Origin of the sequence: Pseudomonas syringae group sp. J254-4, assembly GCF_032586855.1 — a bacterium.
Taxonomy (GTDB): domain Bacteria; phylum Pseudomonadota; class Gammaproteobacteria; order Pseudomonadales; family Pseudomonadaceae; genus Aquipseudomonas; species Aquipseudomonas amygdali.
In genome coordinates this window covers 635,360-689,220 of sequence record NZ_JAWHOO010000001.1, presented here as the reverse complement: position 1 = coordinate 689,220, position 53,861 = coordinate 635,360, and the positions used below count along the sequence as shown (strand labels likewise).

Sequence of the window (53,861 nt, the reverse complement as noted above, 5' to 3'; positions counted from 1 at the left end):
GTTTTCGTGACTTCGCGGAAGGGCGTTTCGATGTTGCGATCTTTGAGAACCCTGACTGGGGCTGGAAGGATATTGCGCACGAAACCGTCGATCTGGGCCTTGAAGATGCCGAGGTCTATGTAGCAAGGCGGGTCGAAGGGCGTGATCAGAATTACTTCGATGATCTGTCTGACAAACGTCTGGCGTTGTTCAGTGGTTACCATTATGGATTTGCCAACTTCAATACCGATCAGAAGTACTTGAGTGAGCACTTCAATGTGACCTCCACCTATTCTCACGACAGTAATCTATTGATGGTGGTGCGCAATCGGGCGGATATCGCACCTGTTACCCGTTCTTATCTGATTGATTTTATGGCACGTAACAAAGATGAAGCGGCGCAGTTAATGGTCTCCGAACGCGTTGATCAGATCTACCGTCAATACGCGTTGTTGCGCCCCAATGGCAACATTGATGTTCCACACTTCAAAGCGCTGCTGGAGAAGTTGCGCGCGGACGGCGAGTTGGAGACGATCTTTCAGCCGCTTCATATCAAGGTGCTTTCGGTCAGCGCAGAGATCGGGAAATAGGCAGGGGCAGGTTTTCAGCCTGCCACCCGGACTTATTTAACGGTCCTTGGCTTCCTTGGCGTCCATTTCGGCGTTGCGCTCATGGACGCGCTTGAGTTGTTCTTCGGTGAGGGGCAGTTTCTTGGCTGTATCGCGCAGCATCATAAGACCGCCGACGATCGAGCCGATGGCTACGAGCAGAATTAACCAGGCATACCAGGGCATAGCGCTCTCCTTGTTGTGATACCGGTTTGAGCAGCGAGGCTGCTCAATGGTTCAAGTGTATGCGCCTTGACCGGGTTGCGTGCAAAACCCTTTGCACGCAACCCCGGAAAGTCTCTGAATTATTGCCCGGTCAGCATCGCGTCGGTCGGTGCATCGGCGCGCGATTTGGCAGTCAGGCTGAAGTAGATAAAACCGATGGCCATCAGCCCGAGGAAAATCAGGCCGATCAGCATGTTGAACCAGGCCATTGCCACCAGGCACACGACTGCCAGAGCCAGCGCAATACCGGGCACCACCGGGTAACCTGGCGCGCGGAAGCTGCGCTCAAGATCAGGCTCGGTCTTGCGCAGCTTGAACAGGCTGAGCATGCTCATGATGTACATGACGATAGCGCCGAATACAGCCATGGTGATCATTGCGGCGGTGAGTGTCATGCCGCTCAGGTTGATCAGGCCATCGCTGTAGATGGCGGCGATGCCGATCAGGCCACCTGCGATGATCGCCCGGTGCGGTGTCTGAAAGCGTGACAACTTGGCCAGCGAGGCAGGCAGGTAACCGGCGCGGGCGAGGGCGAAGAACTGGCGCGAGTAACCCATGATGATGCCGTGGAAGCTGGCGACCAGACCGAACAGGCCGATCCAGACCAGCATGTGCAGCCAGCCGGAGCTGTTACCGACCACGGCTTTCATGGCTTGTGGCAATGGGTCGTTGATGTTGGCCAGAGTGCGCCAGTCACCCACGCCACCGGCAAACAGCATGACGCCGATAGCGAGGAATACCAGGGTCAGAATGCCGCTGATGTAAGCTTTCGGAATGGTGCGTTTCGGGTCCTTGGCTTCTTCGGCGGCCATTGCAGCGCCTTCAATGGCCAGGAAGAACCAGATCGCAAAGGGGATGGCGGCGAACATGCCGGCAATCGCTTCCGGCCCGAAGGTCTGGGAACCGGCCCAGCCGTTGAGGGCGAAGTTGCTGAAACTGAATGCGGGCGCGACCACCCCCATGAACACCAGCAGCTCGGCCACGGCCAGAATGCACACGACCAGCTCAAAGGTTGCTGCCAGCTTTACGCCGACGATGTTGAGCGCCATGAACACGATGTAAGCGCCGACAGCCGCATGTTTGGGGTCCAGCCCCGGGTATTGCACGTTAAGGTACGCACCGATTGCCATGGCAATGGCCGGTGGCGCGAATACGAATTCGATCAGGGTGGCCATACCGGCGATCAGACCGCCTTTTTCGCCAAAGGCGCGGCGGCTATAGGCAAACGGGCCGCCCGCGTGCGGGATGGCCGTAGTGAGCTCGGTAAAGCTGAAGATGAAGCAGGTGTACATGGTCGCAACCATCAAGGCTGTTACCAAAAAGCCCAGTGTACCCGCCACGCCCCAGCCGTAGCTCCAGCCGAAGTATTCGCCGGAAATCACCAGCCCGACAGCGATCCCCCATAAATGAATCGTGCCCAGCGTTGGCTTGAGTTGCGTGCTCATGGTCATCTCCCTGAGATTCGGTAATCGTTGAAACATCCTGTTGCAGAGGCCGTGCCAGTGCACTGATCATTGTCGTGTTGCTTCAAAACGGGTCGTTTACAGAACGCTGCAGTGAACCGATTCACCGGGTTGTGCAGGTTTGGTGCAGGCCGCCGAAGCAATGGTCGCTGCGAGTGCAGGGAATCATGAGTTTTTACGACAGCGGCTGGCTAAATGCCGATCTACGGGTCCCGTCTGCTCGCCGGTTCGGCTACAATGCGCGCCGATTTCGACTTACCTGAGACCACGCTCATGTCCGCCTGCCAGACTCCCGTCATCGTCGCCCTGGATTTTCCGACCCGTGAAGCCGCCTTGCGGTTGGCTGATCAGCTCGATCCCAAGCTGTGCAGGGTCAAGGTCGGCAAGGAGCTGTTCACCAGTTGCGCGGCCGATATCGTCGAGACCCTGCGCAACAAGGGCTTCGAGGTGTTTCTTGATCTCAAATTCCACGATATCCCCAATACCACGGCGATGGCGGTCAAGGCCGCTGCCGAGATGGGCGTGTGGATGGTCAACGTGCACTGCTCAGGCGGGCTACGCATGATGACGGCGTGCCGCGAAGTGCTGGAGCGGCGCAGCGGTCCTCAGCCACTGCTGATTGGCGTGACCGTTCTGACCAGTATGGAGCGGGAAGACCTTGCCGGTATCGGCCTGGACATTGATCCGCAGGTGCAGGTGCTGCGCCTTGCAGCGCTGGCCGAGAAGGCCGGTATGGACGGTCTGGTCTGTTCGGCGCTGGAAGCGCAGGCCCTGAAAGCGGCTCACCCGTCGTTGCAGCTGGTGACGCCCGGCATTCGTCCGGCGGGCAGTGCGCAGGACGATCAGCGCCGCATCCTGACTCCGCGCCAGGCCCTGGACGCCGGCTCCGATTATCTCGTCATCGGCCGCCCGATCAGCCAGGCAGCTGACCCGGCAAAGGCCCTGGCTGCGGTGGTTGCCGAGCTGGCTTGAGCGCGAGGACGCACAGCGTCAGGCAAGGCACCCCACGCCGAAGCACGAGGTGTCCGGCCCACGGGTTTTATTCCACTTTCAAGATCAGCTTGCCCTGGTTCTCACCGCTGAACAGCATCTGGAAGGTTTCCGGGAAAGTCTCGAGACCGTCGACGATATGCTCCTTGCTCTTGAGCTTGCCTTCCTTGATCCAGCCCGCCATTACCTGACCGGCTTCAGCGAAGCGCTCGGGGTGGTCGAGTACGATGAAGCCTTCCATGCGTGCACGGTTGACCAGCAGTGACATGTAGTTGGCCGGGCCTTTGATCGCCGTGGTGTTGTTGTACTGACTGATGGCACCGCAGATCACTACACGCGCGCCGACCGCCAACTGGCTGAGCGCCGCGTCCAGAATGTCGCCGCCAACGTTGTCGAAGTACACGTTCACGCCATCCGGACAATGGCGCTTCAAGCCATCCATAACGTCTTCAGACTTATAGTCGATGGCTGCATCGAAGCCCAGCTCCTCGGTCAGCAGACGGCATTTTTCTGTGCCCCCTGCGATGCCGACAACCCGGCAGCCCTTGAGCTTGGCAATTTGCCCGGCGACGCTGCCGACAGCACCCGCTGCGCCGGAGATCACTACGGTGTCACCGCTTTTTGGCTGGCCGACATCCAGCAGCGCCAGGTAGGCAGTCATGCCGGTCATGCCCAGAGCAGACAGATAAAGCGGTAGCGGGGCAAGGCTGGTATCGACCTTGTAAAAGCCTTTTGGCTCGCCCACAAAGTAATCCTGAACGCCAAGTGCGCCTTGCAGATGGTCGCCTACGGCAAATTTCGGGTTTTTCGATTCAAGCACTTCGCCCACGCCCAGGGCGCGCATCACTTCGCCCAGCTTTACGGCCGGAATGTAGGATTTTCCGTCATTCATCCAGCCACGCATCGCCGGGTCCAGCGACAGGTATTTGTTCCTGACCAGTATCTGGCCTTCGGCAAGTGCGGTGACCGGAGCCTCTTGATAGGTGAAGTCTTCACGGCGCACATCGCCCGACGGACGCTTGGCGAGCAGGAACTGGCGGTTGGAAAGATCAGTCATGGCAGGGTCTCCAGAAAATGGTTCAAAGATGGATTCAAACGCTCGCCGCGTTGCTCAGGCAAGAAGCGATCATCAAGCGAATGCTGTTTGATCCATGTGATTGATAGGAGTCCGTTGCGGCTTTGGCGTTCAGACGGATCTGCAGATGACGCATGCTGAAGGCCGATAGGGCTTGAGTCAGTTGCGGCGGTGCTCTAGATTCGTCGCTCGACAAACGTCTGGGTGACCGTAATGCCAGCTATATCTAAACCGACGCTTTACCCTCAGGTTCTGCGCGCTGGCGACGCCGTGGCGTTGGTGTCGCCTGCCGGGCCGGTTGACCCTGACAACATCGACGCTGCGGTCGAAGTACTCAAGGGGTGGGGGCTGCGGCCGCGCGTCTATCCGCATGCGCTGGGTAAATACTCATTCTATTCGGGGACCGACGAGGAGCGGCTTGCTGACCTCAATGCCGCGCTGGCTGATCCGGAGATTCGTGCGGTCATCTGCAACCGCGGCGGCTATGGTGTGCAGCGAATTGTCCAGCAGGTAAATATGGACGCCGTGCGTCGTGACCCCAAGCTGGTAACCGGCTTTTCCGATATTACCGCGCTACATGGTGCGCTGTGGAACCATGCGCGTCTGGTCACTGTTCATGGGCCGGTCGCCTCGCAGCTGGAACGCGATGGCCTGTTCGTCAGCGGCATGCACCACGTGCTGATGAGTACCGAGCCGGTATTGCTCAAGGCTGATCCTGGCTCACCAACGGCGAAGGTCAGAACCGGCGGCAGCGCGCAGGGCCTGTTGCTGGGCGGCAATCTGTGCATCCTCGATACCTCGGTGGGCACGCCGTTCATGCCCGACATGACCGGTGCGATTTTGCTCATCGAAGAGGTCAACGAACCGGCCTATCGGGTTGATCGCATGCTGACCCATCTGGGTAACTGCGGCATCCTTGCGCGTCTGGCGGGTGTTGCGGTGGGCGAGTTCACCCCGGCCGCTAACACCGGCGGCACCATTAGCCCCGCCGATGTGCTGCTGGAACGGCTGGGCAGCCTGGGCATTCCGGTGCTGGGCGGCTTGCCGGTAGGGCATGGAGATCTCAATCAGGCCGTGCCACTCGGAACGCAGGCAATACTTGATGCAGATGCCGGAACCTTGCTGGTATCGGCCGCTGCCCGCAGTTGATTGCTGTTTTGCCGTACGCTTGAGGCAGGCTTATCCGGGCTTGCGTGCATTGAGGATCAGCATGGTCAGCAGGCCCGCAACAATGCCCCAGAATGCCGAACCTATGGAAAACAGCGTCAGCCCCGAGGCCGTCACCATGAAGGTGATCAGGGCAGGTTCGCGTTCCCGGGGCTCGGCCATGGCCACGGTCAGGCCATTGGTGATCGAGCCGAGCAGCGCCAGTGCGGCAATCGAGAGCATCAGTTCCTTGGGGAACGCACTGAACAGACCTGCCAGCGTGGCGCCGAAGATCCCGGCGATTGCGTAGAAAATCCCGGCCCAGATCGCCGCTGTGTAGCGTTTGGACTTGTCTTCGTGCGCATGAGGGCTGGTACAGATGGCGGCGCTGATGGCGGCCAGGTTTATCCCGTGGCAGCCGAACGGTGCGGTAAGCAAAGAGGCAAAGCCTGTTACCGATATCAGCGGTGAGGTAGGCGGGTAGTAACCGTCGGCTCGCAACACTGCCACACCGGGCATGTTCTGCGAGGTCATAGCCACCACGAACAGTGGAATGCCGATGCTGACCGTCGCGGCCCAGGAAAACTCGGGAGTGGTCCAGACCGGCATGGCGACTTGCAGCGCCAGGCCGCTGAAGTTCAGCAAGCCCAGCGCGCCCGATATCCCGATGCCGACCAGCAATGCGAGCAGCACCGAGTAGCGTGGCGAAAGACGCTTCACCACCAGATACGTGAAAAACATGCCCAATACCAGGCTGGTGCGGTGCTGGGCGGCGATGAAGATTTCACTGCCGATCCTGAACAGGATTCCCGCCAGCAAGGCCGCAGCCAGCGAGGCTGGCAAACGCCGCACGATACGTTCGAAGCTGCCCGTTACGCCGCACAGAATAACCAGCAGCGCGCTGGTCATGAACGCGCCAATCGCCTGCGGGTATGCCACACCACCCAGACTGGTGATCAGCAGTGCGGCACCGGGTGTGGACCACGCTACGGTAATCGGCATGCGGTAGCGCAACGAAAGGCCGATGCTGCACACCGCCATGCCCATGAACAACGCCCACAGCCAGGACGAAATCTGCACGCTGCTCAGACCGGCCGCCTGTCCGGCCTGAAACATCAGCACCAGTGAGCTGGTGCAGCCAGTCATCATGGCAATGAAGCCGGCAACCACCGCAGACGGCGATGAGTCGGTCAGCGGGCGCAATGGTGCCTTGAGGGTTTCGTTCATGCAGGGCGTTCCTTGAAGCGGGCAGGTAGCAAAGGACGCCAAGCCTAAACGCATGACCGCTCGGCTTTACGATACAGCGATATGAGTAAATGCCAGCACAGTTGCGCCAGTGGTATTTATTCGACGTCAGTCCCGATTGGACACGCACCGGATTGCAGTGTCTGGCCCAGCGCGAGGTTGACTGTCATCCAGCCATCCACCGCTTCCTGACCCGCTTCGGCGAACACGCGTTGCAGCAGCTTGACCTGTTCACGCCGCAACGCCTGCTCGAAACGGGCGCCTTCATCGGTGAGCCCGAGCAGTCGTTTACGCTTGTCGGTTTCCGGGGCGGTGCTGTGCACCAGGTCCATGCCGATCAATTGGCGCAGCGGGGCATTGAGCGCCTGCTTGCTCACGCCCAATACCGTGAGCAGTTCCTTGACGCTCAGTTCGGGATAGCGAGCGATAAAAAATACAATGCGCTGATGCACGCGACTGAAGCCGCGCTTGGCCAGCATTTCATCAGCCTTGGCGGTGAACGCCTGATAGCCGAAGAAGAAGGCCTCCATGGCCATTTGTTGATTGGCAGGTTTTTTTAAGTCAAGCATGTTGACGTATCCGGGCTGGGCGTCGTAATTTGAGTCAACAAGTTTGACTTATTTTCCTTCGTCTCGGCTACAGGTAAATGCCATGGCTTTTTCCGAACGCGTTTCCCGTCTGAAAAGTTCTCTGATTCGCGAGATCCTCGCCGCCGCTCAGCGTCCGCAAGTGATGTCGTTCGCTGGTGGCCTGCCTGCCGAGTCGATGCTGCCCAAAGTCGAGTGGGCTGACATGCCTGTTTCTCTGGGCCAGTACGGCATGAGCGAGGGCGAACCTGCGCTGCGCGAAGCGCTGGCTGCCGACGCCCGCGCCCTGGGTATTGCTTGCGATGCCAGTCAGGTCATGGTGGTCACTGGTTCTCAACAGACCCTGGACCTGGCAGCCAAGCTCTACATCGACAAAGGCACCGAGATTCTGCTTGAAGCACCCACCTACCTGGCGGCGCTGCAGATATTTCAGCTATTTGGTGCCGACTGCATCACCGTGCCTCTGCAGGCCGAAGGCCCGGACCTGGTCGCCATGCGTCAGCGCCTGGAGCAGCACAGGCCCGCTTTCGCCTACCTGATCCCGACCTTCCAGAACCCCTCGGCAGTGCGCTATAGCCAGGCCAGCCGCGATGCAGTTGCGGCGTTGCTTGACGAGTTCGGCGTCACGTTGATCGAGGATGAGCCGTACCGCGAGTTGAGCTTTGACGGTGGCAGTGCCAGGCCGATTGTCAGCGGCCTGAAGAAAGCCAGCTGGATCTACACCGGCACGGTCTCCAAAACGCTGTTGCCCGGCCTGCGTGTGGGTTATCTGATCGCCAGTCCCGATCTGTTTCCGCACTTGTTGCGCCTGAAGCAGTCCGCCGATCTGCATACCAATCGCCTCGGCCAATGGCAGGCCTTGCAGTGGATTGGCACTGAGCACTATCGTGAACATCTGCTGACGCTGTGCGAGTTCTACCGCGGTCGCCGGGATGCATTCGAGGATGCCTTGCAGACGCATTTTTCAGACCTGGCCGACTGGAACAGCCCGCAAGGTGGATTGTTCTTCTGGCTGACCCTGAAACAGCCGCTGGACACCCGTACCTTGCTCGATGCCGCGTTGGCGCAGGACGTCGCGTTCATGCCGGGCGAACCTTTTTTTGCTGACCCGGACGCCAATCACGGCCATCTGCGCCTCAATTTCAGTCATATCGACCCGGCGCGTCTGAATGAAGGCATAAAACGACTGGCGTCCGTGGTCCGTGCGGCACAGAATCTGAAAGCCGCCTGATTCGATCCGGCAATACAGGCATATCGAGGGAGCAGGGCGATGTACAAGGTTTATGGCGATTACAACTCGGGCAACTGCTACAAGGTCAAGCTGATGCTTAACCTGTTGGGCTGCGAGTACGAGTGGGTACCGGTCGATATTCTCAATGGCGAAACCCAGACCCCGGCTTTTCTTGAAAAGAACCCCAACGGCAAGATCCCGGTGCTGGAGCTGGAAGACGGCACCTGTCTATGGGAGTCCAATGCGATTCTCAATTTTCTGGCTGATGGTTCCAGGTATCTTCCGAGCGAACCGCGGCTGCGCACCCAGGTACTGCAATGGCAGTTTTTCGAGCAGTACAGCCATGAGCCGTCGGTGGCGGTTGCCCGTTTCATCCAGTTCTATCTGGGCTTGCCGGCTGAACGCATGACCGAGTATCGCGCCATGCAGAAGTCCGGTTATCGAGCGCTGGCGGTCATGGAGCAGCAGCTTGATCGCACACCGTTTCTGGTCGGTGAGAATTTCTCCATCGCCGATATCGCCTTGTACGCCTACACCCACGTCGCTCATCAGGGCGGTTTCGATCTGGCACCTTACACCGGAATTCGGCGCTGGCTGGATCGGGTCAAGGCGCAGCCCGGTTATATCGGTATGCTGGATTGATGCCCCCATTGGCTGAATAAAAGGAAATTTATGCGCGTTTCAATAGTACTTCTGGCCGCTTTCATCGCGCTGGGTATCGGCTGCTCGGCACAGGCTCAGGATTGTGACGCCAATCAGGCCAGCATGAATCAATGTGCAGCCAATGAGCTGGCGGCGCTCGATGCCGATCTCAACAAGCAGTACAAGGCGCAGATGACGTGGCTGAAGACGCCGGCCAAAAAGCAGGCGTTCAAGGATGCACAACTGAAGTGGATAGCCCTGCGTGACGCCGATTGTCTGTATCAGGCTGGCAAGCCCGAGGATTCAGGCTCCATCTGGCCGTTGCTGCAGTCGCAATGCCTGGCTGACCAGACCCGCGTGCGCCTCAAGCAGTTGCAAGCCTATGTCGCCTGCCGCGAGGAAGTTTGCCCGCGTTGAGGCACTTCGGGCATGTAGTGTTCAGATCGCGCCGAACCGTTGGTTCAGGTAGTCGATAATGACTTTGGATTCGTACATCCACACGGTTTTGTCGCCTTCTTCGATTCGCAGGCAAGGCACCTTGATTTTACCGCCCTCGTTTAGCAGCGTCTGACGGTCAAGCTCGTTGTTCTTCGCATCGCGCAAAGCAACAGGAACATTGAGACGGTGCAGGGTGCGACGGGTTTTCACGCAGAACGGGCAGGCGTGGAACTGGTACAGCGTCAGGTCTTGAGCCGCCTCAGCGACAGCCGCCTGTGCCTGCGGATCGCGCTTCTTCTTGCTCGGGCGGGTCAGGAAGTCGATACCGATGACGAGCTGGCCAAGGCCGACTCTTAACGCTTTCATGAACACGGTCATACCTCTTGCGGACAGTGGCGGAAATCGGCCGGACGTTCAGCGTGCGCCAGGGCACGTGAACGCGGGCTGAACGGGTCACTTGATCAGGCTGAGAAACTCACTGCGAGTGGCAGCGTTTTCACGGAATTCGCCGAGCATCACCGAAGTGATCATGGCCGAGTTCTGCTTCTCGACACCGCGCATCATCATGCACATGTGCTTGGCTTCGATCACTACCGCCACACCCAGTGCACCGGTAACCTGCTGGATGGCCTCGGCGATCTGACGGCTGAGGTTTTCCTGGATCTGCAGGCGGCGGGCGTACATATCAACGATCCGCGCCACCTTCGACAGGCCCAGCACCTTGCCGTTGGGAATGTAGGCGACATGTGCCTTGCCAATGAACGGCAGCAGATGATGCTCGCACAGCGAGTACAGCTCGATGTCCTTGACCATGACCATTTCACTGGCATCGGAGCTGAACAGCGCGCCGTTGGTGACTTCTTCCAGCGTTTGCGCGTAACCGCGACACAGGTACTGCATGGCCTTGGCGGCGCGCTTGGGGGTGTCCAGCAGACCTTCGCGCGAGACGTCCTCGCCCAGTTGCCCGAGTATGGCGGTGTAATTCTGTTCCAGTGTCACAGGGGTGTGTTTCCGTGTGGGTTTCGATGGGTGCGAGGGCAGGCCCGTCGCCGACGGCGCACATAGTAACTTACGCAAGAGTGCGGGTGCACGGCAGCGCTGCAAATCAACCGGGCGTTATGCGTTTTGTATCGTAGCGCTTACACGTTGGCGACCAGATCGCTACCCACTTCCCCGGCACCGCGCTGTCTGAATGTGCAGGTTATTAATCAATTGCCTGTCGAGAGAGTGAATCCGGATGTTGAGTCGAGTAGCAAAAATAGCGTTGTTCGCCATCGTACTGTCGTCGGTTTCCGGCTGCTGGCCGTTTTGGCCTGGTCCGGGCGGACACGGCGGCGGTGGGCATCATGAAGGGGGCGGACCTGGTGGGCCTGGTGGCCCCGGCGGTCCTGGTCCGCGCTAAGTAACACGCCGGGCAGCATATTGCTGTCCGGCAAGAGGGGCGCGAGGAGGATTACTCGTCGCGTCCTTCCATCATGGTGCGTCTGAGTATCACGTACACCGCACCCGCACCGCCATGTTTGGCCAGGCATGAACAAAAGCCCAGTACCTGCGAATGCTGACGCAGCCAGGTGTTGACGTGGCTCTTGATCATGGGGCGCTTGCCGTCCAGGCGTACCGCCTTGCCGTGGGTGACACGTACGCAGCGTATTTCCAGTCGGGTCGCTTCAGCCAGAAACTCCCACAGCGTCTCACGCGCCACTTCGACGCTCATGCCGTGTAAGTCCAGGCTGCCTTCGAAGCTTATCTGCCCGAGTTTGAGCTTGCGCATCTGGCCTTCCTGCACGCCGTCGCGCGACCAGCTCAGGACATCTTCCGGACCGACATCGATTACGAATTGATCCGACAAACCGTCGACGGTCACCGAATCGGTGCGCACGGTCGCCGACTGACGCAGGCGGGCCAGCATTTTTCGATCGGTCTTGGGTTTGCCGACATCGGCGTGTTCATGCTTGAGCGGCTTTACGCCGCGCGTTTCGCTTCTGAACAGGGAAAAATCGTCGTCTTGCATGGGGCCTCCGCGAAGGAAGCCATTCTAACCGTTCATGCGCGAGGGTCAGTTGTGTTTTTTCATCAGGTGCGCAGAGATACTCAAGCCGCTGGCACTGCGCTGACGACGGCAGCGGCGCCATAGCCAGACGCCCACGTACAGCACCAGCAACCCGCCGACAGCGACAAATGCGGCGCCTCCCGGGCTGGCATTCAGCTCGCCGAGCATCTGCGGGTGAATGGTCAGGCTGGATACACCGGCAACGGTCAGCAACACGCCTGACGCCACAAGAAGCAGCGCAATCAGCGTGCCGATGCGTTTGCCCCAGTTGCCCTGACCCCTGGGGCGCAGGCGACGTGCATCGAAACCATCTGACGTTTTCATGCCTTTTCCTCAATAGGTATCGGCTCAATGGAGTATCGGCGCTCTGACCCGGAGAAGAAGGGGTGGTTCCCGCCTCCGGGATGATACGGGCTGGCAAGGGATGGGCGGTTATGTGAATACGCCCACACAACCACTCGTTCCGGCGCAGATCAGATCAGATCAGATCAGGTCTTTGGTCAGCGCCAGTGTGGCGAAGTTGTCGGCCATGATCGCCATCTCGGTTCTGTGCACCACTTGTGCGCTGACGACGCCGTGCGGGCTCGGCAAGTCGCGGGTTGCGCAGGCATCGTCGACCAGTGTGCAGCGATAACCGTAGTCCTTGGTAGCGCGAACCGTGGTGCTGATGCTCGAGTGGCTCATGAAGCCGCAGACGATCAGGTCCAGATGACCCAGCTTTTGCAGAAGATCATGCAGGCCGGTGCCATTGAAAGCGTTGGGCAGGCGTTTTTCGACCAGATGTTCGTCGTCTTTTGGTAACAGCTCCGGCACCAGTTGACCGCGCTCGCCCTGTGGGTCGAACAGGCCGCCCACAGTGCCCAGATGGCGAATATGAACAATCGGGCACTTGACCGCACGTGCCTTCTCGACCAATTGGCAGATATTGGCCAGGGCTTCGTCGACGCCGGTCAGGGCCAGTGGGCCGCTGAGGTATTCTTTCTGGGCATCGATGATGATCAGCGTCGCATTGCTCAAATTGGCGGGCGCATGCACCCGGCCGCTGAGTTGGAACATGGTCTTTAAATCGGACATTCACGGGCTCCTTGGTGTGGGGCTTTTGTGACATTGTCCTCTGGCTGAGGCGTTCTGGGAATGGCAACCATCGCAGGCCACGGTTTTTATGGCCTGCAGGGCAGTTGGGGGTGAGGGTGGCTGGCGGTTTGCCTTGATGGCAGTACGCGAATCATGGAAACTTCCACGCCTATCGGGTACGAAGAATGTGCATTGTTCGGAACCAGACTTTTCACCGTGGCTCGTCTTACAGCAGCTCGTCGCCTTTTCAAGGAGTTTGTCCATGATCACTTCCCGTTTGCGTACCGTGCGCGACCATATACGGTGGGCCGTCAGCCGCTTTCACGAGGAAGACGTATTTTTCGGTCATGGCACCGACAATGCCTGGGATGAAGCGCGGCAGTTGGTGCTGGGCGCACTGCACCTGCCTTGGGAAATCGCCGACAGCTACCTCGATTGCCGCTTGGAAGTCGACGAAATATCCGAACTGCAACGCTTGATCAAGCGGCGCATCGATGACCGTGTGCCAACTCCATATCTGCTGGGCGAAGCGTGGTTCTGTGGCATGTCGTTCATTGTCGATGACCGCGTATTGATCCCGCGCTCGCCTATCGCCGAGCTGATCGAAGAGCGCTTCGCCCCCTGGCTGGCCGACGAGCCGGCACGGATTCTCGACCTGTGCACCGGCTCCGGTTGCATCGGTATCGCCTGTGCCGATGAGTTTCCGCAAGCTGAAGTGGCGCTGGCTGACCTGTCTTATGACGCGCTTGAGGTGGCTAACCAGAACATCGAGCGTCACGGCATGGAGGACCGCGTCTATACAGTGCAGGGCGACGGGTTCGACGGTTTGCCGGGTCAGCGCTTCGACCTGATCGTGTCCAACCCGCCCTATGTGGACGCCGAAGACTTTGCCGACATGCCCGACGAGTATCAGCACGAGCCGGAGTTGGCGCTGGCCTGTGGCAGCGATGGTCTGAACCTGGTACGCCGTATGCTTGCGCAGGCAGCCGATCACCTGAACGAGAAAGGCTTGCTGATCGTCGAAGTAGGCAACAGCCAGGTACACGTGCAGGCGCTGTACCCGGAAGTCGATTTCGTCTGGCTGGATTTCCAGCGCGGTGGTCACGGGGTGTTCATGCTGACTGCAGAACAGTGCCGCAACCATCAGGCGTTGTTCCAGTCGAAGGTTTGACAGGGAAGACTGAGAGAAGGGGGAGCTGAGATCAGCTCCTTTTTTTATCGGTGGGTCGCGATCCAGATCAACAGTCCCGCCTGAAACACTGCGAAGGTCACCAGGCAGGCAATCGTGAAGCGCAGACCGGCGTCCTCGCGCTTGTACTTGCCGACCCGGTCCTCGTGCTGGCGAATGGTCACTTCCTGTTCGATCAGGTTCTTCTCGGCCTTTTCCAGCATTTGCGAGGCTTCGAGAATTTCGATGATCTGCACCTTGTCGTTGTTCCAGGTGCTGTGCAGGTTGCCGACGTGTACGTCCTTGATGGTGCCTTTCATGTGCTGGGCATCGGCGTACGCTACTTCAAAACCCAAGGTGCGCAGAAAGTGGTCACGACGCAGGCGTGTGTCTTCGTTCAGGCCGTCCTTGCTCGCCAGCGCTACGCCTTCAATCTTGTAGGATGACCATCTTTTCTGCGCCCAATGCACGGCATGGGCGATCATGAAACGACCGATGCCGCGGTTCCACGGCTCAATCTGCAAGCCTGATTCGGGACCGAAGCGCACAGTACGCTTTTCGTGATCGGCCCAGACATCCAGATTGTTCTGCTCCTTGCGGACCCGTTGGCCTGGCAGCTGCACATTGATGCGCAGCAGGCTCAATTCCTTGCTGTGCCGCTCGGCACGACCAAACTGCACAAAACGCAATGGCCGTCCGCCGGTGGCGCGGTCGGTAGGCTGTGGTGCCAGACGCAACATCTGAAAGTTCTCGGGCAGAACGTCTTCCCACGGCTGCGGCGGTGCCTGAACCTCGGCTTCTACGCTTTCGGGTGCTGCAGTGGTTTCAGTCATGATATTCGCGTCAGTCATAATGGTGTCCTTTCCTGGGCCTTGCACCGGAATACTTGCAACGGAACAAGAAGCCAGCAAACCGCTATCGGCCAGATATCCCAAGACTGAAGGGCCTGCAATTATCTGGCGTCAGATTTTTTTTCCGGGTGGGGCAGGGCCTTGATGAAGGCCAGGATCCGCTTGGTCACTTCACTGGCCAGCGGCTGGGTCGGGTTGCGGTAGGACAACAACTGCTGCTGTAGATCGTCGGGCACGATACGCAGCACATGATTCATCCCGTCGATCAGGGCCAGCTCGGCATCCGGTCTGGCTTTTTGCAGCAGCAGGGCATCGCCCACGCCTACCTGAATGTCGTTGCGCCCCTGAACGATCAGCGCCGGAATGTGCACTGCAGCGAAGGCTGCGGCGGGGTCCTGGCGAAACAGCGAGATCAGATACGGCTGGACACTGGGGCGAAATACCACTTCCAGCTCGGCGGGCACGTTGTCATCGGTCTTGCCCGCCTTGAGTTCATCGAGCAACTGATTGCTGCGTTGCAGCAGGTCCGGTGGCAAGCGCTCCTGAAACTGTTCGCGCAGCACCTGATCGACAGGCCGTCCGGTGCCGGCCACGGAAATCAGCGCCGCTGCACCCACTTTTTCAGCCGCCAGCGTCGCCACCAGCGCACCCTCGCTGTGGCCCAGAAGGATCAGCTGGCCAAGGCGCGGGTTGGCTTTGAGCGCTCTGGCCCAGAGTTGAACGTCGGCCACGTAGCGCTCGACGCTCAGATTGCGTTCATCCGGCGTGACGGCCTTGCTGGCTGCGACGCCGCGTTTGTCGTAGCGCACGCTGGCGATATTGTTTTTGGCCAGAATCACCGCCAGGCGTTTCATGCTGTCGTTGCGTCCACCCTCTGGGTTGTTGCCGTCGCGGTCGGTGGGGCCGGAACCGGCGATGATCAGCACCACCGGGACCGGTTTGTCCGAACGGGGCATCAGCAGGGTGCCGTACAGTTTGCCGTTTTCGGTATCCACCGTGATCGGCCGCTGCACCACGCTGGGCGCCGCAGCACTGGCTGTTCCGGCGATAAGGCTCAGGGTCAATGTTATCGGCAGGGCCAGCAGACGCAGCGCGTTTGATACTCGAAGCAGGGAATTACCGGATAACATCGCAAGGCCATCATAGGGAGAGTCTCGCTTGGACGCACGGCGTGACAGAAGGTTCGAGGATGAACTGAACCGCGAGCCTGCGTATACTGGCGCGCTTGGTTTAACGATCTGGTTTTTTGGCTGATTTTTCGGAGCGCCCGCATGTCCGGCAACACTTTCGGCAAGCTGTTCACTGTCACCACCGCCGGCGAAAGCCACGGCCCGGCGCTGGTCGCTATCGTCGACGGCTGCCCGCCGGGGCTGGAGCTGGACCTGCAAGACCTGCAGCGCGATCTGGACCGGCGCAAGCCAGGCACCAGCCGCCACACCACGCAGCGTCAGGAGGCCGATGAGGTCGAGATCCTCTCCGGCGTCTTCGAGGGCAAAACCACCGGTGCCTCCATAGGCCTGCTGATCCGCAACACTGACCAGAAGTCCAAGGACTACTCGGCCATCAAGGACCTGTTCCGTCCAGCCCATGCCGATTACACCTACCACCACAAGTACGGTATCCGCGATTACCGCGGCGGCGGTCGCAGTTCGGCGCGGGAAACCGCCATGCGCGTGGCAGCGGGGGCGATTGCCAAGAAATACCTGGCAACCCAGGGCATCGTCATTCGCGGCTACATGAGCCAGTTGGGCCCGATCCAGATCCCGTTCAAGACCTGGGATTCGTTAGAAGACAACGCGTTTTTCTGCCCCGACCCTGACAAGGTGCCGGAACTGGAGGCCTACATGGATCAGTTGCGTCGTGATCAGGACTCGGTCGGTGCGAAAATAACGGTGGTGGCCGAAGGCGTAATGCCCGGCCTTGGCGAGCCGATCTTTGATCGTCTGGACGCCGAACTGGCCCACGCGCTGATGAGCATCAACGCGGTCAAGGGCGTGGAGATCGGTGCCGGTTTCGACTGCGTTGCACAACGCGGCACCGAGCACCGCGACGAGATGACCCCACAGGGTTTCCTGTCCAATCAGGCGGGCGGCATTCTTGGCGGCATTTCCTCGGGCCAGCCGATCATTGCGCATCTGGCGCTCAAGCCAACCTCCAGCATCACCACGCCGGGGCGTTCGATCGATACCGATGGCAACGCGGCCGACGTCATCACCAAAGGTCGGCACGACCCGTGTGTCGGCATTCGCGCCACACCGATTGCCGAGGCCATGATGGCCATCGTGCTGCTCGATCATCTGCTGCGTCATCGCGGTCAGAACGCCGATGTCAGCGTCAATACGCCTGTGCTGGGGCAGTTGTAATGCACACTGTCACGGTCGCGGACTGCTAGCGTGACGCAAACATCCGGCGGACAGCTTCCTTACTGGCGGCTGTCCGGCTTTTACGTGTGCTATTTCGCCTTGCTCGGCCTGTCTGCGCCGTTCATGGCCCTCTATCTTCATCACCTGGGTTTTTCCAGCTCACGCATAGGCGAACTGATCGCCATCCCCATGCTGATGCGCTGCGTTGCGCCCAATCTCTGGGGGTGGCTGGGTGATCACACCGGTTGGCGTCTGACCATTGTGCGTTCTGGCGCCATCTGCACGTTGTTGGCGTTTTCGCTGATTCTGGTCGAAAAAAGCTATGCCTGGCTGGCGATGGTCATGGCGCTCTATGCATTCTTCTGGCACGCCGTCCTTCCGCAGTTCGAAGTCATCACCCTCGCGCACCTGCAAGGCCAGACCTCGCGCTACAGCCAGATCCGCCTGTGGGGCTCGATCGGTTTCATTCTGGCGGTCGTGGTGCTGGGACGGGTGTTCGAATGGTTCAGTCTGGATCTGTTTCCTTACATCGCGCTGGCGATCATGGCCGGTATCGTTGTCAGCAGCTGGTGGGTGCCGAATGCGCATCCCTCGCCGTCGAGCCGTGAAACCGTGTCGGGCGGCTTTCTCAGGCAGCTGGCGCGTCCCGGTGTCTTGGCGTTCTACCTCAGTGTCGCGCTGATGGTGCTCAGCCATGGGCCGTATTACACCTTTTTGACCCTGCACCTCGAAGCGCTCGGTTACAGCCGTGGCCTGATCGGCCTGCTATGGGCGGTCGGCGTGGTGGCTGAAGTGCTGATGTTCATGGTCATGAGCCGGATTCTGCAGCGTTTCTCCGTGCGCCAGGTACTGTTCGTCAGCTTTCTGCTGGCCGCATTGCGCTGGCTGCTGCTGGGGCTGTTTGCCGATTACCTGACCGCGCTGCTGATTGCCCAGGTGATGCACGCCGCCACGTTCGGCAGCTTTCACGCCGCTGCCATTCATTTCGTGCAAAGTAGCTTTGGCCCGCGTCAGCAAGGACAGGGGCAGGCGCTGTATGCCGCACTGTCAGGCGTGGGTGGCGCGTTGGGTGCTCTGTATTCCGGTTACAGCTGGAACGCTCTGGGGCCAGCCTGGACGTTTGCCATTGCCAGCCTTGTCGCCTTTGCCGCAGCCATCATGATTATCACACCCAAGAAAGAGGAAGGTGTATGAGCCGCGAACAACTTAGCGTGGAAATAATCGAGGCCGGACGCTTCCTGTATGGCCGCGGCTGGTCGCCTGCCACCAGCAGCAATTACTCCGCGCGTCTTTCAGCCACCGAGGCGCTGCTGACCGTATCCGGCAAGCACAAGGGCCAGTTGGGTCCTGACGATGTGCTGGCTACCGATATGGCAGGCAACAGCCTGGAGCCCGGCAAAAAACCGTCTGCCGAAACCTTGCTGCATACCCAGTTGTACAGCAGCAGGCCGCAGGTCGGCGCCGTGCTGCACACCCACTCGGTGAATGCGACGGTGCTGTCCAGGCTGACTGCCGCAGATCATCTGGTGTTCGAGGATTACGAGCTGCAGAAGGCCTTTAATGGCGTGGTCACTCATCAGTCGCAGGTCGTGGTGCCGATTTTCGACAACGATCAGGATATTGCCCGTCTTGCCGCAAAAGTGCAGCCTTGGCTGGACGCTCATCCCGAGTGCGCTGGCTACCTGATCCGCGGTCACGGTCTCTACACCTGGGGGGCGAAAATGAGCGACGCCTTGCGCCAGATCGAAGCGTTCGAGTTTCTGTTCGAATGCGAGCTTAAAATGCGCGCGGTATTGAACCGTTGAAAACGTCGTATTAAAACCAGCCTGTAAGCCTGACCTGCCTGTAAAAGCCGGAAGGTGGTGCCCCAAACCGAGGATTCATGCCATGAGCAGCCTGTCCGTTTATCACGTTTCAAGCCCTGACACGCCCAACAAGGTGCTGACCCATCTGGAAGATATTGCTTCGACGCTGGCCGAGCACGGCGTGGCGTTCGACCGCTGGGAAGCGGCAGCGCCGATTACCCCCGGTGCCAGCCAGGAAGAAGTGATCAGCGCCTATCGTACCCAGATCGACAAGCTGATGACCGAGCATGGTTATGTCACCGTAGACGTCATCAGCCTCAACAGTGACCACCCGCAGAAAGCCGAATTGCGCGCCAAATTTCTTGAAGAGCATCGGCATGGTGAGGACGAAGTGCGCTTTTTCGTCGCCGGACGCGGCTTGTTCACATTGCACATCGACGACTATGTGTACGCCGTGCTGTGTGAAAAGAACGATCTGATTTCCGTACCGGCCGGCACCCGGCACTGGTTCGATATGGGCGAAAACCCGCATTTCGTTGCCATCCGCCTGTTCAACAATCCGGAAGGCTGGGTGGCGAATTTTACCGGTGAAGACATTGCTGGCCGTTTTCCACGGCTGGAAGACTGACAGGAGCCCGATTCTGATGCCCATCAAAGCTATCCTCACGGATATTGAAGGCACCACCAGCGCAGTGAGTTTCGTTTTCGACGTGCTGTTTCCGTTTGCCAAAAAGCACCTGCCCGGGTTCGTTCGGCAAAACGCCGGACAACCGGCAGTGGCGTCGCAGCTGCAAGCAGTACGCACCGAGGCCGGCGAGCCTGATGCCGATGTCGAGCGGGTTATTGCGATACTGCTGGAATGGATTGCCGAAGACCGTAAGGCCACGCCGCTCAAGGCGTTGCAGGGCATGGTCTGGGAGCAGGGCTATAACGCCGGACAGCTCAAGGGCCATGTTTATCCGGATGCTGTCGATGCCTTGAAACACTGGCATCAACAGGGCTACAGGCTTTACGTTTATTCCTCGGGCTCAATTCAGGCTCAGCAATTGATTTTCGGCTGTTCCGAGGCGGGCGATCTGTCCGGTCTGTTCAGTGGTTACTTCGATACGACGTCCGGCCCCAAGCGCGAAGCGCAGTCCTACCGGACGATTGCGCAGGCAATCGAGTGTCCTGCCGAGGACATTCTGTTCCTCTCGGATATCGTCGAAGAGCTCGACGCAGCGAAGGCCGCTGGCATGATCACCTGCGGTCTGGCGCGTGACGGCGGGGTGCTTGCGGGTCACAAACATGTGGGCAGTTTCGCGCTCATCGACCCTGCTTCTTTCTAAACGAAGTCAGCCTGTCGTGCGCGGCATTGTCCTGATGCCGCGGTATGAAAATCTGCCCGCCGCAAGGCTTGCACGCTATTTTCTGTAAGGAGCGTCCTGCTTTTGAGTGGGACGTTGCCTACCTGAAAGTGCGTTGAGTCTGTTTGTTCTGCTCGTCATTCTTCAACGCGATTATTCGTGTAAGTTCTGCGCCCATCGTCCCCTGAGTCACGGACAACACCTGTACCGATTCACGGGCGCATAAGGAGCGGCAGCGATGTGCAGTGCCATTACAGAAAGCGCAAGCAGGGACTTATTGATACAGCAGATGGTGAGCACGATCAGCGAACTCGATGGCCAGACCGCTATCGAGAATGCCCTCGAATGGCTAAGGCGCGAATGCAACAGTGAGCGGGCGATGTTCTATCAGTTCAAGGGCCCGGTGCTGCTGACGTTCATTACCTGCAATATCGATGATGCCTGGGGTCAGGCTTACCGCCAGCGCGGGTTGATCACCCAGGACCCGGTCATCCGTTGTTATCGCAACCAGCTGGGGTTTGTGAACTGGCAGGATGCATTCAGACAATATCCGGTGTCAGCGTGCTACGAAGAAATCGTCGATACGTGCGAACTGCTTCCGGCCATTTCCTACGGCTACACGAACCATTGTCGTGGTGCCGACAGCGTGACGTCGGTTTGTACGCTGGGTGAAGTAGGGCGAGCGATCTCCGCTGAACAAAAATACCTCATGAGCAGTCTCATGCCGGTGCTGCACAGTGTTGCGCGGGGTTTGAAGTTCTGTTCTCGCGGTTTGACCCATCGGGAGCTGGAGGTACTGCAGTGGGCCAGGGATGGAAAAACTGCCTGGGAGATCTCAATGATCCGCGACGTGTCGGAGTCGACGGTGAAGTATCACCTCAAGACCATCTATTCCAAGCTGGGTGTCGCCAATAGGGCGCAGGCGGTAGGCGAAGCGCTGTGCCGGGGGCTTATCAGGTAATAGACACCTGAAAACGCGGGCAAAAAAAGCCGCGAGAACAAAGTGTAATCGCGGCAAACAAGGGATGAGAGAGCGTACAGCGGGTGCCACCTGTCAAGGCGGCGGGAAAATCAACGAGTGTGGTAAGTCGGCAGGTCAAAGCGATGCTGACTTTGCAGCATCGAAATAGCTGGCAACTCGCTGGCTTGTGCAGCCAGGTCGCGGCGGATAGCGCTGATTACCCATTCCAGCTGGACCGGAGTGTGCAACTGAGCATAAGACACGGAGCGACGGATCTGCTTGCCATCGTGAGTACGCAGTGACAACAGGACACCACCATCAGGACGTGGCTGGGTGGTAACGGTGTAGTCGGAGAATACGGAAGCGAATTTTTCTTGAATAAAGGTCATGTCAGGCGGCTCCATTGCTCATGGGATAATAAGCTTGGAAGTACTATTGCAGTGTCTGTGCCAGTCTTTGCACTTGAATTAAATCCTTTAAAATCAACGACTTGAAATATTCTCTATTTTAAGGCTTCGTGCATTTTGCATGAACACCCTTCGTGCGCCCTGCATTTTGCCGTTTCCTGCACGATGGGTATCGGGCAGAAGAGGGATTGCATGGATTGCGGTGATCAGGAGCAGGCATTGCGCATCCGCATCGATGCTGATCGAACAGCTGGCGAGACTTGAGGTCAGTGTGTGTATCGACGCCGGGTCAACGCATGCCCGGAGTACCGTGCGCCAAGGAGTAGTTAATGACCGATACAGATATCAGCGCCTCGAAAACCATGACTGAAGACGAAGCCGCCGAGTTCGCCGAGCAGGTATTCGATGTGGCTCGCCAGGGAAATGCAGTCATGCTGGAGCGTCTGCTTGAAAAAGGCCTGCCCGCAGACCTGCGCAACCACAAGGGCGATACGCTGCTGATGCTGGCCAGCTACCACTGCCATGCGGATGCGGTCCGTGTGCTGCTGAACCACAAGGCTGACCCTGAAATTCGTAACGATAATGGCCAGAGCCCCATCGCTGGCGCAGCGTTCAAGGGTGATCTGGCGGTGGTCAGGTTGCTGGTCGAGGCGGGTGCCGATATAGACGGTGCTTCTGCCGATGGCCGTACCGCATTGATGATGGCGGCGATGTTCAATCGCAACGAAATAGTCGATTACCTGATCAGTCAGGGCGCGGACCCGCATGCCACTGATGCCAAGGGCATCACCGCACTGGGCGCCGCTCAGGCAATGGGCGCGACCATCACCATTGATCAACTGATCAAACTGGGCGTACAGCCGGCCCGGTCCTGATGCCGAGTGCTTTCAGGGCATGAACACATAGAGGCGCGATGGATTTACCGTTATCCTTCGCGCCTCTTTTTTTGCCCGCTATCAGGATCGCTCCCATGAAAGACTCACTGGTCGAATTAATCAGCAAAGTCAGCTCTGGCTGCATGGGCGATGATGAAATCGTGCGTATTGCCGATGAAGCCGCGCAGGCGTATGCCGACCCGCAGGCGTTTCTGGCCGCCAACCCTGATATCAACTACGACGACACCTTTCCGATTCCGCTGGGCGAATGGGTGGTGGTGGGCAGTCTGCCGGAAACCGTGCTGTTCCAGGCCGACAGCTATATGGACCTGTTCGAGCAGATCGTGCAGTCATTCGGCAAGGACGTCACGTTCAATATCAAGCCGAAACAACTGGACAAGGTCGAACCACTGGTAGCGCTCAACCGGATTCAGATTCAATTGAGCAGCATGAACAAGGACATGGGCGGCTATGTGCTGATGAACTTCAGCCAGCCGCTGGATGACGAACTGCAAGCGGTGCTGGTGTATGGCCGTGACGAGGAGCGGGTGCTTGAACTGGCAGCGTTGGCCGGCATCCATGCCGCACCCGCGCTAAAGGCATTGCGCGGTTAACCCAGCGCCGTATCGAGAAACATCATTACCGCGAAGCCGCCCATCAGACCGAGCGTTGCCGAGGTCTGATGGCCGTTGCGGTGGGTTTCCGGGATGACTTCATGGGACACCACGAAGATCATCGCACCTGCCGCCAGCCCCATGCTCAGCGGGTAGGCGATGGCAAACCCGCTGGAAATACCCAGGCCCACCAGCGCGCCCAGCGGCTCCATGAGTCCGGAACCGATGGCCACTAGCATCGCCTTGAAGGCTGACAGGCCGGTTGCGCGCAGGGCCAGCGCAATGGCCAGGCCCTCAGGGATGTCCTGAATGGCGATGGCAGTGGTCAACGGCAGGCCGACGTTCATGTCGCCGCTGGCGAAGCTCACGCCTATCGCCATGCCCTCAGGCAGGTTATGCAGGGTAATCGCCAGGACAAACAGCCAGACCCGGCTGATTCGCTCTGAATGAGGGCCCTGACGGCCCACGCTTTCATGCTCGTGCGGGGTGAACTTGTCCAGCCCAAGCATCAACAGCACACCCAGGCCCAGACCGGTCACTACCGTCGCAGCTGCCCAGGGGCCGCTGTCGGTTATGCCCCGGGCGGCCTCCAGCCCTGGCAGTATCAGCGAGAACGAGCTGGCAGCCAGCATCATGCCAGCGGCAAAACCGAGCATGATGTCCTGAGCGCGTTGCGAAACGTTGCGCAGGGCGACCGCCATGACTGCACCCAGCGCCGTCGCCAGGAAGCCGGCCGTGCCGCCCAGCAATGCATGATTGAAGTTGACCTGGCTGGTGCCATAGAAGGCATTGTAAAGACTGATGCCGCCGAGGCCGACGACGATAAGTAGAGCAAGGGCGAAACCCAGGCTCACCAGCGGGCTGCCCTGAAGATGGTTGAACCATGTCGCCCAGGGCGTTCGGGGTTGTGCGGGCGTTGGCATGAAGAAGGCTACCTGTATAAGTGTTGAACGCGATAATGAATGAAAGCAAAGTCGACCCCCGTTGGGAGCCCGAGAATATAAGGTTGGTTCAACGGAACCCCCGAACGGCGCAACTATCCTAGGAAGGTAAGCATTCAATTAGGGGCAACACCATGGGTTCTAGCTTCAACGGCCTGGTCGGCTTGATCATTCTGGCGCTCGATATCTGGGCCATCATCAATGTCTTGAAAAGCGGCGCCGAGACCGGCAAGAAAATTCTCTGGGTATTGTTGATCGTGCTGTTGCCTGTTGTGGGCCTGATCATCTGGGCAATCCTCGGACCGCGCGGCAACGTGCGAATCTGACACGCCGGCAGGTTGGTAGCGAACGCTTGATTGCCTTGGGTAATCAGGCGTTTTTCGTTCATGGGCCAAGGCATTTGCAAGCAAGACGCTGCACAGAGGTTCGACCTGTCATGTTCCTCGACGTAGAATACGCGCCTTTGTTGTGGGCGGTCGGCCGTCCTGTCATCAGTACCCAGCGGGAGCTTACCCATGAGCGATTATCAGGAAACGTTATACGAAGGCTACGGCCAGCGCTTTCGTATGGAAAAAATGCTTCACGAAGTGCGTACCGAGCACCAGCATCTGGTGATCTTCCAGAATCCGCGCATGGGCCGCGTCATGGCTCTGGACGGCGTCATCCAGACCACCGAGGCGGATGAGTTCATCTATCACGAAATGCTCACTCACGTGCCGATTCTGGCTCACGGCGCAGCCAAGCGTGTACTGATCATCGGCGGCGGCGATGGCGGCATGCTGCGTGAAGTGGCCAAGCACCTGACGGTGGAACATATCACCATGGTCGAGATCGATGCGACCGTGGTCGAGATGTGCAAGGAGTTCCTGCCTAATCACTCCAGTGGCGCTTTTGACGATTCGCGCTTGAATCTGGTCATCGACGACGGCATGCGCTTTGTCGCGACCACCGAAGAGAAATTCGACGTGATCATCTCTGACTCCACCGATCCGATCGGTCCGGGTGAAGTGCTGTTTTCGGAGAACTTTTATCAGGCCTGCCATCGCTGCCTGAACGAAGGCGGCATTCTGGTTACCCAGAACGGCACGCCTTTCATGCAGTTGAGCGGTGTACAGACCACGGCCGGGCGTATGAACGGTCTGTTTGCCGACTGGCATTTCTATCACGCAGCCATCCCGACCTACATCGGCGGTGCAATGACCTTTGCCTGGGGCTCGACCGACAAGAGCTATCGCAAACTGCCGCTGGAAACCCTGCGTCAGCGTTTCTCGGGCAGCGGTATTGTTACGCGTTATTACAATCCAGAAGTCCACATTGGTGCGTTCGCCTTGCCGCAGTACGTTCTGCAGGCTGTGGGCAAGGCCAGCAACGACTGATCAATCGATCTGACGTTCACCGGCCGGGTCGCCCTGAACGCCGCCTGAGAGGCGTTCAAGCGCGCAACTGGCGACAGAAATTTCACACTTTTTGTCCCAGAATTGCGCGCGAAGCTGAACAGGCACGCTTATTCATGGGCCGCCCCGGCCCCTGGCGACCTGCAATCAAGTAATATCTGCGCCCTGTCGTACGCCGCCCGCCCTCGGGGAGGGCGGTGCTGCACCCTGAACCTACCCCTGAATCCACCGGATCCTGACAACCATGGCTAAAACGGACGCCCAGATTCATCGGCAAGCCCGCCTGCTAAACCCGACTGTCAAATCGCATCTGGCTTACATCCTGCTCAGCGGTTTCGCTTTGATGGTGATGTACACGCTGCTGCGTATCGGTCTGCTGGTCTACAACCGCGAGATGATTGGCGACACGCCAGCCTCGACATTCCTTGAAGCACTCTTCAACGGCACGCGTTTCGACCTGCGCCTGACCATGTATCTGCTCATTCCGTTGGTGCTGTCGCTGTTCAGCGCCCGGGCCATGGCGGCACGCGGGTTCTTCCGGTTCTGGCTGACCTTGGTCGGCAGCATCACGCTGTTCTTCGGCTTGATGGAAATGGACTTCTACCGCGAGTTTCACCAGCGCCTGAACGGCCTGGTGTTTCAATACGTCAAGGAAGACCCAAAGACTGTCCTGAGCATGCTCTGGTACGGTTTTCCGGTGGTTCGCTACCTGCTCGCCTGGGCAATCGTGACCTGGCTGTTGAGCCTGGTGTTCAAGGGCATCGACCGCCTGACGCGGCCACGCCTCGTAACGATGAAGGGCACCCAGACGGTCAGCACAGTTGCACCGTGGTACATGCGCGTTGGCGTTTTCGTGCTGGTATTGCTGGTTATGGTGGTGTGCATCCGTGGCACCCTGCGCCAGGGCCCGCCGCTGCGTTGGGGTGACGCTTACACCACCGATTCCAACTTCGCCAATCAGCTGGGCCTGAACGGCACACTGACCCTGATTACGGCGGCCAAGAGCCGTATGTCCGAAGATCGCGACAACATCTGGAAAGCCACGCTGCCACAGGCCGAAGCGCAACAGACTGTGCGCGACATGCTGCTGACCTCGCATGACAAGCTGGTCGAACCGGATATTGCGGCTGTGCGTCGTGACTTCACGCCACCGGCAGAGAACACCTTGCCGATCCGCAACGTGGTCGTGATCCTGATGGAAAGCTTCGCCGGTCACTCGGTAGGGGCACTGGGCAACGATGCCAACATCACGCCGTACTTTGACAAGCTGTCCAAGGAAGGCCTGCTGTTCGATCACTTTTTCTCCAACGGTACCCACACCCATCAGGGCATGTTCGCCACCATGGCGTGCTTCCCGAACCTGCCGGGCTTTGAGTACCTGATGCAGACGCCAGAGGGCAGCCATAAGCTGTCGGGCCTTCCGCAATTGCTGAGCGCGGGTCGCAACTACGATGACGTCTATGTCTATAACGGCAACTTCGCCTGGGACAACCAGTCGGGTTTCTTCAGCAACCAGGGCATGACCAATTTTGTCGGTCGCGAGGACTTCGTCAATCCGGTGTTCTCCGATCCGACCTGGGGCGTTTCCGACCAGGACATGTTCGACCGTGGCGCCCAGGAGCTCAAAGCTCGTCAGGACGGCAAGCCGTTCTATGCGCTGTTGCAGACCCTGTCCAACCACACGCCGTATGCGTTGCCGGACCCGCTGCCGGTCGAGCGCGTGACCGGGCACGGCTCGCTGGATGAGCATTTGACCGCCATGCGTTATGCCGACTGGGCGCTGGGTCAGTTCTTCGAGAAGGCCAAAAAAGAGCCTTACTACAAGAACACCCTGTTCGTGGTGCTGGGCGACCACGGTTTCGGCAATGACAAGCAGTTGACTGAAATGGACCTGGGGCGTTTCAACGTGCCATTGCTGCTCATCGGGCCTGGGGTACAAGAGAAATTCGGCCAGCGCAGCAGCATTGTCGGCACACAGGTTGACGTCGTGCCAACCATCATGGGTCGTCTGGGTGGCCTGAACCGCAACCAGTGCTGGGGCCGCGATCTGCTGAACCTGCCGGAAGGCGACAAGGGTTTTGGCGTGATCAAGCCGTCGGGCAGTGAGCAGGTGGTCGCGATCATCAGCGGCAACCGCATTCTGATCGAGCCGACAGAAATGCCGGCCAAGCTGTTGACCTACACGCTGGGTGCCAAGCCGTCTGCCGAAGAAGTGCCTGATGCACCTGACACTCAGGAGCTCAAGCGCAAGCTGGAAAGCTTCCTGCAGACCGCCACCAAGAGCCTTCTGGACAACACGGCCGGTGTCGAGGCCAGCAAGAACCGTAACTGACCATGACTGACTTGTCCGGATAACCGGCAAGTCGGATCAGCAGCACACAAAAGGCCCTCGGCATCCATTGCGAGGGCCTTTTGTGTTGCCCGTCATCGCGGGCTGTCCGGCTTAATTCGTTGGAACGAATGCGTGGGCCAAAAGGTCCTTATCACATAAGCCAGAGTGCCTGGCTTCGTTCTGGAGGCATTGATGAAAAAGTGGGTCATTTCGTATCTGGACAAGGACGGCATGCAGCAGCACCTCGAGGCCGATTTTGAACAGCATCCCAGTGACGAGCAAGTTGCACGTCTCCTGCGCAAGGACCTGTATCCAGTCACCGATGAGCTGGATCTCAATGATCTTGACGGGCGCACCGACGAGCCTACGGTGAAAACGCTCAAAGACCATAACAGTGTGCGGATCATTTCCATTACAGAAGTTGCCTGACCTGCGGTGATTCAAAAAGCTTTTCGTGGCAACCACTTGGCATTCGACCCACGATGGGTCTACTCTGCAGACGAGGCTGTTCAAACGGCCTCTGACATCTCGATACCGACCTGTGCCAAGCCTGGTCTGGTCAGCTACATGCTTGATTCCCCACGCCGGATTATCTGTCGTGCGGCGGCCCCCGATGATTCGGCGGTCGCTCTGGAAGAGTTGAAACTCTATCTATCGTTGCATAGGAGGACGTTTCATGAGCACAGCCTATCAAGAGGACATCAGCAGTAACGTACTGCGCCGCATGAAAGAAGGCGGTTTTGATTTCGCGCGAATCTATCCCATCGAGTTTTACGCCATCTTCCCGGACGAGGAGCGGGCACGGCAGGCCGCAGAGCAATTTCGCGGCGAATCCCTCAATACTCAGGTAAACGTACGTGATGACGGTAACTGGCACTTGCAATTGAGCAAAGTGATGTATGCCACTTATGACGGTATCGGTGATTTCGAGCAGGACTTTCAGATGGTGATTTCACCCATGGGCGGTGAGGTTGAAGGTTGGGGTGTCACTCAGGAGATCAGAAGACTGCACGCTTGATGGCTTTTGTTTGTCAGGCAACACATTACCGGCTGATTCGGGATACGTTCTGGATCGGCCGGTTCTGTTTTTGCTTCGCGCTCATAAACAGTGGTCAAAAAAAAGCCACTCAAACGAGTGGCTCAAAGGGAAGTCTGTTTAAAATCCGCATGCGTTCTTCGCCTGCTGGAGAAAATAACGGTTAGCGCAAAAACGGGGTTTGGTGCCCTGTTTGCTCGGTTGCTGTGGAGTGTGGCGAACTAATGTTGTTGGCGGAAATCAACTCTGACTATGCTGATCATAGATTTCACGGTTGAATGACGCTTCCGAATGAGGCGCGAAAGAATTGGCTTGGGCGTTTAGTGCACAGGAATGGTGCGTAGAACGTCGAGTTTTTACCTAACCTTTTGAAATCAAAGCGTTTATGCCGGTGGCACGGGCTTTGCGATGGTCTTGGTGTCCATGGTGACAAGGAGTACGGCATGATCCGCACCTTTTATGACGAGATGTACGATGCGGGCGGCGTAGTCCGTCCGCACTATCGGGAGTTCGCCCGCTGGCTGGGTGATACGCCTCCCGAGCTTTTGGCTCAACGCAGGCGCGAAGCCGATCTGCTGTTTCACCGTGCCGGGATCACGTTCACACTCTATGGTGATGAGCAGGGCACCGAGCGGCTTATCCCCTTCGATACCATCCCGCGCAGCATTCCCGCCAGCGAATGGCGTGTTGTCGAGCGTGGCTGTATCCAGCGCGTCAAGGCGCTGAACATGTTTCTGGCGGATCTTTATCACGACCAGCGGATTATCAAGGCCGGAATCATTCCTGCCGAACAGGTGCTGGCCAACGAGCAATATCAGTTGGCGATGCAGGGCCTGAACCTGCACCGCGATTTGTATTCGCACATTTCCGGCGTCGATCTGGTGCGCGACGGTGATGGCACGTATTACGTGCTGGAGGACAACCTGCGAACCCCGAGCGGCGTGAGCTACATGCTCGAAGACCGCAAGATGATGATGCGTTTGTTCCCCGAGCTGTTCTCGGCCCAGCGCATTGCACCGATCGATCACTATCCGAATCTGTTGCTCGACACGCTCAAGAGTTCCAGCCATCTGGACAACCCGAGTGTCGTGGTGCTGACGCCCGGGCGTTTCAACAGCGCCTTTTTCGAGCATGCGTTTCTGGCTCGCGAGATGGGGGTCGAGCTGGTTGAAGGTGCCGATCTGTTTGTCCGCGACGACCGCGTGTTCATGCGTACCACCGACGGTCCCAAGGCTGTCGATGTTATCTACCGTCGGCTTGACGATGCATTCCTTGATCCGCTGGCGTTCAACCCTGATTCCATGCTGGGCGTTCCCGGACTTCTGGCCGCGTATCGCTCCGGCAATGTGGTTCTGGCCAATGCCATTGGTACCGGCGTTGCCGATGACAAGTCGGTTTACCCCTACGTCACCGACATGATTCGTTTCTATCTGGACGAAGAGCCAATTCTCAAGAACGTACCGACCTGGCAGTGCCGCAAGCCGGAAGAGCTGTCACATGTGCTGGCTAACCTCGGCGACCTGGTCGTCAAGGAAACCCAGGGTTCCGGGGGCTACGGCATGCTGGTCGGCCCTGCAGCGACCGCCGCCGAGATAGAAGCCTTCCGGGCGCGTCTCAAGGCCAAGCCACACGCGTACATCGCCCAACCCACCTTGTGCCTGTCGACCTGTCCGACCTTTGTCGAAAATGGCATAGCCCCGCGACATATCGATCTGCGCCCCTTTGTTCTGTCCGGTCGCGAAACCCGCGTCGTACCTGGCGGGCTTACCCGAGTGGCCTTGCGTGAAGGCTCACTGGTGGTCAATTCGTCACAGGGTGGCGGAACCAAAGACACCTGGGTGGTCGAGGATTAAGGATGCCTGCCAATGTTAAGTAGAACTGCCTCTGATCTTTTCTGGATGTCGCGTTACCTGGAGCGAGCGGAGAACCTCGCCCGAATGCTGGACGTGAGCTATTCACTGTCGTTGATGCCGCAGGACGGGCGGGGCGACGGGCTGGATGAAATAGCCATGCCGTTGCTGATTACCGGAACGCTGGAAACCTACATCGAGCGTCATGGTGAACTGCATGCCGAGCGCATGCTGCATTTCTTTGCGCTGGACGCGACCAACCCGGCCAGCATCTATAGCTGCCTGGGTGCCGCAAGGGCCAGCGCGCATGCCGTGCGCGGGCGTATCACTGCCGACATGTGGGAGAACATCAACTCCACCTGGCTGGAAATTCGCGGCATTGCTCAACAGGGCCTGACCCGTTACGGCATGAGTCGCTTTTGCGAGTGGGTCAAGGAGCGTTCGCACCTGTTCCGTGGTGCGACCTACGGCACCATCATGCGTAACGATGCGTTCCGTTTCATTCGTCTGGGCACGTTCATCGAGCGCGCTGACAACACCATGCGCATGCTCGATGCCCGCTATGAGATGCTCGAACTGCGCGGGCCACAGGCCAATGCCGCGGCGGACAACTCGGCTGCCGGGTACTACCAGTGGAGCGCCTTGTTGCGCGCACTGTCCTCGTTCGAGGCTTACACTGAAGTCTATCGGGATGCGCCAGGTGCGCGTCAGGTTGCCGAACTGTTGCTGCTGCGTGCCGACATTCCTCGCTCGTTGCGCGCCTGTCTGGAAGAGATGGACGTCATTCTGGCCAGTCTGCCCGGCGTCAATGGCCGACCTGCGCAGCGCATGGCCGCCGAGATGGACGCAAGATTGCGCTACACCAGTATCGACGAGATTCTGGACGAGGGCCTGCATGAGTGGTTGAACGAATTCATTCCAATGCTGGCCCAACTGGGTGATGCCATCCACACTTCGTACCTGGAGGCTGCATGAGACTTTCCATAAGCCATGAGACCACCTATCACTACGATGATCAGGTGCGTTCAAGTATCCAGTATCTGCGCCTGACGCCTCACGACAGTGAGCGCCAGCAGGTGCTCAGCTGGCAATTGACGTTGCCGCGCCCGGTGCGCGCGCAGATTGATCCTTTCGGCAATATCCTGCATGTCCTGAGCCTGGAAGAGCCGCACGAGGCGATCATCATCGGCGCGCGCGGGCAGGTGGAAATCGACGAAACCCGCGAAGCCGAGCACGAAAGCCAGTCGGCGTTGCCGTTTTTGCGCGTTACCCGGCTGACCGAGCCTGACGAAGCGATTCGCAGTTTCGCGGCCAGGGAGTGTCGCAAGCGCGCTGACCGCAGCGCATTGATCGACCTGATGCAGGCGCTCAACCAGCACATGACCTACACGCAGGGGGCGACCGAAGTCGACACCAGTGCCGCTCAAGCCTTCGCCGGACGCTCGGGAGTCTGTCAGGACCATACCCACGCCTTCCTGGCCTGCGCCCGCAGTCTTGGGGTTCCGGCGCGTTATGTGTCCGGTTATCTGTGCAGCGAAGACAGCGAACATTTGTCCAGTCACGCCTGGGCCGAAGCCTGGATAGACGACGCCTGGTACAGCTTCGATGTCACTAACCAGCTGGCCATTCCCGAACGTCATTTGAAGCTGGCGGTAGGGCTGGACTATCTGGATGCTTGTCCGGTGCGCGGCATGCGCCGGGGTGGCGGGTCTGAACAGATGCACGCCAAGGTCGTGGTTTCGCCCATGACCGGTACGCCAAAAGTGAAAACCCGAGTGCAGGTCCAGGCGCAGCATCAGTAGCGCGTAAGCACTGATCTGCGCGTCACTGAAATGGCCGGAATTGAATCTCCGGTCATTGCTTATTCAGCGGGGTCGTCGGTGGTGCTGTAGAGCGCGTTGTGCAGCTCTTCGTAATTACCGCCATTGATGACGCTGAAATAGCCCGCCGCCCTGAGCTTTTCCTGAGCCTTGTCGGCTTTGCTGTCGGTGCTGCTGAAAATGACGAACACCGCATTGCGGTCGTTGAGCACCTGCTTCATCTGATTGACCAGCCGCCGGTCATCGACCCGCACTGCATTCAATACTGTGCCAGCGTCATAGTCGGTCTGGCTGCGTACATCCATCGCCAGTTTGCCTTCCTTGAGCGCAGCCACCGCGGCAGCCTGATCTACCATGCCCGCGTGGGCTGCGAAGCTGCTGACAAGTGCAAAAACAGCAATCCATTGGCGCATAGGCGCGTCTCCTTCAGTCGAGTGGAAAGAGTGGCACAGTTACACACTGACTGAAAGCGTGTCAGATCAGCCGAACAACCTGTTCAGGTTAGGCACGATCAATAACAGCGCAGTGGTAAAGAGGATTAATCCCGCCTGACGTACTTTGGAGTGTTTGAACTTGAACATGGCTGACCGCCTTTTTTTGTTATTCCTGAGCGACAGAAGCAGGTCGATTCTGCAACGCAGAGAGTCGGCCGCTGGCAAGGTTGCGCGTTGAACAGGTGGGCCCGGTCATTTGACCGCTGGCCCGTACGCTGAAAGGATTTTGCGCGCTTCCTGTTACAGATTTAACAATAGAGCCGAGGTGCCCCACGCCTTAGAACGGTTGGGAATTTAAAAGTCTACTTATCCAACTTAACGTTATCAATCAACTGCTCGCCAGAGGCACAGGCCTTTGCTAGACGCTTCATTCACATCGGTCAGCTTTGCACCGTTCGTCTGGGCCAGACTTTTCCTACGCGCATTAAACCTCTGATAAGGCGAGGGGTGCTGCTTGATTTGCCGAAGCCTTCAAGGCAGGCTCTGCCCGTGCGCTATTGCCTCATCATTGCTTCAGGGCCTCTTTTATGTCTTTACGCATCTGTATTCTGGAAACCGACAACCTGCGACCGGAACTGGTCGAGCAATATCAGGGGTACGGGCGGATGTTCGAATTACTCTTCGCTCGCCAGCCGATTGCTGCAGAATTGACCGTTTACAACGTGGTGCAAGGGGACTATCCAACTGCAGACGAGCAGTTCGATGCTTATCTGGTGACCGGCAGCAAGGCAGACTCATTTGGCACCGACCCGTGGATTCAGACCCTGAAAGCCTACCTGCTGGGGCTGTATCAGCGCGGCGAAAAACTGCTTGGTATCTGCTTCGGTCACCAGTTGCTGGCCTTGCTGCTGGGCGGCAGGACCGAGCGTGCCGTACAGGGTTGGGGCGTCGGTATTCATCACTATCAATTGGCACCCGCCAGACCGTGGATGACGCCAGCAATGGACAAGCTCACGTTGCTGATCAGCCATCAGGATCAGGTGACCGCGCTGCCCGAGAACGCAACGGTGATTGCGTCCAGCGAGTTCTGTCCATTTGCGGCCTACCATATCAATGATCAGGTGCTGTGTTTCCAAGGCCATCCCGAGTTCATTCACGAGTTTTCCCGGACCTTGCTTGATCTTCGTCAGGAAGCGCTGGGCGAGCAGGTTTACCGGCAGGGTGTTGCCAGCCTGGATCACGAGCATCACGGGGCGACGGTGGCAGAATGGATGATGCGCTTTGTGGCGCACAAGCCGGAAAAACAGTCCGTCTGACCCGGCGCATGGCCGTCTGAACGGGAATGCGGTGGCGGTGCTATAGCCAGCCAGAGCGCTTGAAGCTGGCGAACAGCGCCGTACACCCGCCCAGAATGACGCCCAGCACGATGAAGTAGCCGTATTCCCACTTGAGCTCCGGCATGTTCTCGAAGTTCATGCCATAGATGCCGGCAATTGCGGTTGGAAAGGCCAGAATCGCTGCCCAGCCAGCGAACTTGCGCTGCACGATGCTTTGCCGCGAGGACTCCAGCAACAGGCCGATTTCGATTGTCTGGCTGGCGATGTCACACAGGTTGCCCAGGTCTTCCATCTGCCGCTTGACGTGAATTTCCACGTCGCGAAAGTAGGGGCGCATGTTCTTGTCGATGAAAGGGAAACTGAGTCTTTGCAGTTCTTCACCCACTTCCACCATCGGCGCTACGTAACGGCGCATGCGTAAAAGATCACGGCGCAGTGCATGAATGTGCTGGATGTCGGACTCGCGCAATGAGCCGCCGATGACACTTTGCTCCAACAGCTCAAGTTCGGTATGGATGGCTTCGGTCACCGGTTGATAGTTCTCGGTCACGAAGTCCAGAAGGGCGTACAGCACGAAGTCTTCGCCGTGTTCCAGCAGCAGTGGTCGTGCTTCGCAGCGCTGACGCACCAGCCCGTAGGACTTGGAGTGGCCGTTGCGTGAGGTGATGATGTAGCCCTTGCCCGCGAAGATATGGGTTTCGATGAACAGCAGCTTGCCGTTTTCGCGTACCGGCGCGTAGGTCACGATAAACAGCGCATCGCCAAAGGTTTCCAGCTTTGGACGGCTGTGAACCTCCATGGCATCTTCAAGGGCCAGTTCATGCAGGTTGAACTGTTCTTTCAGGCTGGTCAGTTCCTCATTACTGGGCTGCTCCAGGCCGATCCAGACGAAATGATCGGGTTTGGCGGCCCAGGCGGCACCCTCATCAAGGGTTATATCGCGGACTTTTTTGCCTTTGCTGTACACCGCTGCTGCAACAACTCGACCCATGGCGCTATCGCTTCTTCAATATGTCAGTGGCGCAAAAAACATGCGCGGTAGCTGATCAGATTGATCAAATGCGTATGAGTTCGCCGGTAAACAAAAGCCCACGCGGGCGGGCTTCGATTGGGTATCACAGCATGTGTTGCCGATCCTGCTCGATAGCTGCATCCAGTGTATCGAGCAAGGCTTTTCTGACCTTGAGTTTGGTCTTCTTGTGCGCGCTCATGTTGATCTTCTTCAACTGTGCGGCGACCGCAAGTGCGGTGCCTTGCAGCTCATCGACGCTGACCACCTTGTCCAGGAAGCCGGCGGCCATCGCTCCTTCAGGGTCGAACATTTCGGCGTTGATCACCGAGCGATTGAAGGCTGATTTACGCAACCGGTCACGCGCCAGTTCGATGCCGGCGTGGTGCATGGGCATGCCGATCTGTACTTCGTTCAATCCGATACTGAATGGCCCTGCGACACCGATTCGATAATCGGCGGACAGCAGCAAAAAGGCACCCTTGGCAACGGCGTGGCCGGGGCAGGCGACAATGATCGGGAAGGGGTGCGACAGCATTCTGCGCGCCAGGGTGGAGCCCTGAGCAACCAGATTGATCGCCGCTTCGGCGCTCGAGGTCATCACCTTGAGATCGTAGCCACCCGAGAGAATCCCGGGCTGTCCGGTGACGATCACTATTGCCCGGTCCTGTTCGGCCTGATCCAGCGCAGCATTGAACGCGATGATTACGTCCGGGGAAATGGCATTGACCTTGCCGTTGTTCAGGGTCAGCGTGGCGACACCGTCGTCCAGATGGTACGAGACCAGATCACTCATGACGTGATTCCTTTATTGAAGTGAGCAGACGTTACTCACCCATAAGGAACAGGTAAAGCGCTGACTGATGAGTCACTCGGTAGATCGCCAATCAATGGCCGATTTACCCTCAACGGCGGCTCGGGTCACGGCTGGATATCGTTGAAGCCGCAATATTCTTCCCAGTCCATGCCCAGCGCTTCGGCTACCTGGCGGTGTGCTTCAAGGCGCATGCTCTGCAACTGTTCGGGCGACTCGGCAATCAGTTCCAGCGCCAGTTCCCAGGTCTCGATGCCCTGGCTCTCGGCCTCGTCTTCAAAAGCCCACTGTAATTGCTGCTTTTGCTCTTTCGGGCTCAACGCGCTGATTTCGTCCTTCAGGGTCGGATGGGTCGCGAGGTATTTCGCCAGCGCGGCCTCGTTCCACTCAAGCGTGTTCATGCGGGGTTCCTCAAAATGGTTCGATAGCCAGGCTGCTTTTCAGGGCAGGGGGCAAGACGGCGTGATTGTGAGGGAGCACGTCATTGATGTCAGCACCCGGCCGCAATAATCGCTAGAGTGCTCAGACGAATGTATTGATCCTTCACTCAGGAGCCTATCGAGATGATTAAAGTCAGTGTGCTGTATGCGTATGAAGAGGGTGCCCGTTTCGACCACGATTACTATCGCGACAAACACTTGCCGCTGGTGCAAGAGCTGATGGGCAGTTACTGCAAGGGCTACAGCGTCGACAGAGGCATAGGCGGAGCAACGCCGGGCTCGGAGCCTCGGTATATCGGCATGTGCCACATCTATTGCGATTCCATAGAAGACTTTGAAGCCGGCATGGGGCCGCATTCAAAGCAGATCAATGCCGACATCACCAACTACACCGACCTGATCCCGGAGATACAGATCAGCGAAGTGCGTGCCGATGTGAAAACCGCGCCATAGCTTATCGAGCGGCGTCCTGGCGAGCCGCTTGTTTTTTTGAAGACATCCCACCCGACGGATCAAAACACTGGTTGTCGTAACGTGGGCTCTGGCACTGCGAAGGGATGTTCGGCGGTGGCGGGCGGTTTCGTTGATACGCCTTGTAGCGTTCCGTTTCGTAAACCGTCACGTGGGTGCGGCCGCTGATCTTCAGGTATTCAGTGGCCTTGAGATTGGTCTGGTGAACATAATCGAGAGGCTCACCCTCGCGCCGCATGTTCGGCGGGCCCTGGCGCTGCAGCGCGCTCTGTGCAGCGTTGTCACAGGGGATAGATGCATAGCTCACCTGTCCCTGCGCTGATGTGCATTTGAAGATCTCACCGTATGCCGTGCCTGCGCCCAGCAGCGCTGCCACTGCCAGCGTGATTGAAAGCCTTTTCATGGTTCTCTCCTTACATGGCGCAAGGCTACCATTTGCCTCTGAACGCCGCCATATCCTCTTGCTGCAAGGCCCCGTTCGTCAGACATATCGCACGGCTATGTTGATCCGCTTTCTGACTATCAGGTTCTGAATTTAACCAGTGGAGGCGCATATGACCGGCACCAAGCCAGGCAGCAGCAACGAAGACAAGAATGATCCGGGTTTTGACGAAGAGTCACCGAAAACCCAGGACCCGCAAATCGATCCGATCGGGCCCGCCAAGACTCCAGCCACTGACAAGGGCAGCAAGGATGATTACCCGCCGTACACCCCGGACAAGTAACTGAGCGACTGCCCTCGGTAAACACCGAGGGCGGTTTATTTACCTGTCCGTATTATTTGTTTGCGTCCAGGTATTCGAGCAGGTCTTCCATTCGCTCATCGTTGCCCATCCACCACAGTTTCATCCGCGTGCCAGGCACGACTTCGCCTGGGTCCTTGATATACGTGCGCAACTCTTCACGCGTCCAGACCAGCCCCGAGTTTTTCATTGCGTCGGTATAGACGTAGCCTTCCTGTTGCCCTGCCTGACGGCCAATAATGCCGTTGAGGGGTGGGCCAAATGCGTTGCGTGCAGAAGGGCCGATCTTGTGACAGCCGGAGCAGAGGCGGGTAAAGACTGCTTTTCCGGCTTCTGCATCACCTGCGCCATAAGCCAGCGGTTGCAGTGCCAGCGCCACTATGAATAAGGCAGTTTTTCTCATCGATATCCCACAGCGCGTGCGGCCGTCTGGTCAAAAGCGACGAATGTTAGCGCAATTATCGGAGGTTCACTTGCTGTCAGGTATCTGGCTCGACAACTCGTCGAAGTCACGCTTGTAACTCGCCATCTCTGCGGCACTGACGAAGCTCTGTTCAAGGACCACTTTCTTCGCGCCGGACTCGATAGTGTCCAGTTGATGAAGGAAGCGCTTCTTCTTTCTCGCCTCCATCCGTGCGCCAGCCTCATCGATAGCCGTGCGTAGCTCATTTGCTCGCTGGTTTACAAAATCCTGGCCTCGACGATCAACGGTAAGCCCGTCGTTTTCGACATAGCCCTCCAGCCCGGTTTTCTTCAACACCAGCCAAAGCGCCTGATCCGGCGTGAACGTACCCTTGAATTTCTTGACCTTTCTGCTGCTGTCAGCGCCCAGGTCGACGGTAACCGGGCAGCCGGATCTATGCGCCAGTTGTTGCAGCGCCTCATCCAGGCGTTGTGAAGGCATGTCATAGGAAACGGGTGCCATCTGGCATGCAGCGAAGGCCGGAGCCGCCGTCAGACACGCAACGGTGAGGACCAGTTTTTTCAGGGTGTATTTCATGTGGGAGGTTTTTCTTCCGGGAAGTAGGGCTTGGAAACCATTTTCTGCATGATGTTCCCTATCTGCCCGACGCCTGTGAAAGCAGTCGTGTTCCTGATGTCTCTGGGCGCATGTGGGGTGCCATGTGCTCAAATCGCAGACAAAGAAAAGCCCGCGATGGGGGGTAGCGGGCTTAAGGTCTTGCTGGGAATTGAGTTAACAATAAACCCGCGAACGTGAAAAAAGCGTGAACTGCCGGATACAATTTATGAACAATTGAAATCAGGGCTCGCCTTCCCAGTAATCGAGGTTTTCAGTGGTCCGCTGGTTGGCGCTAAACACCCGGGTTCCCTGCACTGAAACCATCGCCTGATACTTCCCCGAGTCCGGGTATTCACAGACCTCCGGCGTTTCCCGGGTGCTGATCGACAGGTACTTCAGCGGCGCCTGCGAGGTGTTGATTATCTGATGAGGGTATTCGGAGCCCGCCGGGATAAACACGATGTCACCCGTCCGGATCGGCAGCATCTCGCCTGCGACACGCAAACTGCCTTCGCCCTCGATGATCACGAACATCTCTTCCTGCGCATGATGAAAATGATAAGGGCACGAGCGCTTGCCCGGCGCGACGATATCAATCGAGGCCCCGAGCTTTTGTGCCGCCGTGCCTGTGCCCAGGCGGGCTGCCGAGCTTTCATAGAGAGGTTCACGAACCTCATGTTGGAGTGGGGCCTCATTGAAATTGCGAATCAGACGAGACGCCAGTTCACGTGCGCGTTCATTCATGTCAGTCGAGGCTCGGGGAGTTCAGAAGAGGATACTTTAGACCAGACGGCGTGATGCGTTGCAGGCAGTTACCTTGATCAGGAAAAAACGGTCTTGGGCAGTCGCCACAAAAAGCCCGCCGCGCCGTGTGCAGCAGTTGCGCAGGTCGGAAACCTATTCACCTGAAACTCGTCTACTCTTTACATCACGATCCAGCCCTTTGCAGAGGACGCACCATGTTTTCAAAAACCGATATTCAACGCGTTCTTGAAACGGCCTTTCTGCCGTCAAAGTGCGAGTGCGTCGTCGCGCTGGATGAAACCTTTTCAGTGAAGCTTCTCCACCCCGAGTCAGGTGATATCCAGCTGTATGTAAAGGGGCTGTCCTTGTCCGAGGTAGAGAGCAGCCGATCCATCGCGCGGCTGGTGCTTTCGCTGAGAGAACAGAGAGATCTGATGGGGCTGATGGATTTGTCCATGAGGCGCATGGCTTAGGGTCTGGGCTCGGATTTTGATTGTGGTTATTTGATTGCATTCACAACGTCCTCAGCACAGTCACTTGCGCCCGGGCCTCGCCTTCAATGAATCGCTTCATGACCGCCCCTGCTTCGATCTCGACGATGAAAAGGTTAGACGATTACTGGCCCTTTCTCACAGCCTAGCCCCAAAGAGGGCGTAAGATCGCCCCTCATCGCGTGGCATAGCAGCATAGTGAGAATTTACTCCCTCGCTATCATCTATCACGCGCCTCCAAGGCAAACATGTCCATAAATCTTGATGAGCTACTGAAAACCGTAGACGACGAACAATCATTCATCGGCTTCATTGAAGCTCTAGGTATGGATTTTGCCGAGGAGCGTTTGCTGCGGGAGACCTCTCCGCCGTCTCCCTATGGACCGGGGGCGCTGGGGTGGGAAAACGGCTCTATTAATACCTTTCTTGATGCTGCCGCAGCGTGGGGGACTGCCAGCTCACGCAGTTCCCCTCTGAGTCCAAATAGACCAAATGTATGGCAACGCTGTGCGGCAATTTTGCTGGCCGGTAAATTTTATGAATGAGCCCAGCTATTGCTGTTCGAAGGACCACGACCGAACGAAGGCTGGCGGTAGTGAAAAGTCCACTATCGACTCATACTGTTTTAAACCGCAGGTCTTGAACTGCTCGGCGGTGTTTTCACACAGCCTGGGACGATTGCTGCCTCCCGCGAAGGGCTGCAATCGGCCAAGAACGGACTTTTTGGGCTACCCCTCGCTCCGGTAGACACCTGCATGAGACGCTTCGACCTCAGTAGACCTATTCCTGCCGTGCGGCGTAACTCACTTGCAATAGACACGCTCAGTGCGAATCGAGTAGTGTCTCAGACGAATTAGCTTAATCGTTATGCACAATTTGATTCCGGAAAATGAGTGAAGAGACTAGAAATTGGTATATCTATATTTTGAAGCTTGAACTGAACTCATGGTACGTTGGCACAGCTAAGGGGTTGAGATCAAGGCTGCGAAGCCATGGTAAGAAAAGTCCTTATTCTACATTAGAGAAAAAGGGCGTTTTCAAATATATGGAGAGCGGCCTCACGGGAAAGAGAAAAGCAACTCATTTACATGCGGCTTTTCGATCAGTTGGCGATTGTTTCTGGGTTACAGAGATTGAAAATACTATCACCGTAGCCTTGGGGCAAAAGTATGGTTTCGATAAAGTTAGGGGTGGTTCCATAATTCATTCTTGGAATTGCGAGCTAAGTGACATCGAGGTGGAAGATCTAATTCGACGATTTAGCTGCAGTGATATTAGGTTTAAATACAAGCTAAACGAAATAAATTTAACTCAAGAAAAGCCATTTGTCTTCCCGCTTACTCGGCGAAAGAATACGTAGCAAGGCATTCAAGCACGCTCGCTGGGAGGCGCTTTCAGCTCGCCAGCCCAGCCCCAGTGAAACTGTCCGCTTTTGGCCGATAGCGGTCTCGTCTGGGACGCAGAAAACGACCAAAGCCCGGAAATAGCGCTGAGCGGAGGCTGACTGTCCCCGCCCTAAGTTATGGCAGAAAGGAGGTATAATCGCACGCTGTCTATTATAGGGTTGGCCTAATAATCACCTGCCTCGCCTGCTATCAGGTGGCAATCCTCGTGCAAGATGCCTCGCAACCGTTTGGAAGGTTTCTTCCTGACTTTTTAGCAATGCAGCGAAGTCAAAATAGTTTACCGTGAAGTTCCCGGCATGCCATTGGCCTTCAAGGTAGTCCTTAAAAGCCGCTGTCTTCTTGTACCTGTCGGATATAGCAAAAGAGGCTGCAAATTTTGAAACCTCTTCCCGGGTAGCCTCATCAAAAATCGGAGTGTCGGTGGACATGGCGTCAAGGAAAGCGAACGAACCTGCCCAATACCTGATGTGATAGATCCCGATGGATGTAGCCCTAAAATAGAAATCTTCAGGGTCTTCGCTGTCCTGGACGTGAATTTCTCTGTAGTGACCATGCGGTGTTTCAATGAGTCTGCGCTTCGCCAGTCCTTTCAGCGACTTCGCGATTTGATCGCTGACGAAACCTTGAGTTGCGACTTCAGCACCGATTATCCTCCCGCTTACGAAGCCGTCATTGTCAGCCACCCCTTGGCTCGAAGCTAGATAGGCGACAATCAGCGATGCTAGAAAGTGCTCACGGGGGTCTGCCATGCTCTGAATATCAAAAAGGTTGCAGGCGACAAAAGACGACTGTGCGTTGAAATATGCGTATTCACCCAGCAAAGCGTGTTTGGTGAACTCGTGCAACGGTATTCGATAGTTTCCTCGTTCTTCCTCAATGTTGACGATCTTCTGCGAGTCGACGTTAGGGCTCCCAAAAAAGCCAGTGATCAACTCAATCACCGAGCGGGTATTGCCACCAGTGATGTTGCTGAGAAATGTTTTGATCTGATCGTTTGCCCGTATCGAGCGGAGCGTCGCGTTTAAGAAGGCCACAACGCTTGTGAGGTGCACCCTGATGTCAGTCAAGGTCGCCGGAGCAACGCTGCCTTCCGCGACACGGCCAGCAAATATCAGACGTTTCTGCACTACCTCATCAGCAGGGGGCGGAGAGATCGTCAACACTTTGTTTTGATACCCGGACAGCGCACCCGTCGTCTTCGAGAGAAAGAATGTGCTCGGACGTAAGGCCACAAAAACAAGCAGATTGCGCGTCGAAGCGAATTCCTGCGCGATTAAGAAGGTTTCCTGCTGTACTTCGAACGACCGCTGATCAGCATTGTCGAGGACTAAAATTATCTGTTTTCCTCGCCCTCTTGATAAGTGACCTAACGATGCTCGCAGGTGCATATCCGTTTTCTTGGTCAAGTCGATTAAAAAACTGGCGCGTTCATCGTCATATTTGGCGCGATTGGTTTCCTTAAATCGACCAGGCGTTGTTTTATCGAAATCGAGCAAGTCACGATGATAAATGGACTCAACAAAAGAGGCTTCGTAGATATCTAATGCGTAACTTTCTTTCAGGGCGCGCGGTATTTCTGATAATAAAAAGTCTTTGACTGAAGTGCTGAGTGTCGCCTTGTTCCCTAGATTGAGGTTCAGAAAATACGTCTGAGCCCGTTCTGATATGCTCAGGCTTTCGTAAAGGTTTTCAAAAAATGAGGTTTTGCCGACCCCAACATCACCGATGATCACAATCGGTCTTGATCCAGCCGCGGCTACTGATGGGTCGCTAAATTGCAAATTGCCCCCATCCACCACCGCTATTTCGTCAAAGGCGGAAGGCGCCACCCCGACTTCTCCAGCACGCCGGTAACGGGCCTGGATAACCTTCCTGCTCAGCAGCAGGTGGCGGTTATTCGCTTCCAGCTTGATGTAGCATTCCTTGTAAAAGTCTGTCTTGAGCTCTGGGTTGTCCTCGATCTCTTCCAGCAAGAGCGACGATAAGGATCGCAAGTTTTCCTGAAACTGGTTTCGGTACCTGTATTTGAGTGGTTCAGGTATTACCGTCGATGCTTTTGGCGGGATGCGGGGATGACGATGATGGTCCAACTCACGATAGGCTCGATTTTCGGAAATGCCTTCTGGAGACATCAGTTTCCAGAGCATCGCAAAATTCGCTACATAGGAATCGAAGCCGTTGAAGATGTAGCACTCGCCATCCAAAGGTTGGTAACCAGGGGATATCGCTTGAAAGATAGCCAACTGCGGCCCATTGCAGACGATTGCGATGGAAGCACCACTGATCGCACAGTAGGGAATTACTTGTTTGACAGCGGCTTCGAATATTTTTGAAGAAAGAATCAAGGAGGGCATCTTGCGTAGCAGATTACCGCCAATCGAAGGGAAATCGAAATAAGCCGATTCGCGTTTAGCCTCTAGTATGGCTTTCGCTGGTTTTCCAAAAATGTAGTCTGCACGACCGCCCAGCTCGTCAGTCTTCTCTACGGTCACGTTGGGGTGTGCCCATCCGAGGCACTCGAAGATCAACCTATCTATGAACTGAAATCTGTTCTGTGCTTCGTTCCAGTGAGGGCTGTCAGCTGGGAGCTCCGCAAGGATTCGTTTTAGGTTCTCCAACCCTTCAGACATTTCGATAAGCGCCTGCATCAAGCCTCCATGCTGTGGGTACTCAAAGTCCGATCATATCGAATCGTCGAGGCGTTTCAATAGAAATTGCTGCCCGGAACTGGGTCCAAATACTTTTTCCTAGAGTGTGACGGCTTGGGTCGATCTTGGGCCGGTGTCAATAGCTACCACCGCATGGGCAGCTTTCGACCCAAAGCAGCCGGTGGCGATAGACAGAAATCGGCCAGAAGCGTGCCTTGGGTGGCACATGGCGATATATTCCGGGCATAGCAGTCCACCTTCCTTCACGATACTCGCTAAAGACAATGGTCAGGAAAGACATGAACTTCACCGACGAATTAGTAGCCGCCTTCCCGGCAAGCAATCCGGTACCTCCAGTATTACGACAAACCATGGAATTTCTGGAAGCACTAGGCTGCGTCCGTCACTATAGGACCGGGGGCCGCTACATGACTTTGCATCCCGAACCTGAATACAACAACAGCGCTATCACTGCCTTTCACGTTCCTGACTCCGCCGATACTGCTCGATGGACGGCCTGCGAAGATCCTAGAGTAAACGAGCGACTATCAATATTCCTCAGGACTGGTGGCGATGGATCGTGGGCAGGGTTGTGGCTGGACGACCACGATCAGCAGCGAATCGTCCATCTTGGCTCGGGCTCGGGATCAGACATGCTCTGCGTCCTGACCAATAGTACGCAAGACCTGATTCGCTTACTGGCCATCGGTTACAACGAGCACTGCTGGCCAGAGGAGTTTACGAGAACACCGGCCGAACTGCGGGAGCAGCAATACGCGGATGATTACTACCCAGCACCACCTAGGGCATTGCGGGCGTACGTGGAACGCACGCTTGGCCTCAGCGTCCCGGCGCGCGCATCAGATCTCATCTCAAGCACAACAAGCATGGACGCTCATGAATCCAGTGATCCTTTCTGGAACTGGCTCAAACAGGTAAGAAATGATTGAAAGGTCCCGTCACGATCTCGACCACCAGAAGGTCAGAGAATCGCAGGGTTTTTCATCAAGCCTTGGATTAATTGGCCGCTCGCAACGGGCGTAGACCAGCAAAAAAATCGACATTAGACACGTAATCGCGAGCTGCCTAATCCAAGCTTCGAAGCCACGATAGGGGAAAGATATGGCAGGAGGGAACATCATCTGCGGCACCTTCCAAAGTGCTGACAAATCCGGATCAGCCTTGGAGGCTGTGTTAGAGGCACTCCCGTTGCAGGCTCACGAACTGGTCGAAAACGTTAAACAGCAACTCGATACAGCAGAATTTGTCCTCATAGAGGTTGAACAGGCGAAAGGCTTGCTTCCATTCTTACAGGTCTATCAGGCTCAATTGATCGCTGAGATCGGGCATGATGATTGGGCTCGCGCAACGCAGGAGGAAGAGTCTTCGCTTGAACCTGTCGCGGCAAAGTGGGGATCAGGTAAGGGATGGAGGCTTCACTGTGTGCGAGATCTCGTAGGTGCCTGTGAAAATTCGGTGGTAGAGATGGAACCAGTCTGCATCACGTTTGGTTAACTGCTTCCAGCTCGTTTTCACACAACCCGGGTCGATAGCAGCCCTTTGCCAAAGGCAGCCACCGACCAACAGCACCCCTTGGGCTCCTTCCGCGTTGCGGGTTCAACAAAGGTGAGACCGCTCAGCGAGGATATCCAGGGGTAAAGCATGGTCCTTAGGCCGATGCTTACAGACCGACCGCTAACGGCCAGAAGCGGTCAATCGGATAAGCTACACCGAAGTCCTGTCAGAGATTACTTACATGCTGATTGAGTGCCAAAGGTGCGGTCAAGGTTACGTTCGAGCAATGCGGGTTCGCTCTACAAAAATTTTGCTGTGGGTGTGCGAAGAATGCGAAGCGACGTGGACGAGTCAGGCTAAGGTAAATGTCTGTAAATTTGAAGATTACGGAACGTTAATGGTCGGCATTGGCTGCAGTTGTTTATGGTCAGACTTGGAGCCACAGTGAAAAGTTAGTTATCGAGTACTTACGGTCAAATGCCCGCTTTGAGTCGAAATCAGCCTACTGACACAAACAGGCCTCGCAACGTTTCCCTATTCCTCTTATCCTGTCTCGGACTCGTATTACCGCGGCTGCTGACCCCGGTACCCACGAGGAAATCATCATGGAAAGAACCAGAGCCTGGAGACGCCAGCAAGTCCGCAAACACGGCAAGAACCAGGCAGCACAACCACTTGTGCTCAAGCCAGAAAAAAATTGGAAGCTGCTGTACAGACGTGCTCAAAAGTTGAAGAGGGCGCGCCAGCTCGGCATGTGCTATCCCGTTCGCACCACCCGCCAATTACTGGACCAATAATGACCAACCTTCTGTTCATTTGTAGTCGTAATCAATGGCGCAGTCCTACTGCGGAAATTCTGTGGCGCCGCCGACCGGGCTTCGAAGCCCGCTCGGCAGGCACCAGCTCAAATGCACGCAGGCCGGTCGGCCCGGCGGATATACGCTGGGCTGATGTCATATTCGTCATGGAACGTAAGCACCAGCAGCGCCTCCAGGCGGAGTATTCACGTCTGCTTGAACACAAGCGGCTGTACGTCCTGGATATTCCCGACGACTACCGCTACATGGACTCTGAACTGATCTCCATCTTGGAAGACACCGTGGCGCCCTACCTCAAGGGCTAGCCTTAACGCCCATGGAATTTCTCCCTGAGCATTGTTATAGGCATACCTGCGTGGCGGCGCAGTCGACGACAATGTCACGCAACTGCTCACTAAAATCAGCCAAGGCGAGGGTGCCGATGATCAAAGTAATCCACCACTCTGAAGTTGAGGCCCTGTTGAGCATGGCACAAGAGGCCGGGCTGGAACTAACCGGGTTATCGGTTTACTGCCGGGATCTAGGGCTGCGCCCTGCCGAACTTCTGAATGCTCTCTCGATCGAAGTTGCCCGACGATTTGTTCTGGGGGAAATGCCGTATGAGGTTGGCGATGACATGATGAACGGTCTGTTCACTGCCATTTTCGATGTAGGTATGGAGGAGGCGATGCCGCAGCCAGCATTCAACATCTATCTGGCTTTTGATGAGGGAGAGTATCAGCACTTGGGGTAATCGGAACACATAGCCCCATCTGAACGACACATACGACCGTACCTGGCGGAGATACTGCGAAGGTTGGTCGACACCGCATGACCGCTTGGGCGGAAAACGGCCAGTGTCCAACGACAGCCGTCGGCCAGAAGCGGTCATTACCGCCCCTCGATAGAACTCTTGAGCCAACCTATCCGTCTAGTGCAGTCTCGATCTTTTCAGCTTGGGTTCCTGCTTGTGGGCAGACGACGGGACGTTCCTCGCAACGCCTTCGGTTCTGCCAACGGACCTAAAGGCGGATGCGACAGGTTCAGGCCGCTCACTTTTTCAGCTGCGCAATATCTTTAGTCGGATAGATGACCTCCCTAGTATCTAGATTGCGAATTTCGGACTTGATGGTGATGCTCAACATCTCGCGCCCCGGAGGTCCGATGATGTCGTCTCTGGTAGAGAAGTCCACGACGTAACGCTGGCCCGCGCGGAACTCGACATCGCGAGCACCGAAACCGCACTTGGCGCCGCCGGTACCCAGCGCGTTCATCGATACCCAACACCAGTCCAGCGTGTGCTTGCCCGGTGTCAGACGAAGCGCCTGCATTCCGGAAATGTCGAGAATTGACCTGCGTCCAGCACCAGGCAACGGAGTGTTATCCACTTGCGTTGCCAGCAACAGCCTGTGGAACGGCACCCCGATGGAGCGAAATTGGGTGGTCGCGAAGTACACGACAGGGGCGTCGGCGGCATTATCTGAAAGGTCGTAAGGAGTCATCGTCTCCGGGACCCACTCGCCCTGATAATCCTTATAGTGATAGTTGGAGCAAGCGGTGGAGAGAGCGGCGGCCAGCAAGACAGCGGATAGTTTGAAATACGAAATGAGACGCGACGATTGCATTTGTCTTCCTGGTTGAATGCTTACATGCCACGAAATAAAAAGCAGTGGTTATGAAGGGCTGAGAGAGGTGTCATTATGCCATCGCCCTGATTCTGATCAAGACATCACTCAGATTCGAGGTAGTGCTAATTCCTCTGAAAAACCACGACTATTGCGGTCGACAATCTCAAGGTCGTCAGAGCAAATACAATCCTGCTGTATCCTATTCGTGCAACTTGGTGGGCGCTACGATCGGGTCATCACACACTCCTTACCGCTTTAGCCGTCTCTGCCTATTTCGCTTGCATGAAGATGCAGCCCAACGGATAGGCATTCCCAGCCCGTTCAAACCCGACTGAACTGTGAAGCCCCCACGGGGACTGAACTTAACACCCCTTGAAGGAGCCAGCCCCATGAACAGCGATCAACTCAATCAACACGACGCCGAGCGCCTTCACCAGCGAGTGGCGGCCGAACTGGGCATTACTGCCGAAGAGCTGACCACCTGGATGATCAACGATATCGAACGCGTGACTGAGGGCGGCAAGGACGTCGGGCACATGGTGGTATTCCGTGAGTCGACCCCTGCACAGGTTCTCGACAAGGTCCAGCACAAGCAAAGCCATTTCACGGCCATGACCGGCGTGATCGATCTGAGCTAAGTGCAGCGGGCTTTGATGTTCAAAGCCCGCAGACTCAATAGCCTGCCCCGGTGCCTGCGCCTGTCACGATCGCAATCCCGGAACTGGTCCCCAGGCGTGTTGCGCCGGCTTCGATCATTGCTCTGGCCGTGGCCACGTCACGCACTCCGCCAGACGCCTTGACGCCGATGTCAGGGCCGACCACCCGGCGCATCAGCGCCACATCCTCGAGCGTCGCGCCACTGCGGCTGAAGCCGGTGGAGGTCTTGACGAATGCCACGCCCAGCTCGCGGCAGATCTCGCAGGCGCGCACCTTCTGCGCCTCATCGAGCAGGCAGGTTTCCAGGATCACCTTGAGCGGCACCTTGCCACAGGCCTGTAGCACCGCGGCGATATCATCGCGGACCTCATCGAACAGACCGTCCTTGAGCCAGCCGATGTTCAGCACCATGTCGATTTCCTGAGCTCCAGCGGCGATTGTCAGGGTTGCTTCCGACGCCTTGCTTGCACTCAGCCCTGCGCCCAATGGAAAGCCCACCACCGCACAGACCTTCACGGCAGACCCGGCCAGTTGACGAGCGGCAAAAGGCACCTGGCTGGAGTTCACGCATACCGAGTAGAAACCGTGTTCTCGGGCTTCGGCGCAAAGTGTGGCAATCTGCTCTCGGCTGGCATCCGCGGCCAGCAAGGTGTGATCGATGGCCTGGGCCAGTGCAGCGGGTTCGAGTGAATTCATCAAAGTATTCCTGTCATCATTAAAAACACTTGGGTGGATACCCGTAAGTTATAAAATTAACACTTGGTGTTACTCTAGCGACACCAACAACGGATTGCCGGGATGCCCGTGGACGTCAAGAAAACCGACCGCATCAAACAGATTCAACAGGCCCTCCAGGATCAGAAAGCCATCCATCTGCGGGAGATGGCGGCGCTGCTCGAGGTGTCCGAAATGACCTTGCGTCGCGACCTCAGCCGGCATCCTGGGCAGTTAAGGCTGCTGGGCGGCTACATCACCCGCGCCCACGATGATCCTGAGCCGGGGGATTACCGGGTCAGCGAGCAGGACACCCGCCATGTCGAGGAGAAGCGCCGCATCGGCAAGCTGGCCGCCGCTTTCATCAGTCCAGGCGACACGGTTTTTTTCGACTGTGGCACGACGATCCCCTTCGTGGTCGACTTCATCCCCGATGAGCTGGAGTTCACCGCGGTGTGCAACTCGCTCAACGTGCTGCTCAAGCTGCAGCAGAAACCCAACTGCAGCATCGTCCTGTGCGGCGGTGTATTCCACCGCAAGAATCAGGTGTTCGAGAGCCACGCCGAGACCAGCATCCTCGATGGTGTGCGCCTGACCTGGGCCTTTGTCTCGGCGGCCGGGGTCAGCCTGGATTGCGGCGTCACCTGCTTCAATTTTCACGAGGTGGAGGTCAAGCAGAAGGTCATGCGCCAGGCTCGGCAAAGTCTGTTGCTGGCCGATCATTCCAAATTCGATGCCGTACGCACTGCGCATTTCGGTGCCTTGAGCGATTTCCATTGCGTGGTCAGCGACAAGAAAATCCCGCGTAGCTACCGCGAGGCCATCGAGGCTGGCGGGGCGCAGCTTGTAATCTAGAGGCATCACGGTTGCAGCGCCCGGCGTTCGGCTGTGTTCAGGTAACCGGTGGTCACGCTGAACTCGGCGCTGGCACCGGGCGCGAGGCTGCGCACGTTGCCTTTGGCGAGTTCAGCGCGGTAGCCCTCCGGTTCGCAAGTGGCGGGCAAGACGAAGGCCGCCACCTGCTGATCGGTGTTATGCAGGATCCAGCGCGCGGCATGTTCAAATTGCCGGGGGCTGTAGCGGGTGTAGAACGCCGCGCCGTCGGGATGATCAAGGAAGAAGTGCGCCTGTCCCTGGCCGTCGCTGCGCACATCGTCGAAGAAGCAGACGATCTCAGGGTCATAAAGCGCGGGAGAGTCGAGCACCTTGAGGCGAGTCGGGTCCTGGCTGAGTTCGGCGATGTAAGCGCTCCAGGCCGGCGTCGGCCGCACATGGGCCGGCACACTGGCGCGCACCCGAGTGCGCTCGCAGCCCAGCGGCTGGGTGAGGCGGGCACCGTCGACGTAGGCGTAGTTCATGTGCGCCATGTACATCAGGTCCATGGGCTTGCCGGCCAGATTGACCACCTGCATGCCGATCTCGAACAGCCCGCTGGCCGGGCGCAGGGTCACGCTCGGATTGGCCCGGTAATGGTCGCCGAAGCCCTGCACGTATTCGCAGGTGCCGCCGAGGCGCAGATACGCACCGTGCTCGTCTTCGCCTGTTTGCAGCCAGGCATCGTCCATCGGCGCGCAGGGCATCTCGCCGTGCAGCGCATGATCATCCTCCGGCCCCGGGCAACCGTTGCGCAGCAGGCCGCTGTGAAACATGAAACAGCCGTAGGTGCCGATCACGCTGGCACTGGGCCGCGGCTGGGTGAACATATTGAGCATGGTCAAATCAACGCCGTCGAATTCGGCCGACCAGATCATTTGCCCTTGCCAGGGCAGGATTACCAGCTTGCCGCGGCTGTTTTCCAGTGACAGCGCCTTGACGCCGCTGGGGTAGGTCCAGGTACGCACGCTGAAATTCGCGGATTCGAGCAGCAGCCGGCTGGCCTGGTCCCAGAGCTGTGGGTAGAGCGGCAGGCGCCAGGTTTCGCTAATCATTGTGCCACCGCCGTGGCCGAGCCACCCAGCACCGGTTGCGGCTGACGCATGCAGTGCACTGCGTACATCACGATGACCACGAAGCACAGCAGCGGCACGCTATAGGCAATCTGCATGTTGCCGCCATTGGCATCGCTGAGCAGGCCCTGGAAAATCGGCATCACGCCACCGCCGACGATGCTCATCACCAGCAACGAGCCGCCGACACCGGTGTCCTCGCCGAGCCCATCAATGGTCAGACCATAGATGGTCGGCCAGCAAGGCCCGAGAAACACACTGACCCCCACGGCGGCATACACCGCGGTGATGTTCGGCACCAGAATGGTGTAGGCCAGCAGCACGATGCACAGCACGCCATACACCGCGAGGACTTTGGCCGGGTGCATTTTGCGCATCAGCAGGTTGGCAATCATCTTGCCGATAAAATAGGCGGCAAAGGTGGTCAGCAGGAACCACGAGGCACTGCGCTCGTTCATGCCGCCCATTTGCATGGCCAGGCGAATAGTGAAGCTCCACACCCCGACCTGCGCGCCGACGTAGAGGAACTGCGCCAGTACACCGAAGCAGAAGCGCGGATTGCGTCGCAGACGGCCAAGGCTCTGGCCAATACTCGCCCGCGGTTCGCTGACGGTGCCGTTGCCCTTGCACGCGGGGAAGCGGGTGATGGCGATCAGAATGAACATCAATATGAGTATCGCGATCATCCATTTGTACGGCAGCAGGGTCGACTGGATCATCTGCAATTGCTGCGCCGCTGCCTCACTGGCGCTCATCTGGGCCAGCTGTTCGCTGGTGGCGTCGGTGTCCTTGAACATCACGAAGCTGCCGACGTACACGCCGGTCATGGCGCCGAACGGGTGGAAGGTCTGCGAGATGTTCAGACGCCGTGTGCCGGTTTCCCGCGGCCCCATCAGTGTCGAATAGGTGTTGCACGCGGTCTCGAGAAACGACAGGCCGGCAGCGATGACGAACAGCGCCATCAGGAACATGCCGTACTTGGCGGTCGACGCAGCCGGAAAGAACAGAGCGCAGCCGAACAGGTACAGCATCAGGCCGATGAGGATGGTGGTCTTGTAGCTGAAGCGGCGCACCACAAGTGCCGCCGGAATGGCGACGAAAAAGTAGCCCAGGTAGAACGCCGACTGAACGAAAGCGGTCTGGAAATCGCTGAGCAGGAAGGCTTTCTTGAAGTGCGCGATCAGCACGTCGTTCATGCTCGCGGCCGCCGCCCAAAGGGCGAAGATGCTGCAGAGCAGGAGGAAGGCGAACCACGGCGTGCGGTTCAGGTAGAACCCGTCCGGGGTTTGTTGCAGCGCAGGCTTATTCATTATTGTTCTCCGCGAGATGCTGGTGAGTGTCAGTTGGCCGATGCATCGAGGAATCGCGCAAACGTGGACGCATCGGGGTAAGAAGATTGCGTGCCGAGGCCGGTGACCGAGCAGGCGGAGTAGGCCACCGCCTGCTGCATGGCCTGGCGAATATTGCCGTCCTGGCTCCAGTGTCGGGCGAAACAGCCAATGAAGGCGTCACCGGCACCGGTGGTGTCACGCGCCTGAACCTTGACCCCTGGCACCTGCCACTCGCCTTCGGCGCCGACGTACAGCGCCCCTTGTTCGCCCAGGGTAACGATGACGTGGCGTACGCCCTGCGCGACCAATTGGCGCGCAGCCTGAGCCGCTTCCTCGGCGCACGTGACCGGCTGGCCGCTGATCAGTGCCAGTTCGCTCTCGTTGGGGATCAGGAAATCCAGCTGCGCCAGGTGCTCGCGGCTCAGGCCGGCCAAGGCCGGGGCGGGGTTGAGCAGCACCGGGATGGCATGCCGGTGAGCGAAGGCGATGGCGTGGTAAACGGTCGCCAGCTCGACTTCCAGTTGCAGCACAATCAAAGCGCAATCGCGCAGCTGCGCCTCGGCTCGGTCGATATCGGCCGGGCTCAGGTGGGCATTGGCGCCTTTGACGATGAGGATGCTGTTGTGGGAGTTCTCCTGGACGAAGATCGGCGCCACGCCGCTCGACACGCCCGGCACCCGTTCGACGAAGCGTGTATCAATGCCCAGCCGTTGAAAATTGGCCAGGGTGGTATCGGCAAAAGCATCGTCGCCGACCTTGCTGAGCATCAGCACGTCCGCGCCCAGCAGCGCCGCAGCAGCGGCCTGATTGGCACCCTTGCCGCCGCAGCCCATGGCAAAACGCGGTGCTTCGAGCGTTTCGCCCTGGGCGGGCATGCGTTCGATGTAAGTGATCAGGTCGACCATGTTGCTGCCGATGACTGCAATCTTGCTCATTGTTATTTTGACCTCAACAGCGCCGACGGAAGCTTCGGCGGCTTTTATTTTTGTTATTTAAATAACATTTTCTGTGAGGATTCAATCTTTATTTTTTGATCTGAGCGTGCGCTATCAAAACGCCTGCAGGGCGTTTTGGTGGCCGTTCCGGATCGGAGAAAGGGGGGGGGGGGGTTCAAGTTTGGGGGGGGAGGCGGGGTGGGGACCTTTCCGTTTTTGGACGTGATGTGATAAGGCTTGGTTATTTTGTGGGGTCTGGGGCGG

The 53,861-nt window shown here is 57.5% G+C and carries 63 protein-coding genes (1 of these 63 cut by a window edge); 35 read left to right on the top strand and 28 right to left on the bottom strand.

Annotation, left to right across the window (positions count from 1 at the left end; genetic code table 11):
• Nucleotides 1-569: the 3' portion of a substrate-binding periplasmic protein gene (locus tag RYB09_RS03125; RefSeq protein ID WP_080396353.1), read on the top strand. The gene continues 268 nt to the left of window position 1, outside the view; the window shows 569 of its 837 coding nt (coding positions 269-837); the start codon falls outside the window, past its left edge; the stop codon is at nt 567-569.
• Between the two features lie 36 nt (nt 570-605).
• On the opposite strand, the gene RYB09_RS03120 is transcribed toward RYB09_RS03125, so the two are convergent.
• Both RYB09_RS03120 and eat read right to left on the bottom strand, forming a co-directional pair.
• Complete coding sequence (locus tag RYB09_RS03120) at nt 606-773, bottom strand: DUF2897 family protein (protein ID WP_002552826.1); 168 nt, start codon at nt 771-773, stop codon at nt 606-608.
• Between the two features lie 119 nt (nt 774-892).
• A complete protein-coding gene (gene eat, locus RYB09_RS03115; RefSeq protein ID WP_058409767.1) occupies nt 893-2,257 on the bottom strand; it encodes an ethanolamine permease in 1,365 nt (454 codons plus the stop codon).
• A 291-nt stretch (nt 2,258-2,548) separates the two neighbouring features.
• On the opposite strand from eat, the gene pyrF reads away from it, so the two are divergent.
• The gene (pyrF, locus tag RYB09_RS03110; RefSeq protein ID WP_058402064.1) at nt 2,549-3,247 is read left to right on the top strand and encodes an orotidine-5'-phosphate decarboxylase; all 699 of its coding nucleotides are present in this window, start codon (nt 2,549-2,551) and stop codon (nt 3,245-3,247) included.
• Between the two features lie 67 nt (nt 3,248-3,314).
• Here pyrF and RYB09_RS03105 read toward each other — a convergent pair whose 3' ends face one another.
• Complete coding sequence (locus RYB09_RS03105; RefSeq protein WP_058401988.1) at nt 3,315-4,322, bottom strand: NADP-dependent oxidoreductase; 1,008 nt, start codon at nt 4,320-4,322, stop codon at nt 3,315-3,317.
• 231 nt (nt 4,323-4,553) lie between these two features.
• Between RYB09_RS03105 and RYB09_RS03100 the strand changes: the two genes are divergently transcribed.
• On the top strand, nt 4,554-5,489 hold the full coding sequence (locus RYB09_RS03100; protein WP_316887446.1) for an LD-carboxypeptidase: 936 nt from the start codon (nt 4,554-4,556) through the stop codon (nt 5,487-5,489).
• 30 nt (nt 5,490-5,519) lie between these two features.
• Here RYB09_RS03100 and RYB09_RS03095 read toward each other — a convergent pair whose 3' ends face one another.
• Nucleotides 5,520-6,713, bottom strand: coding sequence for a benzoate/H(+) symporter BenE family transporter (locus RYB09_RS03095; RefSeq protein WP_058401990.1), 1,194 nt, complete (start codon nt 6,711-6,713; stop codon nt 5,520-5,522).
• 116 nt (nt 6,714-6,829) lie between these two features.
• Nucleotides 6,830-7,300: a MarR family transcriptional regulator gene (locus tag RYB09_RS03090; protein WP_004658431.1), complete on the bottom strand. Its 471-nt coding sequence runs from the start codon at nt 7,298-7,300 to the stop codon at nt 6,830-6,832.
• A gap of 82 nt (nt 7,301-7,382) precedes the next feature.
• Here RYB09_RS03090 and RYB09_RS03085 point away from each other — a divergent pair, with 82 nt between their 5' ends.
• The 3 genes from RYB09_RS03085 to RYB09_RS03075 are packed head-to-tail and all read left to right on the top strand — an operon-like array spanning nt 7,383 to nt 9,608.
• On the top strand, nt 7,383-8,549 hold the full coding sequence (locus RYB09_RS03085) for a PLP-dependent aminotransferase family protein (protein ID WP_316887444.1): 1,167 nt from the start codon (nt 7,383-7,385) through the stop codon (nt 8,547-8,549).
• Between the two features lie 39 nt (nt 8,550-8,588).
• Nucleotides 8,589-9,191, top strand: a complete 603-nt coding sequence (locus RYB09_RS03080; RefSeq protein WP_122280324.1) for a glutathione S-transferase family protein — start codon at nt 8,589-8,591, stop codon at nt 9,189-9,191.
• Nucleotides 9,192-9,221: 30 nt separating this feature from the next.
• Nucleotides 9,222-9,608: a lysozyme inhibitor LprI family protein gene (locus RYB09_RS03075; protein ID WP_122280323.1), complete on the top strand. Its 387-nt coding sequence runs from the start codon at nt 9,222-9,224 to the stop codon at nt 9,606-9,608.
• A 21-nt stretch (nt 9,609-9,629) separates the two neighbouring features.
• Here the strand turns inward: RYB09_RS03075 and RYB09_RS03070 are convergent, their stop codons facing one another.
• From RYB09_RS03070 to RYB09_RS03050, 5 genes are all read right to left on the bottom strand, one after another.
• Nucleotides 9,630-10,007: a glutathione S-transferase N-terminal domain-containing protein gene (locus tag RYB09_RS03070; RefSeq protein ID WP_080395079.1), complete on the bottom strand. Its 378-nt coding sequence runs from the start codon at nt 10,005-10,007 to the stop codon at nt 9,630-9,632.
• A gap of 75 nt (nt 10,008-10,082) precedes the next feature.
• A complete protein-coding gene (gene folE, locus RYB09_RS03065) occupies nt 10,083-10,628 on the bottom strand; it encodes a GTP cyclohydrolase I FolE (protein WP_002552836.1) in 546 nt (181 codons plus the stop codon).
• A gap of 454 nt (nt 10,629-11,082) precedes the next feature.
• The gene (locus RYB09_RS03060; protein ID WP_002552837.1) at nt 11,083-11,640 is read right to left on the bottom strand and encodes a Smr/MutS family protein; all 558 of its coding nucleotides are present in this window, start codon (nt 11,638-11,640) and stop codon (nt 11,083-11,085) included.
• 45 nt (nt 11,641-11,685) lie between these two features.
• Nucleotides 11,686-12,003, bottom strand: coding sequence for a hypothetical protein (locus RYB09_RS03055; RefSeq protein ID WP_058401994.1), 318 nt, complete (start codon nt 12,001-12,003; stop codon nt 11,686-11,688).
• Nucleotides 12,004-12,162: 159 nt separating this feature from the next.
• Nucleotides 12,163-12,753 carry a cysteine hydrolase family protein gene (locus RYB09_RS03050; protein WP_002552839.1) on the bottom strand — a complete coding sequence of 197 codons (591 nt, stop codon included), beginning with the start codon at nt 12,751-12,753 and terminating at the stop codon, nt 12,163-12,165.
• Nucleotides 12,754-13,015: 262 nt separating this feature from the next.
• Here RYB09_RS03050 and prmB point away from each other — a divergent pair, with 262 nt between their 5' ends.
• On the top strand, nt 13,016-13,924 hold the full coding sequence (gene prmB, locus RYB09_RS03045) for a 50S ribosomal protein L3 N(5)-glutamine methyltransferase (RefSeq protein WP_316887440.1): 909 nt from the start codon (nt 13,016-13,018) through the stop codon (nt 13,922-13,924).
• 44 nt (nt 13,925-13,968) lie between these two features.
• On the opposite strand, the gene RYB09_RS03040 is transcribed toward prmB, so the two are convergent.
• Entirely contained in the window at nt 13,969-14,772 is an 804-nt protein-coding gene (locus RYB09_RS03040) for a hypothetical protein (protein ID WP_004665837.1), read from the bottom strand.
• Nucleotides 14,773-14,873: 101 nt separating this feature from the next.
• A complete protein-coding gene (locus RYB09_RS03035; RefSeq protein ID WP_058409746.1) occupies nt 14,874-15,902 on the bottom strand; it encodes an alpha/beta hydrolase in 1,029 nt (342 codons plus the stop codon).
• A 141-nt stretch (nt 15,903-16,043) separates the two neighbouring features.
• Between RYB09_RS03035 and aroC the strand changes: the two genes are divergently transcribed.
• The 6 genes from aroC (at nt 16,044) to RYB09_RS03005 (ending at nt 21,247) form a co-directional block, all read left to right on the top strand.
• Nucleotides 16,044-17,135, top strand: a complete 1,092-nt coding sequence (gene aroC / locus RYB09_RS03030; protein WP_230018095.1) for a chorismate synthase — start codon at nt 16,044-16,046, stop codon at nt 17,133-17,135.
• Between the two features lie 30 nt (nt 17,136-17,165).
• Complete coding sequence (locus tag RYB09_RS03025; RefSeq protein ID WP_011168228.1) at nt 17,166-18,329, top strand: MFS transporter; 1,164 nt, start codon at nt 17,166-17,168, stop codon at nt 18,327-18,329.
• A complete protein-coding gene (locus RYB09_RS03020) occupies nt 18,326-18,940 on the top strand; it encodes a methylthioribulose 1-phosphate dehydratase (RefSeq protein ID WP_058401998.1) in 615 nt (204 codons plus the stop codon). Before RYB09_RS03025 ends, RYB09_RS03020 begins: the two co-directional genes overlap by 4 nt.
• An 82-nt stretch (nt 18,941-19,022) precedes the next feature.
• Nucleotides 19,023-19,568 (top strand): 1,2-dihydroxy-3-keto-5-methylthiopentene dioxygenase, encoded by a 546-nt coding sequence (locus RYB09_RS03015; RefSeq protein ID WP_054076416.1) that lies wholly within the window; start codon nt 19,023-19,025, stop codon nt 19,566-19,568.
• A 16-nt stretch (nt 19,569-19,584) separates the two neighbouring features.
• The gene (mtnC, locus tag RYB09_RS03010) at nt 19,585-20,268 is read left to right on the top strand and encodes an acireductone synthase (RefSeq protein ID WP_058401999.1); all 684 of its coding nucleotides are present in this window, start codon (nt 19,585-19,587) and stop codon (nt 20,266-20,268) included.
• Between the two features lie 256 nt (nt 20,269-20,524).
• The gene (locus RYB09_RS03005) at nt 20,525-21,247 is read left to right on the top strand and encodes a response regulator transcription factor (RefSeq protein WP_058402000.1); all 723 of its coding nucleotides are present in this window, start codon (nt 20,525-20,527) and stop codon (nt 21,245-21,247) included.
• Between the two features lie 110 nt (nt 21,248-21,357).
• Here RYB09_RS03005 and RYB09_RS03000 read toward each other — a convergent pair whose 3' ends face one another.
• Entirely contained in the window at nt 21,358-21,636 is a 279-nt protein-coding gene (locus tag RYB09_RS03000; protein WP_002552849.1) for a DUF3509 domain-containing protein, read from the bottom strand.
• A 347-nt stretch (nt 21,637-21,983) separates the two neighbouring features.
• Here RYB09_RS03000 and RYB09_RS02995 point away from each other — a divergent pair, with 347 nt between their 5' ends.
• Together RYB09_RS02995 and RYB09_RS02990 are read left to right on the top strand one after the other, a co-directional pair.
• Nucleotides 21,984-22,529, top strand: coding sequence for an ankyrin repeat domain-containing protein (locus RYB09_RS02995; RefSeq protein WP_058402001.1), 546 nt, complete (start codon nt 21,984-21,986; stop codon nt 22,527-22,529).
• A 95-nt stretch (nt 22,530-22,624) separates the two neighbouring features.
• Nucleotides 22,625-23,143 (top strand): hypothetical protein, encoded by a 519-nt coding sequence (locus RYB09_RS02990; protein WP_316887435.1) that lies wholly within the window; start codon nt 22,625-22,627, stop codon nt 23,141-23,143.
• On the opposite strand, the gene RYB09_RS02985 is transcribed toward RYB09_RS02990, so the two are convergent.
• Nucleotides 23,140-24,066: a ZIP family metal transporter gene (locus tag RYB09_RS02985; RefSeq protein WP_004665830.1), complete on the bottom strand. Its 927-nt coding sequence runs from the start codon at nt 24,064-24,066 to the stop codon at nt 23,140-23,142. The genes RYB09_RS02990 and RYB09_RS02985 overlap by 4 nt on opposite strands.
• Nucleotides 24,067-24,218: 152 nt before the next feature.
• On the opposite strand from RYB09_RS02985, the gene RYB09_RS02980 reads away from it, so the two are divergent.
• From RYB09_RS02980 to RYB09_RS02945, 8 genes are all read left to right on the top strand, one after another.
• Nucleotides 24,219-24,410 carry a PLDc N-terminal domain-containing protein gene (locus RYB09_RS02980; protein ID WP_002552853.1) on the top strand — a complete coding sequence of 64 codons (192 nt, stop codon included), beginning with the start codon at nt 24,219-24,221 and terminating at the stop codon, nt 24,408-24,410.
• Between the two features lie 189 nt (nt 24,411-24,599).
• Nucleotides 24,600-25,460 carry a polyamine aminopropyltransferase gene (speE, locus tag RYB09_RS02975; RefSeq protein WP_058402003.1) on the top strand — a complete coding sequence of 287 codons (861 nt, stop codon included), beginning with the start codon at nt 24,600-24,602 and terminating at the stop codon, nt 25,458-25,460.
• Nucleotides 25,461-25,722: 262 nt separating this feature from the next.
• Nucleotides 25,723-27,810, top strand: coding sequence for an LTA synthase family protein (locus RYB09_RS02970; RefSeq protein ID WP_058402004.1), 2,088 nt, complete (start codon nt 25,723-25,725; stop codon nt 27,808-27,810).
• A gap of 192 nt (nt 27,811-28,002) precedes the next feature.
• Nucleotides 28,003-28,239: a hypothetical protein gene (locus RYB09_RS02965; protein ID WP_010197145.1), complete on the top strand. Its 237-nt coding sequence runs from the start codon at nt 28,003-28,005 to the stop codon at nt 28,237-28,239.
• A 247-nt stretch (nt 28,240-28,486) separates the two neighbouring features.
• Nucleotides 28,487-28,828 carry a ribonuclease E inhibitor RraB gene (locus RYB09_RS02960; protein WP_058409741.1) on the top strand — a complete coding sequence of 114 codons (342 nt, stop codon included), beginning with the start codon at nt 28,487-28,489 and terminating at the stop codon, nt 28,826-28,828.
• 461 nt (nt 28,829-29,289) lie between these two features.
• Entirely contained in the window at nt 29,290-30,699 is a 1,410-nt protein-coding gene (locus RYB09_RS02955; protein WP_002552858.1) for a circularly permuted type 2 ATP-grasp protein, read from the top strand.
• A gap of 12 nt (nt 30,700-30,711) precedes the next feature.
• Entirely contained in the window at nt 30,712-31,671 is a 960-nt protein-coding gene (locus RYB09_RS02950; protein WP_003378609.1) for an alpha-E domain-containing protein, read from the top strand.
• Entirely contained in the window at nt 31,668-32,498 is an 831-nt protein-coding gene (locus RYB09_RS02945; protein WP_002552860.1) for a transglutaminase domain-containing protein, read from the top strand. Before RYB09_RS02950 ends, RYB09_RS02945 begins: the two co-directional genes overlap by 4 nt.
• Nucleotides 32,499-32,557: 59 nt before the next feature.
• On the opposite strand, the gene RYB09_RS02940 is transcribed toward RYB09_RS02945, so the two are convergent.
• Nucleotides 32,558-32,929 carry a rhodanese-like domain-containing protein gene (locus tag RYB09_RS02940; protein WP_002552861.1) on the bottom strand — a complete coding sequence of 124 codons (372 nt, stop codon included), beginning with the start codon at nt 32,927-32,929 and terminating at the stop codon, nt 32,558-32,560.
• A gap of 608 nt (nt 32,930-33,537) precedes the next feature.
• On the opposite strand from RYB09_RS02940, the gene RYB09_RS02935 reads away from it, so the two are divergent.
• The gene (locus tag RYB09_RS02935; protein WP_058402005.1) at nt 33,538-34,266 is read left to right on the top strand and encodes an amidotransferase; all 729 of its coding nucleotides are present in this window, start codon (nt 33,538-33,540) and stop codon (nt 34,264-34,266) included.
• Nucleotides 34,267-34,306: 40 nt separating this feature from the next.
• Here RYB09_RS02935 and RYB09_RS02930 read toward each other — a convergent pair whose 3' ends face one another.
• From RYB09_RS02930 to RYB09_RS02920, 3 genes are all read right to left on the bottom strand, one after another.
• A complete protein-coding gene (locus RYB09_RS02930; RefSeq protein WP_058402006.1) occupies nt 34,307-35,278 on the bottom strand; it encodes a magnesium and cobalt transport protein CorA in 972 nt (323 codons plus the stop codon).
• A 124-nt stretch (nt 35,279-35,402) separates the two neighbouring features.
• Entirely contained in the window at nt 35,403-36,092 is a 690-nt protein-coding gene (locus tag RYB09_RS02925; RefSeq protein WP_044343812.1) for a crotonase/enoyl-CoA hydratase family protein, read from the bottom strand.
• 125 nt (nt 36,093-36,217) lie between these two features.
• Nucleotides 36,218-36,511, bottom strand: coding sequence for a DUF6388 family protein (locus RYB09_RS02920; protein ID WP_004664517.1), 294 nt, complete (start codon nt 36,509-36,511; stop codon nt 36,218-36,220).
• A 162-nt stretch (nt 36,512-36,673) separates the two neighbouring features.
• Here RYB09_RS02920 and RYB09_RS02915 point away from each other — a divergent pair, with 162 nt between their 5' ends.
• A complete protein-coding gene (locus RYB09_RS02915; RefSeq protein ID WP_005731513.1) occupies nt 36,674-37,003 on the top strand; it encodes an EthD family reductase in 330 nt (109 codons plus the stop codon).
• A gap of 1 nt (nt 37,004) precedes the next feature.
• On the opposite strand, the gene RYB09_RS02910 is transcribed toward RYB09_RS02915, so the two are convergent.
• Nucleotides 37,005-37,424 carry a DUF4124 domain-containing protein gene (locus tag RYB09_RS02910; RefSeq protein WP_058402007.1) on the bottom strand — a complete coding sequence of 140 codons (420 nt, stop codon included), beginning with the start codon at nt 37,422-37,424 and terminating at the stop codon, nt 37,005-37,007.
• Nucleotides 37,425-37,575: 151 nt separating this feature from the next.
• On the opposite strand from RYB09_RS02910, the gene RYB09_RS02905 reads away from it, so the two are divergent.
• Nucleotides 37,576-37,746, top strand: coding sequence for a DUF6021 family protein (locus RYB09_RS02905; RefSeq protein WP_054072234.1), 171 nt, complete (start codon nt 37,576-37,578; stop codon nt 37,744-37,746).
• Nucleotides 37,747-37,798: 52 nt separating this feature from the next.
• Here the strand turns inward: RYB09_RS02905 and RYB09_RS02900 are convergent, their stop codons facing one another.
• The 3 genes from RYB09_RS02900 to RYB09_RS02890 all read right to left on the bottom strand — a co-directional run bounded on the left by RYB09_RS02900 (nt 37,799) and on the right by RYB09_RS02890 (nt 39,529).
• Nucleotides 37,799-38,167, bottom strand: coding sequence for a c-type cytochrome (locus tag RYB09_RS02900; RefSeq protein ID WP_031599503.1), 369 nt, complete (start codon nt 38,165-38,167; stop codon nt 37,799-37,801).
• Nucleotides 38,168-38,233: 66 nt separating this feature from the next.
• On the bottom strand, nt 38,234-38,764 hold the full coding sequence (locus RYB09_RS02895; RefSeq protein WP_058402008.1) for a hypothetical protein: 531 nt from the start codon (nt 38,762-38,764) through the stop codon (nt 38,234-38,236).
• Nucleotides 38,765-39,025: 261 nt separating this feature from the next.
• Entirely contained in the window at nt 39,026-39,529 is a 504-nt protein-coding gene (locus RYB09_RS02890) for a cupin domain-containing protein (protein ID WP_058402009.1), read from the bottom strand.
• A gap of 215 nt (nt 39,530-39,744) precedes the next feature.
• On the opposite strand from RYB09_RS02890, the gene RYB09_RS02885 reads away from it, so the two are divergent.
• From RYB09_RS02885 to RYB09_RS27140, 3 genes are all read left to right on the top strand, one after another.
• Nucleotides 39,745-40,002 carry a DUF1652 domain-containing protein gene (locus RYB09_RS02885; RefSeq protein ID WP_058409734.1) on the top strand — a complete coding sequence of 86 codons (258 nt, stop codon included), beginning with the start codon at nt 39,745-39,747 and terminating at the stop codon, nt 40,000-40,002.
• Nucleotides 40,003-40,268: 266 nt separating this feature from the next.
• Nucleotides 40,269-40,565, top strand: coding sequence for a hypothetical protein (locus RYB09_RS02880; RefSeq protein ID WP_080395077.1), 297 nt, complete (start codon nt 40,269-40,271; stop codon nt 40,563-40,565).
• Between the two features lie 344 nt (nt 40,566-40,909).
• Nucleotides 40,910-41,380: a GIY-YIG nuclease family protein gene (locus RYB09_RS27140; protein WP_410478294.1), complete on the top strand. Its 471-nt coding sequence runs from the start codon at nt 40,910-40,912 to the stop codon at nt 41,378-41,380.
• A 216-nt stretch (nt 41,381-41,596) separates the two neighbouring features.
• Here the strand turns inward: RYB09_RS27140 and RYB09_RS02875 are convergent, their stop codons facing one another.
• Nucleotides 41,597-44,074 (bottom strand): hypothetical protein, encoded by a 2,478-nt coding sequence (locus RYB09_RS02875; RefSeq protein ID WP_058409733.1) that lies wholly within the window; start codon nt 44,072-44,074, stop codon nt 41,597-41,599.
• 299 nt (nt 44,075-44,373) lie between these two features.
• Here RYB09_RS02875 and RYB09_RS02870 point away from each other — a divergent pair, with 299 nt between their 5' ends.
• From RYB09_RS02870 to RYB09_RS02850, 4 genes are all read left to right on the top strand, one after another.
• Nucleotides 44,374-45,024, top strand: coding sequence for a hypothetical protein (locus tag RYB09_RS02870; protein ID WP_058409732.1), 651 nt, complete (start codon nt 44,374-44,376; stop codon nt 45,022-45,024).
• Between the two features lie 172 nt (nt 45,025-45,196).
• Nucleotides 45,197-45,589, top strand: coding sequence for a hypothetical protein (locus tag RYB09_RS02865; RefSeq protein ID WP_058409731.1), 393 nt, complete (start codon nt 45,197-45,199; stop codon nt 45,587-45,589).
• A gap of 796 nt (nt 45,590-46,385) precedes the next feature.
• Nucleotides 46,386-46,712: a low molecular weight protein tyrosine phosphatase family protein gene (locus tag RYB09_RS02855; RefSeq protein ID WP_058409729.1), complete on the top strand. Its 327-nt coding sequence runs from the start codon at nt 46,386-46,388 to the stop codon at nt 46,710-46,712.
• 116 nt (nt 46,713-46,828) lie between these two features.
• Nucleotides 46,829-47,140 (top strand): hypothetical protein, encoded by a 312-nt coding sequence (locus RYB09_RS02850; protein WP_058409728.1) that lies wholly within the window; start codon nt 46,829-46,831, stop codon nt 47,138-47,140.
• Nucleotides 47,141-47,438: 298 nt separating this feature from the next.
• On the opposite strand, the gene RYB09_RS02845 is transcribed toward RYB09_RS02850, so the two are convergent.
• On the bottom strand, nt 47,439-48,011 hold the full coding sequence (locus RYB09_RS02845) for a hypothetical protein (protein ID WP_058409727.1): 573 nt from the start codon (nt 48,009-48,011) through the stop codon (nt 47,439-47,441).
• A gap of 392 nt (nt 48,012-48,403) precedes the next feature.
• Here RYB09_RS02845 and RYB09_RS02840 point away from each other — a divergent pair, with 392 nt between their 5' ends.
• Nucleotides 48,404-48,652 carry a hypothetical protein gene (locus RYB09_RS02840; RefSeq protein ID WP_005748168.1) on the top strand — a complete coding sequence of 83 codons (249 nt, stop codon included), beginning with the start codon at nt 48,404-48,406 and terminating at the stop codon, nt 48,650-48,652.
• 34 nt (nt 48,653-48,686) lie between these two features.
• Here RYB09_RS02840 and deoC read toward each other — a convergent pair whose 3' ends face one another.
• A complete protein-coding gene (deoC, locus tag RYB09_RS02835; protein ID WP_004659772.1) occupies nt 48,687-49,367 on the bottom strand; it encodes a deoxyribose-phosphate aldolase in 681 nt (226 codons plus the stop codon).
• A 102-nt stretch (nt 49,368-49,469) separates the two neighbouring features.
• On the opposite strand from deoC, the gene deoR reads away from it, so the two are divergent.
• A complete protein-coding gene (deoR, locus tag RYB09_RS02830; RefSeq protein WP_057401080.1) occupies nt 49,470-50,240 on the top strand; it encodes a DNA-binding transcriptional repressor DeoR in 771 nt (256 codons plus the stop codon).
• Nucleotides 50,241-50,245: 5 nt separating this feature from the next.
• Here deoR and RYB09_RS02825 read toward each other — a convergent pair whose 3' ends face one another.
• Genes RYB09_RS02825 through rbsK form a run of 3 tightly spaced genes read right to left on the bottom strand, consistent with a single transcriptional unit; the run spans nt 50,246 to nt 53,597 of the window.
• Entirely contained in the window at nt 50,246-51,313 is a 1,068-nt protein-coding gene (locus RYB09_RS02825; protein ID WP_316887424.1) for an aldose 1-epimerase family protein, read from the bottom strand.
• A complete protein-coding gene (gene fucP / locus RYB09_RS02820; RefSeq protein WP_316887422.1) occupies nt 51,310-52,641 on the bottom strand; it encodes an L-fucose:H+ symporter permease in 1,332 nt (443 codons plus the stop codon). The genes RYB09_RS02825 and fucP overlap by 4 nt, the downstream gene beginning before the upstream one ends.
• 29 nt (nt 52,642-52,670) lie before the next feature.
• Nucleotides 52,671-53,597, bottom strand: coding sequence for a ribokinase (rbsK, locus tag RYB09_RS02815; RefSeq protein WP_316887420.1), 927 nt, complete (start codon nt 53,595-53,597; stop codon nt 52,671-52,673).
• Nucleotides 53,598-53,861 lie beyond the last annotated feature (264 nt).

Bases quoted from the DNA above. Each gene is read 5' to 3' on its own strand.
- RYB09_RS03120 (WP_002552826.1), bottom strand. From the start codon at position 773: ATGCCCTGGTATGCCTGGTTAATTCTGCTCGTAGCCATCGGCTCGATC.
- eat (WP_058409767.1), bottom strand. From the start codon at position 2,257: ATGAGCACGCAACTCAAGCCAACGCTGGGCACGATTCATTTATGGGGG.
- pyrF (WP_058402064.1), top strand. From the start codon at position 2,549: ATGTCCGCCTGCCAGACTCCCGTCATCGTCGCCCTGGATTTTCCGACC.
- RYB09_RS03105 (WP_058401988.1), bottom strand. From the start codon at position 4,322: ATGACTGATCTTTCCAACCGCCAGTTCCTGCTCGCCAAGCGTCCGTCG.
- RYB09_RS03100 (WP_316887446.1), top strand. From the start codon at position 4,554: ATGCCAGCTATATCTAAACCGACGCTTTACCCTCAGGTTCTGCGCGCT.
- RYB09_RS03095 (WP_058401990.1), bottom strand. From the start codon at position 6,713: ATGAACGAAACCCTCAAGGCACCATTGCGCCCGCTGACCGACTCATCG.
- RYB09_RS03090 (WP_004658431.1), bottom strand. From the start codon at position 7,300: ATGCTTGACTTAAAAAAACCTGCCAATCAACAAATGGCCATGGAGGCC.
- RYB09_RS03085 (WP_316887444.1), top strand. From the start codon at position 7,383: ATGGCTTTTTCCGAACGCGTTTCCCGTCTGAAAAGTTCTCTGATTCGC.
- RYB09_RS03080 (WP_122280324.1), top strand. From the start codon at position 8,589: ATGTACAAGGTTTATGGCGATTACAACTCGGGCAACTGCTACAAGGTC.
- RYB09_RS03075 (WP_122280323.1), top strand. From the start codon at position 9,222: ATGCGCGTTTCAATAGTACTTCTGGCCGCTTTCATCGCGCTGGGTATC.
- RYB09_RS03070 (WP_080395079.1), bottom strand. From the start codon at position 10,007: ATGACCGTGTTCATGAAAGCGTTAAGAGTCGGCCTTGGCCAGCTCGTC.
- RYB09_RS03060 (WP_002552837.1), bottom strand. From the start codon at position 11,640: ATGCAAGACGACGATTTTTCCCTGTTCAGAAGCGAAACGCGCGGCGTA.
- RYB09_RS03055 (WP_058401994.1), bottom strand. From the start codon at position 12,003: ATGAAAACGTCAGATGGTTTCGATGCACGTCGCCTGCGCCCCAGGGGT.
- RYB09_RS03050 (WP_002552839.1), bottom strand. From the start codon at position 12,753: ATGTCCGATTTAAAGACCATGTTCCAACTCAGCGGCCGGGTGCATGCG.
- prmB (WP_316887440.1), top strand. From the start codon at position 13,016: ATGATCACTTCCCGTTTGCGTACCGTGCGCGACCATATACGGTGGGCC.
- RYB09_RS03040 (WP_004665837.1), bottom strand. From the start codon at position 14,772: ATGACTGACGCGAATATCATGACTGAAACCACTGCAGCACCCGAAAGC.
- RYB09_RS03035 (WP_058409746.1), bottom strand. From the start codon at position 15,902: ATGTTATCCGGTAATTCCCTGCTTCGAGTATCAAACGCGCTGCGTCTG.
- aroC (WP_230018095.1), top strand. From the start codon at position 16,044: ATGTCCGGCAACACTTTCGGCAAGCTGTTCACTGTCACCACCGCCGGC.
- RYB09_RS03020 (WP_058401998.1), top strand. From the start codon at position 18,326: ATGAGCCGCGAACAACTTAGCGTGGAAATAATCGAGGCCGGACGCTTC.
- RYB09_RS03015 (WP_054076416.1), top strand. From the start codon at position 19,023: ATGAGCAGCCTGTCCGTTTATCACGTTTCAAGCCCTGACACGCCCAAC.
- mtnC (WP_058401999.1), top strand. From the start codon at position 19,585: ATGCCCATCAAAGCTATCCTCACGGATATTGAAGGCACCACCAGCGCA.
- RYB09_RS03005 (WP_058402000.1), top strand. From the start codon at position 20,525: ATGTGCAGTGCCATTACAGAAAGCGCAAGCAGGGACTTATTGATACAG.
- RYB09_RS03000 (WP_002552849.1), bottom strand. From the start codon at position 21,636: ATGACCTTTATTCAAGAAAAATTCGCTTCCGTATTCTCCGACTACACC.
- RYB09_RS02995 (WP_058402001.1), top strand. From the start codon at position 21,984: ATGACCGATACAGATATCAGCGCCTCGAAAACCATGACTGAAGACGAA.
- RYB09_RS02990 (WP_316887435.1), top strand. From the start codon at position 22,625: ATGAAAGACTCACTGGTCGAATTAATCAGCAAAGTCAGCTCTGGCTGC.
- RYB09_RS02985 (WP_004665830.1), bottom strand. From the start codon at position 24,066: ATGCCAACGCCCGCACAACCCCGAACGCCCTGGGCGACATGGTTCAAC.
- RYB09_RS02980 (WP_002552853.1), top strand. From the start codon at position 24,219: ATGGGTTCTAGCTTCAACGGCCTGGTCGGCTTGATCATTCTGGCGCTC.
- speE (WP_058402003.1), top strand. From the start codon at position 24,600: ATGAGCGATTATCAGGAAACGTTATACGAAGGCTACGGCCAGCGCTTT.
- RYB09_RS02970 (WP_058402004.1), top strand. From the start codon at position 25,723: ATGGCTAAAACGGACGCCCAGATTCATCGGCAAGCCCGCCTGCTAAAC.
- RYB09_RS02965 (WP_010197145.1), top strand. From the start codon at position 28,003: ATGAAAAAGTGGGTCATTTCGTATCTGGACAAGGACGGCATGCAGCAG.
- RYB09_RS02960 (WP_058409741.1), top strand. From the start codon at position 28,487: ATGAGCACAGCCTATCAAGAGGACATCAGCAGTAACGTACTGCGCCGC.
- RYB09_RS02955 (WP_002552858.1), top strand. From the start codon at position 29,290: ATGATCCGCACCTTTTATGACGAGATGTACGATGCGGGCGGCGTAGTC.
- RYB09_RS02950 (WP_003378609.1), top strand. From the start codon at position 30,712: ATGTTAAGTAGAACTGCCTCTGATCTTTTCTGGATGTCGCGTTACCTG.
- RYB09_RS02945 (WP_002552860.1), top strand. From the start codon at position 31,668: ATGAGACTTTCCATAAGCCATGAGACCACCTATCACTACGATGATCAG.
- RYB09_RS02940 (WP_002552861.1), bottom strand. From the start codon at position 32,929: ATGCGCCAATGGATTGCTGTTTTTGCACTTGTCAGCAGCTTCGCAGCC.
- RYB09_RS02935 (WP_058402005.1), top strand. From the start codon at position 33,538: ATGTCTTTACGCATCTGTATTCTGGAAACCGACAACCTGCGACCGGAA.
- RYB09_RS02930 (WP_058402006.1), bottom strand. From the start codon at position 35,278: ATGGGTCGAGTTGTTGCAGCAGCGGTGTACAGCAAAGGCAAAAAAGTC.
- RYB09_RS02925 (WP_044343812.1), bottom strand. From the start codon at position 36,092: ATGAGTGATCTGGTCTCGTACCATCTGGACGACGGTGTCGCCACGCTG.
- RYB09_RS02920 (WP_004664517.1), bottom strand. From the start codon at position 36,511: ATGAACACGCTTGAGTGGAACGAGGCCGCGCTGGCGAAATACCTCGCG.
- RYB09_RS02915 (WP_005731513.1), top strand. From the start codon at position 36,674: ATGATTAAAGTCAGTGTGCTGTATGCGTATGAAGAGGGTGCCCGTTTC.
- RYB09_RS02910 (WP_058402007.1), bottom strand. From the start codon at position 37,424: ATGAAAAGGCTTTCAATCACGCTGGCAGTGGCAGCGCTGCTGGGCGCA.
- RYB09_RS02905 (WP_054072234.1), top strand. From the start codon at position 37,576: ATGACCGGCACCAAGCCAGGCAGCAGCAACGAAGACAAGAATGATCCG.
- RYB09_RS02900 (WP_031599503.1), bottom strand. From the start codon at position 38,167: ATGAGAAAAACTGCCTTATTCATAGTGGCGCTGGCACTGCAACCGCTG.
- RYB09_RS02895 (WP_058402008.1), bottom strand. From the start codon at position 38,764: ATGAAATACACCCTGAAAAAACTGGTCCTCACCGTTGCGTGTCTGACG.
- RYB09_RS02890 (WP_058402009.1), bottom strand. From the start codon at position 39,529: ATGAATGAACGCGCACGTGAACTGGCGTCTCGTCTGATTCGCAATTTC.
- RYB09_RS02885 (WP_058409734.1), top strand. From the start codon at position 39,745: ATGTTTTCAAAAACCGATATTCAACGCGTTCTTGAAACGGCCTTTCTG.
- RYB09_RS02880 (WP_080395077.1), top strand. From the start codon at position 40,269: ATGTCCATAAATCTTGATGAGCTACTGAAAACCGTAGACGACGAACAA.
- RYB09_RS27140 (WP_410478294.1), top strand. From the start codon at position 40,910: ATGAGTGAAGAGACTAGAAATTGGTATATCTATATTTTGAAGCTTGAA.
- RYB09_RS02875 (WP_058409733.1), bottom strand. From the start codon at position 44,074: ATGCAGGCGCTTATCGAAATGTCTGAAGGGTTGGAGAACCTAAAACGA.
- RYB09_RS02870 (WP_058409732.1), top strand. From the start codon at position 44,374: ATGAACTTCACCGACGAATTAGTAGCCGCCTTCCCGGCAAGCAATCCG.
- RYB09_RS02865 (WP_058409731.1), top strand. From the start codon at position 45,197: ATGGCAGGAGGGAACATCATCTGCGGCACCTTCCAAAGTGCTGACAAA.
- RYB09_RS02855 (WP_058409729.1), top strand. From the start codon at position 46,386: ATGACCAACCTTCTGTTCATTTGTAGTCGTAATCAATGGCGCAGTCCT.
- RYB09_RS02850 (WP_058409728.1), top strand. From the start codon at position 46,829: ATGATCAAAGTAATCCACCACTCTGAAGTTGAGGCCCTGTTGAGCATG.
- RYB09_RS02845 (WP_058409727.1), bottom strand. From the start codon at position 48,011: ATGCAATCGTCGCGTCTCATTTCGTATTTCAAACTATCCGCTGTCTTG.
- RYB09_RS02840 (WP_005748168.1), top strand. From the start codon at position 48,404: ATGAACAGCGATCAACTCAATCAACACGACGCCGAGCGCCTTCACCAG.
- deoC (WP_004659772.1), bottom strand. From the start codon at position 49,367: ATGAATTCACTCGAACCCGCTGCACTGGCCCAGGCCATCGATCACACC.
- deoR (WP_057401080.1), top strand. From the start codon at position 49,470: ATGCCCGTGGACGTCAAGAAAACCGACCGCATCAAACAGATTCAACAG.
- RYB09_RS02825 (WP_316887424.1), bottom strand. From the start codon at position 51,313: ATGATTAGCGAAACCTGGCGCCTGCCGCTCTACCCACAGCTCTGGGAC.
- fucP (WP_316887422.1), bottom strand. From the start codon at position 52,641: ATGAATAAGCCTGCGCTGCAACAAACCCCGGACGGGTTCTACCTGAAC.
- rbsK (WP_316887420.1), bottom strand. From the start codon at position 53,597: ATGAGCAAGATTGCAGTCATCGGCAGCAACATGGTCGACCTGATCACT.